This window comes from Ruegeria sp. CDSA246 (genome assembly GCF_059611225.1).
This window is the reverse complement of the sequence record NZ_JBXWPD010000016.1, coordinates 1-57,671: the sequence shown is the minus strand read 5'-3', so window position 1 is coordinate 57,671 and position 57,671 is coordinate 1. Positions and strand designations below refer to the sequence as shown.

Sequence of the window (57,671 nt, the reverse complement as noted above, 5' to 3'; positions counted from 1 at the left end):
CCAGGCAGGGCGACGACATCCGAGATTTCCCCGATCACAAAGCGCAAGACATCGATATCATGCACCAGATTGATCATGACTGGACTGCCATCGGAAGTCCGCCAGTTCTGTTCAAAATAGCTCTCGGGTTTACGCATGGCCCACAGCAACGAGACGTTGATGACTTGTCCGATCGTACCTTGCTTGATCACTTCTTTCAGGTGCTGCAAGGTTGTGTGATACCGCCGATGGTGGCCTACAAGGCTGCGGACATCGGCCTTGCGAACGGCCGCCCTAAGGCGCTGGGCATCATCGACCGATGCGGCAACCGGCTTTTCGATCAGCATGTGCCAACCGCGGGATGCGGCCAGAATGCCATGTTCGGCATGCAGGCGGGTCGGCGTCGCGATGATGACGCCATCCACCGGGCCCTTCACCTCGTCCATACTGGCAAAACGCGGCGCGTCGATCTGGATCGAGCCATCTGGATCGGCCAACCCGACCAACACGCAGCCGGGGTGCTCGATCACGGCGCGCACGTGGCGGATACCGATCAATCCACCGCCGGCTACAAGGATCCGTTTCACATCACCGCTCCGATTTGCCAGGGAACGAATTCGTAGTCGCCCAGGCCCTGCGCCTCGGACTTGGTTCGCGCGCCCGAGGCGACTTGGAGCAGCCGTCGGTATATTTCCTGTCCTTTCTCTTCGACGCTGGCACCTTTGGTCAGAATGTCGCCAGCATCCACGTCCATGTCTTCTGGCATGCGCGCTGCCAACTCAGAGTTTGTAGCGATTTTCAGCGTAGGCGCCGGTTTGGACCCAAAGGCAGAACCGCGCCCCGTGGTGAAGCACACTAGGTTGCAGCCGGCCGCGATCTGCCCGGTCACCGAGGCCGGGTCATAACCGGGGCTATCCATGAAAGTGAAGCCTTTGGCGGTGATGGGTTCGGCGTATTTGAATACACCGGTCAAAGGCGTGGTTCCGCCCTTCGCCGCTGCCCCCAACGACTTCTCAAGGATGGTCGTCAGACCGCCTTGCTTGTTGCCGGGGCTTGGGTTGTTGTCCATCGAACTGTGATTGCGGGCGGTATAGTCCTGCCACCAATCGATCAGTCCGATCAGTTTTTCCCCAGTTGCGCGACTAAGGGCGCGGCGGGTCAAAAGATGTTCGGCTCCGTAGATTTCGGGCGTTTCCGCAAGGACCCCTGTGCCGCCTTGGGCAACCAACAGGTCGCAGGCATGCCCGAGCGCCGGGTTGGCGGTCACACCTGACCAGGCGTCCGATCCACCGCATTGCAGCGCAACCATAAGTTCGGACGCCGAGGCTTCACTGCGTCCCGCCTCATTGGCAATGGGCAGCATTTGGTTGATCTTACTGATGCCCATTTCGACGGTGCGGCGCAATCCGGCGACGTTCTGGATGTTCATCGTCTGGAAGGTGGGACTTTGCTTCAGACCATACGCGTCCAGCAGCCAGTCGATCTGGTTCATCTCGCAGCCCAGACCGACCATTAGAACGGCAGCGTGGTTGGGATGTTTCGCAAATCCCCACATGACCCGTTGAAGTGCTTCGAAACCGTCGCCGGAATCGGCCATTCCGCAGCCCGTTCCGTGGACAAAGGCCGCCACGCCGTCGACGTTCGGAAACTCGGCCAGCTTGTCCGGCGTGAAGTGGTTGGAAATCATACGGGCCGCAGTCGCCGAACAATTAACTGTGGTCAGAACCGCGATGTAATTGCGCGTGCCGACCCGACCACTGTCCCGGTGGTAGCCCATGAACGTATCGACCGAGGTGGCGGGTTTCATGGGCCTGTGATCCGTTGCAAACTCGTAGTCCACACTGGTGTTGCGGAACTCGATATTGTGGGTGTGCACATGGTCGCCAGGGTCGATCGGTTGGTTGGCGTAACCGATAATCTGGGCGTATTTTCTGACAGGATCGCCGGGTGCAAGATTCCGCGTGGCGACCTTGTGTCCCGAAGGGATGCGCGTATTGGTCATGACATCCTCCACCATACTGCCGGCCTCCAGGTACCGAGTTGCAACAACCACGCTATCCGTTCGATCTAAACGTACAAAAGTCATAATCAGCTTTCCTGGCGGCAGCAGCTAGGCGCAGAACGGTGAGTCCGATGTCCACCGGTGAATATCTATGTGCGGTTGTCCGGACAGCCTTGCTCGCGCCGCTTCCCAATTAGATTTGCAGACACGCCAATCTCGCAGTTCGGTTTCGGGGCGCGATCTGGACCTCGCGATGAAGCTGGGGAAATGGCCTCGACCGGTGGGCTGGCCTGCCGCACTGAAGCGGATGTCGAACGACCAGCGGAACCGGTCCGTTTCATTGACCAGCGAAGCATGTGGCGTCAGAGGGTGAAACAGGATGATCCCGCCCGCCTTGACAGGAAGGGGCACAGCCCGGCCTTCGTCAATGAATCCGTCGGCAATACCAGTCTGCGTCCGCGCACAATGCGGCAGGATGGATTGGTCCTGTGCCTTTGGCAGCACTTGCAGGCAGCCGTTTTCGACCGTTGCATCGTTGACGGCAATCCACACCGTGACCATGTCGGTCTGATCCGCATCCTCCAACGCAACCGCCCGGTCCTGATGCCAGTCCGTCGCTGTGATATGCGCGCGCACCTCATCCTTGGACAGCTTGAGAACGGGGGGCTTCAGCCGGACGTGCTGGATTGGATTGCTCACCAACTCTGGCCCGATCAACTGCTCGACAATGTCAAGCATGGGCCGGGCCGTTAGCAAGTCGAACACTGCAGGCCCGATATGGAAAGGTGTGTCCGCCATGATCCGATCGCCGGGCAACGAGATGTCCAGCGGCTGGAAATAGTCGCAACCGGCCTGATAGGCGGACAGAAGTATGTCCCAGAAGGTCATTCCAGACGGTTCGTCCTTGACCAGCCCTCTTTCGTACCAACCGTCATAGAGCCGGCTCAGGACATCCGAGTATTCGATCTGTACCCGATCAAGGACATCGGCAGGGATAACATCCTCGACCACGAGGTATCCGTCCGTCTGGAACTTGCCAATCTGATCTTGTGTCAGCATGGGTGCGACCTCACAACAGCAGCGCGATGATGCCCGGCCAAATCAGAAGAACGGAAAGCGCCAGCAACTGGATCCCGATGAATGGCAGGAAGCCGCGGAAGATATCCGTCAGACTGATATGTGGCGGGGCCACCGACTTGAGGTAGAACGCGGCCGGGCCAAAAGGGGGCGAGAGGAAGCTGACCTGCATGTTCATACAGAACACGACGCCGAACCAGATGGCGACATGACTCGGCTCCAACTGGCCAAAGACTCCGATTTCTTCGATAGGAAGGCGCAGGACGATCGGCAGAAAGACCGGAATAATCAACAGCACGATTCCGACCCAATCCATGAATGCGCCCATGAACAGCAAGATCAGCATCATCACCAGAATGACCAGCATGGTTGGCAGCTCCTGGCCGACGATTAGGTCGGCCACGTATTGGGGCCCGCCAGCAATGGTGTAGGCACCCGCCAGCGCGGCGGCCCCGATCGTAACCCAGATGATGGTGCCTGTGGATTTTAGGGTTCGCATCAAGCTGTCCCAAACCAGCTCGAACGATCCTTCGCCCCGCAGGATGGCGATAATGAGAACGGCGAAGGCGCCCATGCCCGCAGCCTCGGTGATGCCTGTGATCCCGCCATAGATCGAGCCGAGCACGACGCCGATGACGACCAGCGGAGCGACGAGGCCTTTGCCCATTTCCCACCCGATTTTAGCGCGCTCTCTGCCAAAGACGAAGAAGATCAGCAGAAGGGCAACGATCGTGATGCCGGCAAACCAGGGCAGGTAGTCAGCCGTTCCCAGCCTCGCGGGCTCGCCCTGGCTGGCAGCGTTCGAGCCTGAGAGCTCGAAAAACGCGGCCCGGATAAACAGAACGGTGGAAAACCCGGCGACGACGATGCTCATGAAGGCCCCAAACAGTTTGCGTTTTTCGGCCGGTTCGGGGTCGTTTGGATCCGGTTCCGGCAGCGGAGCGTGATGAGGATTCAACTGCGTGCGGATGATGATGTACAGGATGATCATCGAGGCCAGCATGAAGCCAGGAATGAAAGACGCGGTGAACAGCGACTTGATCGAGGTTTCGGTGATCAGCCCATAGATGATCAGAACGATGGAGGGAGGGATCATGGTGCCCAGCGACCCCGAGGCGCAGATGACGCCGATCGCGAGATTTTGATCGTACCCTAGGCGCAGCATCTGGGGCAGGGCGATAAGTCCCAGCAGGACAACCTCACCACCGATTATGCCGGACATGGCTGCCATGATCACCGCCATGATCGAGGTCACGATCGCGATGCCGCCGCGTGTTCTGGAAAGCCAGACATTCAGCGACGAATACATGTCACGCGCGATCCCGGACCGCTCTAGCAGCGACGCCATGAAGATAAACAATGGCACTGATATGAGCACGTAGTCCGTTAAGAGCCCATATATCTTCTGCGCCAGGATATAGAGCGGCCCAGTGCCTGGCCGACCGGTGAGAACCCCGTCGCCGAATGAAAATGGGTTCAAAAGCAGTGTCGGTTCGAACTTCAGGACAAGAACCAGAACCGCAAGGGAAGCCGAGGCCAGTCCCAAAGGCATCCCGATCGCCAGAAGCACGATCAGGGCGACCATCAGGATGAGTGAGATTGTTCCAATATCCATCAGTCTTGTCCCACTGCTCGTTTGATCATTTCAATTTCGTCTTCGTCCGGTTCATCTGTGTGGATTTCCGGCTCTTTGTTCCAATCCGCGACCAAGTTCAAAATTGCTTGCATTGCGACGAGCGAAATTACGATCAGCACCATCGGCTGCAACGTCGCCGGGATCGGAGGATTGAAGGCGGAGCCATAAAGCTCCCATTTATAGAGCTTGTTGACGAACACCTGTTTGTAGCTGCCGTAAACCAGAAAGAAGGCAAACAGGACGATCAGTATTGTTGAAACTGTGTCAAAAACTCGCTGAAGCCAACGTGGAACTGCGTCGTAAAGCAGGAATATTCGTATGTGACTGCGTTGCTGCATGGCGTAGTAGCCAGACATCAAAAACACAAAGCTGGCGAACCAGAGAGTCATTTCGTTGGCCCACTCGGTCGGCTTCTCCAGGATATAGCGCATAAAGACTTCGTAGAGCATGACGACAGTCATGATTGCTATCATCATCATCGTAACTCGGCCTATGAACAGGGCGAAACGATCCATAACCGTCGAGCCTTCGAACTCCATCGTCGCCGGGCGCACGGTCTTTGTACCAATCACTGCAAGAAACGGCAGAAGTACTAGCGCGGCCACGTCGATGATGTCGACAACCCCCCCGAACACACCAGGCAATTCAGGCGTGACGTCGCTGCGCAGATATATTTCCGTTACCTGACTTTTGAGGGATTCAGAGGTGTAAGGCAGCCAATCCAACAGGAATGCTGGAAGATGCCAAACAAGCCAACTGGCAGTCGTGACGAAGGCCAACGGTATGAGCCATTCAATTGGTCCGCCTGAATTCTTGTGCATCGCGTAACCCTCGTCCCTATCCTTCGATCCTGTAATGATCGATAAAGTCTCGATCCGGCTCGACACCCAGTCCGGGGCCAGTCGGGATCATGACACGGCCATTATTGGCCTTGACCTGATTTTGAATTTCCAGCGGTACGGTCAGCAGATTGTCCCGAAACATGTTGTCCGTTGTGTCGAACTCCAGCATCGGCTCCCATGGATGCAAACCGCCTGGAATTGCTGGCATGGCCGCCAGTAGGTGTAGATTAGTTGCGACGGCGATGGCGCTGCCCCAGACGTGATTTACGACCGGAGTGAAATGTGCGTGGCATAGGGCCAGTACCCTGAGATACTCTGAAACACCGCCCAAAGCACATACTTCTGGCTGCGCTATATCAATGCCGCGATTTTCAAGAAGATTGCGCCAGGCCCAGCGATTGAATATCGCCTCTCCGCCCGAGATGTTGACTTTAAGCGAAGTGCGCAGTTCGCGGTACCCGTCAATGTCTTCTGGCGCGACCGGTTCTTCGAACCAATATGCGTCCAGCTCTTCCAGCGCCCGACCGACAAAAAATGCGTCCGAAGTCGTATAGGCATGGTTCGCATCGACCATAAAAGGAAAGTCGTCACCAACTCCGCGTCGAACTGCTTCGCACAACTTCACATCAGGCTTCGGGCCAAAGCCCGTTTTCATTTTGGTGGCGGTAAATCCCATTTCCTTGATCTTCGCGGCTTCCTCCTCAAAACGGCTGGCCAGACTAGAAATCGGTTCATCCCGAAGCATCATGCCGTAGCCGTAGCAAGGAACGCTTGTGCGATGCGCGCCGCCGACAAGCTTATGAAGGGGTAGGCCAGAGATTTTGCCGGTGATGTCCCAAAGTGCGATGTCTACCCCGGACAAAGCCTGTATTGGCATTCCGCTTTGGCCATGGTCTCGCAGAAGGTTGTACACCTTGTGCCAGATCACGTCTTTGTCCAAAGGGTCCATGCCAAGAACCAATGGTTGGATTACCTTTTCTACGATGGACTTGTTGGCAATGGCTACGTTTCCGGGACCAAAACACTCCCCCCAACCGGTTACCCCTTCATCTGTCCGAATCTCGACCAGATGGGTTGTACGTTTGTCATAATACTGTTGCGAGTAGCCCAGAACTTCCGGCATGTCGTACTGCAGTACATGGCTTATTATTCTGTTGATTTTCATGAAGTTATGGATCCATACGCCGATCCAGAGGGGCCGCTAATGCGGCCTCTCTGTGCGTCGTAATTCGGTCGAAGTCTGACTATTGCATTGCGCCCAGGTCACGCAGGAAGTTGATGTGGCTTTCCAAAAGCGCCTGTGCCTCAGGGGTCGTCGCGAACTCAGTCCAACCGACCTGAACGGCCGCGCGATACGCTGCCAGGTCTTCAGGCGACCATTCGTACAACTGAACACCTTTTGCTTTCAGGTCTTTTGCAGTCTGAGCGTTCTGCACTTCATTGATTGTGGCATTGTGCAATGCCAAGCTATCCATTGCGACTTCCATGATCTTCTTGTGGTGCGCAGGCATCGCTTCCCAAACGTCTTTGCGACAGGCTAGGTGATCTGCAGGCATCGAGTGAAAACCGGGATAGTTTGTGTGACCTGCGATCTCGTAAAGACCCAGTCCCACGTTGTTAGTCAGGTTCGCGGCATCCGCGCCATCAATGATGCCGGTTTCCAAAGCCGTAAAGATTTCGTTGAAGTCCATAACGATCGGAGAAGCACCAAGTTCCGCGAACACTTTGGTCGCAAGGCCTGGAGGGGAGCGGAATTTCCAATCTTTGAAGTCGTCCACTTTTGCAATCGGCTTGGTCGAAGAAAGCGACTCCGGCCCGGGAATCCACCATCCGATGAACTCCATGTCATAGCCGTTGTATAGATCATTCACAGCTTCTCTTCCGCCGCCATGAAGAAGCCAAGCCATTTGCTGATATGGGTTCTGATACCCGCCGAGCAGGTCGCCCGCAAACTGGAAGGCCGGATTTTTTCCCGTCTGATAGCCGCCGCCCGTCATGTCGCAGTCCAGAATTCCCGTAGCTGCGGCATCGAAGGTTTCAACTGATTTGACCACCGAAGAGGAATAGAACATTTCAACTTCGATTTCGCCGTTCGACATCTCCTGAATGTCTTCAACGTATTTTGCAGCCATCTGACCAGACAGAGTTTCGGGTGAAAAATGGGTTTGAATTCTAAGTTTCGTTGTTTCAGCCATCGCGAAACCGGCTGCCATTGTCGTGGCTACGGCCGCCACGGCCGCTGTCTTGACTATTTTCATAGTGTCCTCCCAGACGTTGAGCATTGCGCTTAGTGGGAGATCTTGTCGCCTCCGCTGCTGTCACGCAGATAAACGTTAAGCCGACGAATCGAATGCAACAAGAAAAATTTGAAATTTCTAAAAATTTCGAGATTATTGCATAAACTCGAAAATTTGCTTACGACGCTACTTGGACAAAAATTGAAGGCGCACACAGGGATGAAAGAAGAAATCGATATTTATCAAAATCTTAAAATGCGCCTAGTCTCTAATGGATTCGAGCATGGAGCCAAGGTGAGAGCCGAAGAACTTCGTATTGAGTATGGCTGTTCTGCGAGTGCGGTTCGGGAAGTCCTTTTTCGTTTAGCCGCTGTTGGATTGGTGGACTTTCAGGAACAAAAAGGTTTCCGTGTGCCAATGCGTTCGCCGCAGAAGCTTATCGAACTGACACACGTCCGTGTTTTGTTGGAGGCCGAAGGCACTGCGATGTCGATCCGCAATGGCGGAGTGGATTGGGAAGCAAGATTGACGGCCGCGCATCACAAACTTAGCCATATCGAAAAACGCATACACTCCACAGACGACCCGAGCGGCCTGATCGAGATATGGTTTGCCTCGGAGAAGGAGTTTCACCAAACGCTTATTTCTGCCTGTGGCTCGGAAACCTTAAAACAAATGCATAGCCGAGTTTACGCGCAATTCAGACAGCAGTTGATGGTGGCAGATCGGAACTTTGAGTTCATTTCTCAAAACATAAGACACCATGCCGATATACTTGAAGCAGCATTGTCAGGGGATGAGCAGTTAACACGAGAAAAAATTCACGATCATCTGAAACGCCACCTAACTGGAAAGACGATGGGCGACTAAAGTCGAAAATCGTCTTCCAAATACACCTGAATGATTTCGTCGAAGCTTGATTCCGCCTTAAACCCCAACTCCAGGGCGCGATCTGTTTGAAAGTCGCGCGGCCAATTCTTGACTATTCTTTCGATTGCCTCGTCGGGTTCTCGCCTAATTAAGCCCACTGCATCTTGACCGGCCACATTGCGCAGCGCTTCGATTTGTTCGGCGACGGTGCAACTTACGCCCGGCATGTTCAAGGCGCGTCTGTCGTTCAAAAGCTGCGTGTCCATAGTTGCTGCATGGGTCAAAAAAGTCGCAGCGGCGCGAGGGCTGGCGTGCCAGTGGCGAACAGTTTCGGCAACTGGTAAGATCGCCTCATCCCCATTCAATGGTTCTCGGATTATACCTGAAAAGAAGGAGGAAGCGGCAGCGTTGGCCTTGCCCGGGCGCACACACAAAGTGGGTAAGCGCAAAGAAACACCATCGATATATCCTTTCCTGCTGAAATCCGTGATCATCAATTCAGACGCCGCTTTTTGTGCTCCATAACTGGTCAAAGGTGCCGAGAGGAACTCATCACTTATCTTTTCGGGGAACGGCGCCCCGAAAACTGCTATGGACGAGGCGAAAACCAGACGAGGTGTGTACTCGCCTCCTGATGCCTCGTGTTCATCTCTGAGTGCGTTCAGCAGTGCCCAGGTCGCCAAAAGGTTGACATCCCAACCCAACGCAAAGTTTGTCTCAGCTTGGCCTGAAACGATAGCTGCAAGATGGAATATGACGTCCGGGCGTTTAGCTGCAACCGACTCGGCGATGCCTGCCGCAGTCAAGTTCCCCACAATCTGATTGCCTGGCGCACTGTCTGGCGGGAACGAGAGATCGAACAGTGAGAGTTGAGCATCTGCTCCAAAAATTTCTTGGGTCGAAACGCGTAGGGCCAGCTTCTGGCCCAGCATTCCTCCACCGCCCATAACAAGGATCCGCGTCACAGCATTCCATTCCGTTTTTTGAGTTCCAGATACAAAGCCGAATGATCCAGCTCGGCCCCATCCATTTCGTCTATCAGATATTCGAAACGGTCGCGCACAGATCGGGTGCTAGGTAGCTCAAGGCCAAGGCTGCGCGCTTCTTCTAGCGTGTTGTCCAAATCCTTTAATTGAAACTTAGACAAACCTCCGGGTGCAAAATTTCCATCAGACATGCGTTCGCCATGTTGTTGCAAGATAATACTATCCGCAAAGCCCCCCTTCAGTGCGGCCCTCAACGCGCTGGGGTCAGCACCACCTTGCTGAGCCAGTAGAGTCGCCTCGGCGACTGCCGATATTGTTACAGCGACAATTGTTTGATTGGCCAATTTGCACAATTGACCAGAACCACTTGGGCCAACATGCACAGGCTGGCCTATTGCTGTCAGAACCGGTCGCACGCGCTCCATAACGTCCTGATCGCCACCGACCATGATCGCAAGGGTGCCAGCTTCGGCACCTTTGGTGCCACCGGAAACCGGGGCGTCCAGATGCCGCACCCCCATCGAGGAAAGCTGCGCGGATTGCTCTCTTGCGTGTTCGGGTTTGGCGCTCGACATATCAATCCAGATCATCCCCGTTTTGAGTTGCTCGCGGAAAGCCTCGTCAGCAAGTAGCGCGCCGGTCGCGTATCCATCCGAGAGCATGGTTATTATTGCGTCTGCACCCGAAACCGCCAGCGGGGCAGTTTCCACCAATGTCGCGCCTTCTGCTGTCAACGGTTTTGCCTTTTTCAAGCTGCGGTTCCATACAGTGAGCGGAAACTCGGCGCGCAAAATATTTCGCGCCATAGGAGCTCCCATCAGGCCGGTTCCCAACAGAGCCACTTTGAACTGCTTGCCCATCATTTACTGTCCTTCCGAAGGTGCGCCACGCATGGTTATGGCCAAACCAAAATCTCTGTCATACGCTAACGGCTCTGTGCCCACATGCCAGAAGTCGTTGCAAATCCGCCAAGGTTTCTTTGCTTCTCTGTTGATCTGTGGGACGAAGTAACACTTGTCCAGTCGCCACTTCTGAGGTCGGAATATTCATATGTCAGAAAGACTTAAGGGAAAACACGTCCTGGTCACAGCCGCCGCACAAGGGATCGGACTTGCAAGCGCAATTGCAATGGCAAGAGAGGGTGCGAAAGTCTATGCAACGGATATTAACCCTGAAAACCTAAATTTGATTCGCGGTCACAATCTCGAAAATCTCGAAATTTTCGAGATGGATGTGACGAATAATGACAGTATTCATCATGGGGTCGCGCGAGCGAAGCCAGACGTTTTGTTCAACTGCGCCGGGTTTGTGCATCACGGAACTATTCTGGATGCAACCGATGAAGAGTGGGATTTCGCCATGGACCTTAATGTGCGCTCAATGGTGCGCACGACAAAGGCTGTATTACCGGGAATGCTAGAGCGCGGAGGAGGCTCGATAATCAATATGTCTTCCGCACTGGGTTCCACAATCGGTGCGCCAAATCGTTTTGTATATGGAACGACAAAAGCCGCTGTTGTTGGGCTGACGAAATCGGTGGCCGTGGACTTCATAACAAAAGGAATCCGGTGCAATTGCATTTGTCCGGGAACAGTCGACAGTCCCAGTTGGCGTGACCGCGTAGATGCGTTGGGCGAGCAACTGGGCAGCAGAGAAGAGGCCCTTGCACAATTTGTGGCGCGACAGCCTATGGGGCGTGTAGCGAAAGCAGAAGAGATTGCGGCATTGGTCGTCTATCTGGCGAGCGATGAAAGTGCATTCACCACAGGACACACGCACATAATTGACGGGGGTTGGTCAGGCCAATGACAAAAGTATCAAAAAACGATTTGCGATCTCGCAAGTGGTTCATGAATTCTGAGAACCTTGAGATGACTGCATTGTATCTGGAAAGATACCTGAATTACGGTTTGACCCGTGAGGAACTGCAATCAGGCAAACCGATCATTGGCATTGCCCAGACCGGCAGTGATTTGAGCCCCTGTAATCGGCATCATATCGAATTGTCCAAACGTGTTCGCGATGGAATCATCGCCGCCGGGGGAACGTGCATCGAAATACCGGTCCATCCGATACAAGAGACCGGTAAACGGCCAACGGCCTCACTCGACCGCAACCTGGCTTATCTGTCCTTGGTTGAGAGTCTATTTGGGTATCCGATAGATGGCGTTGTTCTCAACATTGGTTGCGACAAGACCACGCCCGCACTTCTTATGGCCGCTGCGACTGTCAACATCCCGGCGATCGCCCTGTCGGTCGGCCCCATGCTCAACGGTTGGTGGAAAGGTGAACGCGCTGGATCGGGCACGGTTATATGGAAAGCGCGCGAAGACCTTGCGGCTGACGAAATCGACACCGATGAGTTCATGGAAATCGCAGCCGCCGCAGCACCTTCGGTGGGCTATTGCAATACGATGGGAACAGCAACGACCATGAATTCGCTTGCTGAGGCCTTGGGTATGCAATTGCCCGGATCAGCAGCCATTCCAGCCCCGTATAGAGAGCGCGGTCAAATCAGTTATGAAACGGGTAAACGCATTGTGGACATGGTCTGGGAGGATCTACGCCCCAGCGATGTGATGACACGTCAGGCTTTTGAGAATGCGATTGTTATCAACTCTGCGATTGGCGGATCGACGAACGCGCCGATCCACCTGAATGCGATCGCTCGGCACCTTGGTGTTCCGTTGACCAACGATGACTGGCAGAAACTTGGCCACGACGTTCCTCTGTTGGTTAACATGCAGCCAGCGGGTGAGTATCTGGGCGAAGATTACCAACAGGCCGGAGGTGTACCCGCCGTTGTCGGTGAGCTTCTTGATGCTGGATTGCTGCCGCATCCCGATGCGATAACGGTGAACGGTAAGACGATGGGCAATAACTGCTCGACGCGCCGGTCTCAGAATAGCGACGTAATCAAGCCTGTCAGTAGCCCGGTTAAGCAACAGGCGGGGTTCATCAATCTCTCGGGCAACCTGTTCGAGAGTGCGATTATGAAGACATCTGTGATCTCAAAGGCATTTCGAGAGACCTACCTGTCGAACCCGGATGATCCAAATGCGTTTGAGGGCAGGGCGATTGTGTTTGATGGGCCTGAGGACTTTCACCATCGGATCGATGATCCCGCAGAAAACATCGACGCAAACTGTATTCTGATTATGCGCGGAGCGGGACCAAAAGGATACCCGGGTGCTGCAGAGGTCGTGAACATGCGGCCGCCCGCATATTTGTTGAAACAGGGCATCGAAGCTCTTCCTTGCATCGGTGATGGACGGCAATCCGGTACATCAGGAAGTCCGTCTATCCTGAATGCCTCACCCGAAGCTGCAGAGGGTGGTGGGTTGGCCTTAGTGAGAAATGGTGACCGACTGCGCATCGATCTTGGCAAAGGCACAGCGGATATGCTGGTTTCGCTCGAAGAGCTGCATGAACGCGCTCGCGATCTGGAGGCAAAGGGTGGGTATTCAATGCCGCCCAACCAATCCCCGTGGCAGGAGATATTCCGCGAAAAAGTAGATCGGTTGGATCGTGGTATGACGCTCAAGGGTGCAGAAAACTACCGCGATATCGCACGAGGCTTCATGCCACGCGATAACCACTAAAAGGAACAGAAATGAAACTTGTTCGTTACGGAGCCGAGGGCTCGGAAAAGCCTGCGTTGGTCGACTCTGAGGGTCAATTGCGGGATCTGTCAGCTCATATCAACGATATTACGGGGGATATGCTGGATGATGGAACGCTAGATAATTTGCGTTCGTTGGATCCGAACAACCTGCCAATTGTGGAGCGTGATCCTCGTATCGCACCGTGTGTCGGCGAAATCGGAAAATTTCTTTGCATCGGTTTGAACTACTCGGACCATGCTGCAGAAACCGGCGCAGATATTCCCGAGCATCCGATACTTTTTTTCAAGGCTAACTCAGCGGTCATAGGGGCATATGACGATGTTGTCATGCCGCGCGGATCTACCTGCACCGATTGGGAATGCGAACTGGGGGTCGTCATCGGTAAGACGGCCAAATACGTTTCCAAGGCCGATGCGCTCGAACATGTTGCGGGCTATTGCATCGTAAACGATGTGTCGGAAAGGCATTTTCAAACTCAACTGACCGGTCAATGGACCAAGGGCAAGTCGTGCGACACATTTGGCCCTACTGGTCCGTGGCTAGTGACCCGGGATGAAGTGCCTGATCCTCAAAGTCTTGGTATGTCACTGGATGTAAACGGTCAGCGCATGCAAACCGGGAATACTGCTACGATGATTTTTTCGGTTGCCGAGATCATTGAGCATCTAAGTCAACTTTTCACATTGCACCCCGGTGACGTCATTTCAACTGGAACACCGCCCGGTGTCGGAATGGGGATCAAACCGAAACCAGTTTACCTAAAAAAAGGCGACGTCATGGAGCTTCGCATCGATGGGCTTGGTGTTCAGCGGCAAAAGGTCGGTCAAGATGACTGACTTATTGCAAATCGGAGGGATCACAGAACGGATGCGAGAGCGCCTGTCCGCAGCGTTCGACATTCATCAATTGGACAATTTCAACGCGGAAAATGTTACGCATATCGTTACGAACGGGCACGATGGTGTTCCGCATAACCTGATGACATCACTCGGTAATCTGAAGATGATCAGTGTCTATGGGGTCGGCTACGACGCCGTCGACGCAAATGCAGCAGCTGAGCGCGGGATTGTTGTGACGCACACGCCCAATGTTTTGAACAAAGAAGTCGCAACCACCGCCGTTCTGCTGTTGCTGTCATGTTATCGAGAGCTCATACGTGACGACGATTACGTTCGGTCCGGACGGTGGGAAGTTGAAGGTAATGCCCCTTTGACACGATCAGCGGACAATCAAAGAATAGGCATTCTTGGTCTTGGTCGCATTGGTCAGGCGATCGTTGATAAGTTGGAGCCGTGGGCCCCCGAAATCTCTTATAATACCCGCAATCAAAAGGATGTCCCGTACCGATATTTCGACAGTTTGGTTGAAATGGCAGAACATGTGGATGTCCTCATATGCATCACGCCCGGCGGCCCGACGACCAATAGGCTGGTCAACGCTGAGGTGTTGCGCGCGTTGGGGGCTGGGGGCACTCTTATAAACGTTAGTCGAGGTTCGGTTGTCGACGAAACTGCCCTAATCAATGCATTGCAAAACGGTGAGCTCGGGTGGGCAGGGCTTGATGTTTTTGAAGACGAACCGCGCGTTCCAAAAGCATTGCGCGAGTTGTCCAATGTCGTTCTGCTCCCTCACGCTGGTAGCGCGACTATTGAGACACGTGCAGCTATGGGTGACCTAACTGTCGACAATCTCCTGCAACACCTTAAGGACGGATCGGTGATCACAGCTGTGCCGGAATGCAGAGATCTGTAGAAGGCCAATCTGAATAGTGTTTGAGTTTGCCGTTGCGGTTTTCTTTCTGCTGATTACGCCTGGCCCAGGTGTTTTGACAACTGCGGGTATTGGATCAGCATTTGGTTTTCGAGCTGGGCTAGCTTTTGTGGCCGGTTTGATGCTGGGCGGGTTCATCAACATGATGTTTGTTGTCTCTGGAGTCGCTGCAGTAGCTTTGGCTATACCGGTACTTAGAACTTTGCTGCTATTTGCCTCTGTTGGGTATTTGGGATTTCTTGCCTGGCGTATTGCAAGAGCTGGCTCAAAGGTCGGGTTTTCCCCCGCGGTCTCGCCACTTGGTTTTGCGAACGGGCTGACACTTCAGTTCATTAATCCCAAGGCTTACGTGGTCGGCACTGCATTGTTTTCAGGGTTTGCCTTTTTGCCCGATGCGCCCGTTTGGGAGGTCGTCATAAAAATCGTAATATTCAATATGGTTTGGGTGCCAGTGCACATGATCTGGCTGGGTGCTGGCGCAAAGCTAGGCAGCCTTGATTTAAGTGAGAGATCACATCAAAGGATCAACTTTGCGATGGCGGCTTCATTGATGGTTGTTGTGGTGATTGCTTTGGCGTCGGCGCTTTAAACAAAGCCTGCGTCAGTCGTACCTAGCAGACGGTTGAAAGACATAAATCAAAGTGACGCCGTTATTCCGCCATCAACGTAGAGAGTATGTCCATTGACGAAACTGGATGCAGGGGAGGCAAGGAATATGGCGGCGCCGACAAGTTCTTCCACATTGCCCCAGCGACCGGCCGGGGTGCGTTTCTCGAGCCATGCACTAAACTCAGGGTCAGCAACCAATGCGGCGTTCAAAGGTGTATCGAAATATCCAGGCGCAATGGCATTGCAGTTTAGGCCATACTTAGCCCAATCAGTCGCCATTCCTTTTGTAAGGTTGGTCACGGCACCTTTTGTCGCCGTGTAAGGCGCAATACCCGGTCTTGCCAATGCGGATTGAACCGACGCAATGTTAATGATCTTGCCTGACTTTCTTTCAATCATGTGCCGTGCCACAGCCTGACCGACATGAAAGACGGACGCTACATTTGTCTGTAGTAGGTGCTCGAAGGCATCAGCGGGGAAATACTGTAGCTCCGTCCTGTGTTGCATTCCGGCGTTGTTTATCAGGATGTCTATGGGGCCGACATTGTCTTCAAAGTTGTCCACGGCAGATCGGACACCTTCATGATCGGTTGCATCGAACGAAAGTTCACGTACCGAGGCGCCTGTTTCGCTCAACTCGGATGCTGCTGCCGCTAGTTTCGCGGTGTCGCGCCCGTTCAAAACGACTTGCGAACCGGCGGCAGCCAAGCCACGGGCCAACGCAAATCCAATGCCTTGGCTAGAGCCTGTTACTAGTGCGCGTGTTCCCTCTAGGTTGAACATTTCAAGCATCATGCAAATACCCCTTGGTTGTCAGCACCGACTATCCGTATCTTTTGGCAATATGTATAGGGAGTCTGTGCAATGTCTTCGGCCAATGTTGCTGTTGTTATCCATGCCGCAAAAGATCTGAGGTTGGAAAACCGGGACGTACACGACGTGGGGCCAGACGAAGTCTTGATTGCCATGCGCGCGGGTGGGATTTGCGGCTCTGACCTGCATTATTATAACCACGGTGGTTTCGGTGCGATCAAGTTGCGTCAGCCGATGGTGCTAGGACATGAAGTCGCCGGAGAAATCGTGACAGTCGGGTCAAGTGTGCAGGGGCTGCACTTAGGCCAACTGGTTGCAGTTTCTCCATCCCGCCCTTGCCAGGCCTGCATTTATTGTCTGAACGGGCAGCAAAACCACTGTCTTGATATGAAGTTCTATGGCAGCGCGATGCCGTTCCCGCATATCCAAGGCGCTTTTCAAAGCAAACTCGTGGCGAAAGCCAGTCAATGTGTTCCGGCAGATGGGTTGAGCCCTGCGCAGGCCGCTATGGCCGAACCTCTGGCTGTCTGTTTGCACGCGATTAAACAAGCCGGGAACCTCTTAGGCAAAACGGTACTTATCACGGGATGCGGTCCGATTGGCTGCCTCACGATCTTGGCGGTACGTCGTTCTGGTGCGGCCAGAATAGTGGCGACGGATATCTCGGACCAGACCCTCGCTCTGGCGCGTGAATGCGGGGCAGACGATGTCATCAACACCTACGCCGATCCGCAAAAACTGGAGCAGTTTGAAAACGACAAGGGCCAGGTTGATGTCCAACTGGAGTGTTCTGGGGCTCAATCGGCTCTGGCTTCTGGCGTCGCATGCTTGCGACCGGGTGGAACATTGGTTCAGCTTGGTCTGGGTGGAGATATGACTGTGCCGATGCAGGCGTTGACTGCAAAAGAGATAGGGCTTCGTGGGTCTTTCCGTTTCCATTCCGAGTTCTCAGTCGCGGTCGAGATGATGCGAAGCGGACTAATAAACGTCGACCAGTTGGTGACGCATTCCTTCGAAGTTGGCGAGGCTGTAACTGCCTTTGAGGTCGCGTCTGATCGAAGCCAATCAATGAAAGTGCAGTTAACGTTTCCGGAAAATGACGATGGATAGACGAATGCGTGATATTGCAAAGACTTATGAAAGAGACGGTTTCGTAGCTCCGCTGGATATCCTGACAGCTTACGAGGTCCAAACGCTGCGCGATGATTTTGAAAAAGCAGAGCGCATTCTCAGAGACGACCCAGAGAAACTCAAGCTTCTATATTCTTATCCGGACAGGCTGATACCATCATTCGATGCACTTCTTCGCCATCCGAAGCTGATTGAGGCTGCTTCAACAGTGTTGGGGCCGGACCTCATGGTTTGGAGCGGTGCACTTTTCGTAAAAGAAGCGCGATCATCGAAGATAGTCTCGTGGCATCAAGACTTGACCTATTGGGGTTTGGATGATGCTGAAGAGGTAACCTGTTGGGTTGCAATTTCGGAAGCGACTGAGCAAAGCGGGTGTATGAGGTTTGTTCCTGGCAGCCATAAAAGCCGTATCGTGCCTCACGTGGACACCTTCAGCGAAAACAATCTCTTGTCACGTGGGCAAGAAATCGCAGTCGATGTAAACGAAAAAGATGCAGTTGCTGCCGAATTGCGTGCAGGGCAGGCATCAATGCATCACGGGCATCTCTTTCACGCATCAGGGCCCAATAACACAGACGATAGACGCATTGGTGCGGCGTTGCGTTTCATAAAGCCCTCAATGAAACAGCAAAACAGGGTGAAAACTTTGGTTGCGCTAGTCGCAGGGCGAGATGATTTTGGGCATTTTTTAGTTGCGTCCTCCCCTCAGGGCTTTTTGCATGAGAACGATTTCGTTTTGTGTCAAAGGGATGCAGATCGCAAAAAACAAATACTCTTCGCCGGAGTATAATGACTCCCTTCGAGGGTCTTGTCAGAAGAACTTTGCTTGAGCGGGGTAGGGGTGTTGCGTAGCTTTTGCCCCTGACCAGACCTGCCTCTTTCAAATACTTAAAAACCAGTCCCGAGATCATCCGCTTGGCCGTGATGCTTTACATCCGTTTCCCGCTCTCGCTTCGGAATGTCGAAGATCTGCTGCACGAGCGAGGCATCGACGTGAGCCACGAAACCGTCCGATATTGGTGGAACAGGTTCGGCCCGATGTTTGCCTCCGAGATCAGACAAAAGCGAGTTCAGCAATTGCGAGCACACTCGAAATGGAAATGGCACGTCGACGAGGTCTTTGTGAAGGTGAATGGCAAGCGACACTATCTGTGGCGGGCTGTTGATCACGAGGGCGAGGTGCTGGAAGCCGTTGTCACCAAACGCCGAAACAAAGCTGCAGCACTGAAATTCCTTAAGAAATTGATGAAACGGCACGGTTGCGCCGCGGAGGTCGTGACCGACCGGTTTGCATCCTACAAAGCAGCGCTCAGAGATTTGGGTGCTCTCGAAAAACAACAGACGGGCAGTTGGCTCAACAACCGCGTTGAGAATTCGCACCTGCCTTTCCAACGAAGAGAGCGCGCTATGCAACGTTTCAGGCGCATGCGAAGTTTGCAGAAATTCGCCTCCGTTCATTCCTCCGTCTACAACCACTTCAACCAGGAAAGATCGGTCGCCAGCCGAGACACCTTCAAGCTGACACGCACCGTCGCTCTTGCCGAGTGGCGCGAACTTGGTATGGCATAAAGGGCACCTATATTGGCTTAGCTGAGACTAGTTCGAATTTGTCTGACGGCACCGCCACTCATACCCGCCTCAATTCAAATGTGCTTTCCGCCGCAAGACCTTACCCAAATATCGGCGCGCTCGAATTTTCACGTTTCGGGTGACGGCAAATTCACTGCAGTCCGGATTCGCGCAACCCAATCCCATTGCCGATTGGCCTGAGCGCCCGGTTTACATCAGGATTAATCGAAACAGACAGCGAGCCGCGTTGCTTTGATGCAGTTCCGTAGGGGGGACCAGTTCCTGGTCTCATGCTCAGCTTGAACCCAACTGCTAAAGCGCTCCGGCTACCATGCTGGAGGCACAAAATAAGCCTCCACCGTGATTTGCGCGACAATGCCTGGGCATAGCTGACTGTTACTTTCTTTACAAAAAATCCCGAGTTTCGTGAACAAATTTACAAAATTTTACTTCAAGACCAGTAATTTATTGAGAAATTTTCTGTCTGATTTCCATTATTGGAATGCACAAAAGTGCGCTTTCGTCTGCTGGAAGAGGAGCCAAAGGACGAAAAATGGAAATGGGAGGAATACATGACTAAGAATAATGTCACGCGCCGCGGCGTGCTAAAGTCCGGTGCCGTTGCAGGTACCGGTCTGGCCCTGCCTACGATCTTTACGGCTTCGTCGGCCGCTGCCTTTACCAATGAGCCGACAGGGGCGTCTGTCACTCTGGGCTTCAATGTTCCGCAAACCGGACCTTATGCCGACGAAGGCAATGACGAATTGCTGGCGCAACAGCTGGCGGTCGAACATCTGAACGGCGAGGGCGACGGAGGTTGCTTGAACACTTTCTCGTCGAAGGCTCTGCAGGGGAACGGTATCCTGGGCAAGAAGGTCGGGTTCGTCACCGGCGACACCCAGACCAAATCGGATGCAGCCCGCGCATCGGCCAAGTCGATGATCGAAAAAGACGGCGCGATCATGATCAACGGTGGTTCGTCCTCGGGCGTGGCCGTTGCGGTTCAGGGCCTGTGCCAAGAGGCGGGCGTGATCTTCATGGCCGGCCTGACGCACGCAAACGACACTACGGGCAAGGACAAGAAGGCCAACGGTTTCCGTCACTTCTTCAATGCATACATGTCGGGTGCCGCGCTGGCGCCGGTTCTAGCGGCTGAGATGGGCAAGGAGCGTCGTGCCTATCACCTGACGGCCGACTACAACTGGGGCTGGACCCAGGAAGAGTCGATCGTTGCCTCGACCGAAGCCCTGGGATGGGAAACGGTCAACACGGTCAAAACACCGCTGGCGTCGACCGACTTCTCGTCCTACATCGCACCGGTTCTGAACTCTGGCGCGGACGTGCTGGTTCTGAACCACTATGGCGGCAACATGGTGAACTCGCTGACCAACGCGATCCAGTTCGGTCTGCTCGACAAGGTTGCAAACGGCAAGGACTTCAAGATCGTCGTGCCACTGTATTCCGAGCTGATGGCCGCTGGTGCGGGCGAGAACATCAAGGGCGTGCTGGGTTCGATGAACTGGAACTGGCAGCTGCAGGATGAGGGCACCAAGGCCTTCGTGAAGTCCTTTGGTGAGAAATACGGCAAGCCGCCGTCCAACTCTGCTCAGACCTGTTATGCACAAGTGCTGCTTTATGCGGATGCATGTGAGCGTGCGGGCACCTTCAATCCCTGTGGTGTTGCCGAAGCTCTGGAAGACTTTGAGTTCGACGGGCTGGGCAATGGTCCCACCTGGTATCGCGGTGCCGATCACCAGTGCTTCAAGGACGTGCTGGTTGTACGTGGCAACGAGAACCCGACCAACGCGTATGACACGCTTGAAATCGTCGAGATCACGCCGCGTGCGCAGGTCGAGTACGATCCCGAGCACCCGATGTTCGCCGGTGGCGAACTGGGCAAGTGCAATCCGGGCGCGTAAGCCTTTTGGCGAATGTCTGACCGTCGTTCTCGGCGGTCAGACGACTTACGGCCAGGCCTGTGGGCCTGGTCCCAACCACTCAATCCACACTGACCAACCCTGAGGTGGGCCCAATGGACGCCATCCTACTGCAAATACTTAACGGTCTGGACAAGGGCTCGGCTTATGCGCTGATCGCGCTGGGTCTTACCCTGATCTTCGGGACGCTCGGCGTCGTGAATTTTGCCCACGGGGCTTTGTTCATGATTGGCGCGTTCTGCGCCGTTACTTTGCAAAAGCTGCTGAACCTGAGTTTCGTGACCCTCGATGAAACCCAAAAAGACTTTTTGGGTAATCCGCTGAAGGTCGAAACCCCTTATATCGAGGCCTGGTTCGGCCCCGAAGTCGGCGCAACGATCATCGACTGGTCCGTCCCGTTGGCCATCCTGTTTGCGATCCCGATCATGCTGCTGGTTGGCTATGTGATGGAACGCGGGCTGATCAAACACTTCTATAAGCGCCCGCATGCAGACCAGATCCTGGTGACCTTTGGTCTTGCGATCGTTCTGCAGGAAATCGTCAAGTATTTCTTTGGCGCCAACCCGATCCAGACCCCGCCGCCCGATGTGCTGAGCGGATCTGTCGATCTGGGCACCATGGTTGGTTTTGATCCCAATGCAATCATCTACCCGATCTGGCGATTGGTTTATTTTGGCTTTGCCGTAGGCATTATTGGCGCAGTGTTTTCCTTCCTGCAGTTCACCACCTTCGGGATGGTTGTCCGTGCTGGGATGGCTGACCGGGAAACGGTGGGCCTGCTGGGCATCAATATTGACCGCCGGTTTACCATTATGTTTGGCATTGCTGCCGGTGTCGCCGGACTGGCCGGTGTGATGTACGGGCCGCTCAACCCGCCGAACTACCACATGGGAATGGACTTTCTGGTCCTTAGCTTCGTCGTGGTTGTTGTTGGCGGAATGGGGTCATTGCCAGGCGCCGTTCTGGCAGGCTTTTTGCTGGGCATTCTGGAAAGCTTTGCCTCGACCACCTGGGCCACCACAACGATCCCAGGCATCAATCAGATCATCATCTACCTTGTCGCCATCATCGTGCTGCTGACGCGTCCGCGCGGGCTGATGGGGCGCAAGGGCGTGATGGAGGAATAATCAATGTTGGGACTGAATAAAAAAGACACCAGCCTGCTGATCGTCGTCGCACTCCTGACCTTGCTGGCGCCTTTCATCCTGAACCCGTTTCCAGAGGGCAGCGCCATGGCGCAGTTCAACGCGGGTTACCCGGATTTGATGCAGAGGTTCGTGATTTTCGGGATCTTTGCCATCGGGTTCAACATTCTGTTTGGCCTGACCGGGTACTTGTCCTTCGGTCACGCGGCCTTTCTGGGCGTAGGATCATACTCGGCAGTTTGGATGTTCAAACTGCTCAGCTACAACGTCATTCCAGCCATCGCGCTGAGTGTCGTCGTCGCGGGCCTGTTCTCGCTACTTATCGGGTTCATCAGCCTGCGGCGGTCGGGGATCTATTTCTCGATCCTGACGCTGGCCTTTGCACAAATGAGCTTTGCGCTGGCCTACTCGGTTCTGTCAAACCCCAAGTTTAACCTGACGAACGGGGAAACCGGCCTGCAGGTTTATGCGGACGATCCGCAGATCCTGCAGGGCGCTAACGCGCCGGATTTACCGCATCTGTTTGGATTGCCAATGCGCGCGACGTACACGATGGATGTGGGCGCGTGGAGCTTTGACTTCAACGCGGGTTACTACTTGTGCGCAATCATAATGATGGTCGTGTTTTACCTGTCTATCCGTATTTTCCGGTCGCCCTTTGGCATGATGCTGCGGGCAGTAAAATCGAACCAGCAGCGGATGAACTATACGGGTCTGAACTCCAAGCCATATACGCTCGCGGCCTTTGTGATTTCTGGCATGTACGCCGGTCTGGCCGGTGGTCTGATGGCCGCAATGGACCCGCTGGCAGGTGCCGAGCGGATGCAATGGACCGCTTCGGGCGAGGTGGTTCTGATGACGATCCTCGGTGGTACGGGCACGTTGATCGGGCCGGTTCTGGGCGCAGGTTTCATCAAGTATTTCGAGAACATCTTCTCGAAGATCAACGACAACGTCCTGCATAGCTGGTTCGCATTCCTGCCTGACGGGTTGGAGGACGCCGTGGTGTTCGTGATCCACCCGTTCATCGGCAAAGGCTGGCACCTGACGCTGGGCATCCTGTTCATGCTGGTTGTCATCTATCTGCCGGGTGGTCTTGTTGAGGGTGGACAACGTTTGCTCAAGCGCTTCAAGCGCAAGAAAAAAGACACCGACGATGCGCCGTCGGGCAAAACAGAACCGGCGGAATAAGGGGCGAGAAATGGCAATTCTAAGAGTCAAAGACGTCAGCAAACGCTTCGGTGGCCTTAAGGCGCTGACAGATGTGAACCTCAATATCGAAGAGAACTCGGTTCATGCGATCATCGGCCCCAATGGCGCGGGAAAATCGACGCTGCTGAACTGTCTGGTGGGTAAGCTGATGCCAGACACCGGGTCGGTGTTGTTCAACAACAACTCGGTTCTGGGACTCGAGCCGTTCCAGATCAACCAGATGGGCATTAGCCGCGTGTTCCAAACGCCTGAGATCTTTGGCGAGCTGACCGTGATGGAGAACATGCTGATCCCGATCTTCGCGATGCGGGATGGGGCATTCCGGATGCATGCCTATGAGACCATCGCTCGCGAACGTGAGGTCGTCGAACAGGCCGAAGTCATGCTGGAAGAAATGAACATGGCCGACAAACGCGAAATGCACGCGGCGTCGCTGTCCCGGGGCGACAAGCGGCGACTTGAGATTGGCATGTGCCTCAGTCAAAATCCGCGGCTGTTGTTGCTGGACGAACCTACGGCGGGCATGGCGCGGGCGGACACCAACAACACCATTGATTTGCTAAAACAGATCAAGGATGAGCGCGACATAACCATCGCCATTATCGAGCATGACATGCATGTGGTCTTCAGCCTTGCGGAACGCATCACAGTGCTGGCGCAAGGGACGCCGCTGGTCGAAGATACTCCAGAAAAAATCCGTGGACATCCCAAGGTTCGTGAAGCCTATCTGGGCGAGGCGGCGTAAGGAAAAGCTATGAACGAGAAACCCGACTTTTCGAAAAACGCCAATAGGGCAAGCACCGCGCCTGCGTTCCTGTCTGTATGGGACATGCATTCATACTACGGGGAAAGCTATATCGTGCAGGGCGTCAGCTTTAATGTGCACGAAGGCGAGATTCTGGCCCTGCTTGGACGGAACGGCGCTGGCAAAACCTCGACACTCCGGTCGATTGCGCGGGTAGGCGATCCGGAAGTAAGGCACGGTGAAATCTGGCTGGATCATCAGCCACTACACAATATGACAAGCTACGAAGCGGCGTCTGTTGGTCTTGGCCTTGTACCGGAAGACAGACGAATTATCCCAGGGCTGACCGTTGAGGAAAACCTGCAGCTTGCCCAGATTGCGCCGCCAGTTGGATGGTCCCTGGAGCGGTTGTATGAACTGTTCCCGCGTTTGGGCGAACGCAGGAAACAAGAGGGGATTACGTTATCGGGTGGCGAACAACAAATGCTGTCAATCGCCAGAGCCCTTGCACGGGATATCAAGGTCCTGCTTCTGGATGAGCCTTACGAAGGTCTGGCCCCGGTCATTGTCGACGAGATTGAAAAAACACTGGCTCATGTCAAGCAACAGGGCATGACCACGATCATCGTCGAACAGAACGCCGTCCGAGCATTGGAGTTAGCCGATCGCGCGATCATTCTGGACACCGGCACCATCGTATTTGATGGGACGGCGAACGAGGTGCTTCAAGACACCGGCCTCCGCGAGGAGTATTTGGCCATCTAGGGCAGGCTCGAAGTCTTAGGTACATTCTGGTTGCAAACGCCTTAGTTATGGTGACGCTCGAATTCTTCGGACGCTTGCGCTCCTACAATCATGATCAAGGCAACTAACTATGATCCGCCATATCGTTCTGACAAAATTCCGGTCCGACGTGACCGACGAAACCATCTGGAAGATTTACAGGGGCCTGTCGGACCTAACCGACGCCCTGCCGGGTGCAGGCGGGTTTACCGGTGGTCGCAGCGAAAGCCCTGAACAGATCGAACGCGGTTACAAGCATGGGTTTGTGATTGATTTCGATGATTGGGCCGCATTGGCAAGCTATCAAAGCAACGAGAGGCACAAAGCGCTGGGCGCGCAGTTGGTCGAAAACGCCGTGGGCGGCATCGACGGAATTCTGGTCCTGGATTTAGAGGTCTGAGACAGTAAAGCGGGTTTAACCAGATTCCGAATGGCTGACTGAAACGGTGTGCTGACCGTCCCAGCGTGGCGCCGCGCGCCTTTGTCCCTGTAACCGTTCGACGGCAAGATTTTTGATCTGCGGAAACAGCCCTGATCAGCTTGATCACCAATGATTTGACGGACCCAATTTTACTGAATTCGCGTCACCGACGCAAATGGTGCCAGGGCACAGAAGGGGCGAACGACGGCACATTCTGCCCTTGCGAGACCGGCAATAGTTGCACGACGAACACCGGATTACTTGTGTTCCAGCGGTCAATTTTTTATACTGCTTCGTACATTTTTTTGAATTTTTTGATGTTCACGAGTGTATTTGGTTTGCCCGAGTTGCGACAGCAAAGAGCGTGTTCTGGCGGCCAGTTCGGGGGTATTGATGACAAAGGCCAGCGATCCAAAAGCTCGCCCTGAAGTTGCCAAAAATGACGCTAACAAAGTGTCGGGTGTTTATGACTTTGTGCAATCTCCTGACTGGCAGGAGATGCTTGAAAACGCTCGGAAACAGCGAGAAATAAACATCGCCGCTCGCAAGGCAAAAGCCGCTGCTTCACAGTCATCTGATCCAGACCAACACAAAGCCACGAACTCAACCGATGGTGCGCAACCAGCGAAAGCGCTAAACGCAGCGGCGGGGCTGTCGGGAGCCTTTGGTCAGTCTGCCCAAGCTACCAGCTCTCACCAATCTGGTGAGTCGGTCCAAAAAGCGACGGCAGGGCGATTTGACAGTCAACCCTTCAATGATGACAGTCGCGCGACTGAAAACGTGACACGCGATGCTCCAGGAGAAGCAAGCACTGTGCCGCCCGATGGCGGGCCCGCGCCGGGCATCCATCCCGACAACACGCCAGAGGATCTAGCCGACCCGAAATCAGGTCAAAAGCTTCCCGAGGAAGGGTTCGCGGATCGTTTGCGCAGAACCCTTCAGGAAAGAACTGACGATCAGAATCGTAAGCGTCTCAAGATGCGGTTGGGACTGGTCGCAGCAGGATGCGGCATCGGTGTTGTTGCGTCGTCGTCGGTTTTTTTGATTTTGTCTGGGTTGAACGCCCCCGGTCCAACCGAAAATGCAGGTTTGGTGAGCCAAGTGACCGCGACAACAGGCGCGATCATGCAACAAGACGCGGAACTCGCCGAGCGATCGGTGCCGCCGTCCGACATTACAGGTGATGCGGCGGACCCGACGGTAGCTTCTGAAACCGTGTTCGATATACCATCTGAATCGATTTTGCCTGACGGTGACACAACCGCGTCACAGGATTTGGCCTCGTTGTCGCTACCCTTATCAGATTTGTCCGAGCAACCGGGCGGTATCAAACCAGAATTGTCGCTCTTGGCACCTAGTGTTCGGTCTTTCGTGCCGACCCTTGTCCAGCCACCACTGCCGATAACCCTGCTAAGCTATCGACCTCGGGAAGAGTTGAATCTTGGTTTTGTCCGGCTTCAATCCACGCCGGAAATTTTCAGCACTTCTGTCGCTTTGCTTGAAACAACTGTGACTGTGGTAAAACCCGAAGAGTTTTTGAAAGGCGTAAACGTAGCTGCAACCCCAAAAACAATGCGTCCGCCTGTAGTTCCGATCCAGCCCGTTGAACTGGACTATACCGCGACGCAAGTATCTTTGGATGTCCTCTTGACCGAGCCTGAGGTTGGTTCTCAGCCGGAACAGGGTCTTCAGACAAGCGAAGTAAATGGTTCGGACATTGCCGTGCGGCCAGTGGGCACAAGTCTTGCTGCCGAGATTGCGCAACCGTTGCCATATGAACCCCAGCCCGAGCCTGTCGAATTTGCGGCATTGCCAATCGCGCCAAAGCCAATCGACGCGCCGGCCCCATTGATCACACCGGCCGCTTACGAGACATCATTGGCTTTACGGGCACCGGTCCTTTCGGTGACACCAAGCCCGCTGGAATCACCGGTCTTGCCTCGGGCACCGGCTCTGCTGAATGATGCAATCACACCCCCGGAACCAGAGCCTGCCCCGGCAAACATGTCCGTGACCTTCCGGATCTATGCGCCGACCAATGTTCCGCAGAGCGTTGTGGATTCTGTTGTGTCCAACCTGACTTCGACCGGACATGAGCTTAACGGGCAAGCCCGCGTGGGGTTTAAGATTACCCAGTCAAACGTTCGCTTCTATCACAAGCAGGACGAGGAAAGAGCCGCCACCCTTGCCAGAGACTCCGGTGCATTGCTGCGGGATTTCACAGGGTCCAACAACAAAACTCCTAGTGGAATCGTAGAGTTATGGTTGGCAGGAAAAGGCTCTGGCGTCGCCAGTGTCAAGCGAACCAACACACGCAGCACGGCCAGAACCCAAGCCCCTAACCGCGTCAATCAACTGAAAAGTCAGGTCCTGAGCAAACTTAAGAAAGCGACGACCCAATGACTGTATTTTTAAGCTATACTGAAAAGGCTGATTCAAGATTTTGTACTGTTAATTGTTTCCGACGAGGTATCCAAAATGACGGATAGACGACTTATCGGCATCGTAACTGCTCTGCTATTCTTATCGACGACCCAAAACGCGCGTGCCGAAATTACGCTTGAGCATCTGCTGGCCATCGACCAAATGCTGTCCACCAATGACATTCAGGCACTGTATTCCTACCTCGACAAAAACCCGGAGCTATTGACCGGCGAAGATGAACTGTCGCTGGAGCTGCGGAGCTTTCACGAGGTCGCATCTGTTGGCAATCTGGATTTCAGCTATGCCACCAGTGAACCGGCCAGCAGCGAGAACCGTGCGGCTAACGAGGCATTCGATGCCTCGCGGCAACACTGAGTCGGATGTCAGAAATGCTTGCCGTCGGGCGATCGAACACACCAACGATCGCCTATGTCATCGAGCCGCGGTTCTCTGGCGGGACTTCTGCGGCTGTGGCGGCCGAATTGCCGGTGGCCGCCGAATGCGGGCAGGTGGTCGTGCACGCGATCACGTCCAGGACGTTTGGCACCAACCAACACGTTTCACCGGTTTTGCGGCAGGTGCTGGACGAGCTGAACATTCCGATCATTTGGGATGCACCCCGGATCAGCGCGGATTTCGTGTTTTTGCACAACCCGTCTTTTTTGAAATTTCAGGACACGCTTGGCACAAGGATCATTGCGCGCGAGCTGTACGTGATCACGCATGAGAATTTTCTGCGTCCGGGCGGGGCGGAAGGGTTTGATGTTTCAAGCTGTCTAAGTCAGATCGAAGCCTCGACAATTTCGCTGAGGAAAACACTCGCGCCGATATCACCGTTTAATCGAAGCGGCGTAGTCGACTGGTTGGCAACCTCTCGTGTGGCGCGACAGTGGGAGGTTTTGAGCTCTGACTGGTTCAACATTTGCGAGACTGAGATGAGCGCCCCATGTGAAACACCACAGGACCGCCGTGGGCGTCATTCACGACCCGGATTCGAGAAGTTCCCGGTTGTTGCTGATTTGGACAGCTGTTTTCCAAGCCATTCGCAGTGCAATGTAATTCTAGGGGCGGATGCTTTGTTGAATGCCCGTGTTCTTCGCGCGCATTGGACCTTGCTTCCCTTTGATGCCATAACTGTGCAAGAGTTCTTTGGAATGATTGACTTTTTTGTATATTTCACCGCGCCGACCTGGCAGGAAAGTTTTGGTCGCGTTGTGGCCGAAGCGGTTGCCGCGGGTAAGGTGGTTCTAACCAACACTGATACTGGCGCTACGTTCGGAAATGCTGTCTTGGCTTGCCAGCCATCACAGGTGGACGCAATCATTGCCGACCTGATCGCCCAACCGCAGAAGTATCATGATCAGGTGGCCAGATCGCAATCGGCGCTGCAGAACTACTCTGCAGGGAAATTCAAGGCGATGCTGTCGGGGGTTTTGTCCGCCGATAGCGGGGTGAACAAATGATCTATGTCGAAGTGGGCACACGCTCATTGCGGTCGTTTGACACGCAGTTGATCTTTGCTGAGCAGCTTGCCGCACGTGGCTTCAATGTTTGCATTGATGCCGATTATCTGCCCGAGGATGCAGGGCGTGGCAGGATCTACGAGGCAGCCAAGTTCCTTGTCGACCCGGGTGAGAACAAGGCGCAGAGTGTATTCGTACTGGGTGCAGAAGAGATCGATGATTTTCTTCTTGCGTCGTTGCGCAACAAACAGCTCGACCCGAGTGTCCCGGTTGTTGCGACGGGCCGCTTTATGACTCAGCAAAGCTATATCGCGGCCAAGGCCCGGCTGGCCTATGCGCTTGGGCGCGAAGCCAAGGTGATCGACCTGACAGATTTTCAACCGCGACCGGTGTTGCCATCTACCTCCAGCCCTTTGGTGGCGGATGTTCGGCCAGTATCGCGGCGGTCCAAACGGGTGGTGCCGAACGTGACCGTTGTTCTGGGTTCGATGGAGTTGGACAACCCCGAGACGCTGTCTTGTTTTTCCCGGATGAGCAGCCAGAGTGGCTATAACCTGAAACTCATTGTTAGCGGCGCACAGAACGAGGCGATCAAGGCGTCGCCGTTTCACGATTTGCCGACCTACTTGTATACCGGACTGTCGCCGCTGACTTTGGCAATTTCGACGGATATTCTGGCGATGTTCGGTAATGGAATTGCCGGAGTTCGCATGGCCGCTTTTGCGGTTGAGCTGATTGCAACGGGCGGCGTTGCCATTGACTGTACCGACGATGAGGTTCTGATGTCCTCGGGCGCACCTGCATTGCTGGGCCCCAAGACTCCTTTCGCATTGGATGGGTATCTGATCGGCAATGTGATCGGGAACGTGCCGCAAATTGTCGAACAGGCCTCGAAATCGCAATGGTTGCACACAGTTGATATTTCTCGTCTGGAAACGGCTGCAGGTCTGAAACCGAAACGGCGTCAGACGGAACAGGACAAGCCTAAAACCCTGTTTTTCCCGACAAACGGGGTGGGGCTGGGCCACGCGCAGCGGTGCAGTATCATTGCCCGTGAAATGCCGGACACCATGACAAAAATGTTCGCGGCCTTTCCCAGCTGTGTCCCGCTTGTTCGCCGTGAGGGTATCGGCTGTATCCCTCTGGTTCAGCGCACCGATACAAAGACCAATTCAGATGGCAATGACGTGCTGACTTATCGGCGTCTTGGTGGGGTGCTTCAGGAAAACGACACGCTGGTTTTTGACGGCGGCTACGTGTTTGACTCCGTCTATCGTGTTATCCGTGAACGCAAGTTGTCGGCGGCTTGGATCCGGCGCGGGTTGTGGCCCGAAGGCCGGTCCAGGCAGACCATGCTGCGCCGCGAAAGCGTGTTTGACCGTGTCATCGTGCCTTCCGAGGCATTTGACGAGTTGAACGACGCCTACAGCTATGGTGACCATGTCCATTATGTCGGGCCAATCGTGCGTCAGGTGGAACAATCCGCCGCGGAAAAAGAACAGCTCAGGGCCCGGCTGGCGGAACGTTTCGGGCGCGACTTCAAGCAACTGGTTGTCAGCATGTTAGGGGGTGGGGTTGCCTCGGACAGGTCTGCACAATTGCAGGCGATCTCGGGCATGCTTGAGGCGCGCAAAGATTGCCTGCACCTTGTTGTAACGTGGCCCGGAAGCACGGTTCAGCCTGCCACATTTGGTTGGAAAAACACCCACGTGGTTCAGACGTTAGAGGCGACCAAGCTTTGTCTTGCCGCGGATGTGGTTATATCTGCAGCCGGTTACAACTCGGTCCTTGAGATGCTGTACCATCGCATCCCGGCGATATTTATTCCGCAGTCAGCACCCTATCTGGACGATCAGGAACGGCGCGCCACAGCCATGGCCGACCGTGACTTGTGCGCCGCCATCACCGAGCGCGAATTCATGAAGCTTGAACGCACGGTCGCAGATTGGTTGGATCATGACGGAGCCGAATTATACCGATCCGCTTTAAATGATTTTGAGCTGCCCAAAACGGGGGCAGTCAAGGCCGCCGAATTGTTGACCGAATTGGGGGCCGGATATGACCAGTGATCTATGGTTCGAAATCCTCAGCCGAGCGTCGCCAAATCGGCCCGTGCCGCTGGACGATCTGATCAATGAGGATCACGGCGCCAAGCCGCTTGGCAAGGTTGTCTTTCCGAACATGCGGCTGGCACCGTCGCTTATGCTGTGGGACCGCGAACCCGGTGGTCCGGTGCATATCGGCGTGCGGGTGCATGAACCGCCAGAGATACCGTATCGAATCGCCAGGCTGTTGGCCGCCGCCGCGATGGAGCGGGAGGTTTTTCCCGTCATTCTCAGCCGCGTTGATTATTGCGGTCTTGAACGGTTCGGCTTTCGGGTCGAGCGCGTGCCCGAAGAGGCCGCTGCGGCCCAGGCCGCTGAGGAAGAAATCAGAAAATACTGGGATCTGGCGATTATCATTGACGGGCATGAAATCGGTCTGTTGGGCTAGCAAGGCGCCGGTTTAGGGTAAGGAGCGTCTTGTGAAGATCATAACCGGCGGACAAACAGGCGTTGATATGGCGGCTTTCCAGTTCGCTTTGGAAAACGACATTCCTTATGGCGGCTGGGTTCCGAAAGGCTGCTTGAATGAGGCGGGCCGCATTCCGGATCGCTTCTCTGGTTTGAATGAAACACAGTCCGCGGATGTCGCCGAACGCACAAAGCTGAACGTTTTGGCCTGTGACGCATTGCTGGTGTTTGTGGATGGATCGACCAGTCCGGGAACGCAGTTGACCATCGATTTTGCGCAAGAGATCGGAAAGCCTTATCTGGTCGTTGATCTAGGGCAGGGGCTTGAGGCGTGTGCGCGCCAAGTAAAGCAATGGGTCATGGCGAGCCCTAATACGATATTGAACATCGCTGGCCCCAGAGAAAGTGAAGCCCCCCAGATCGGAGCCAAAGTGACAGCGATCTTACGTCAATCGATTTTGCCCCAAAGCCCCGAGGCATAGCCAAACTTTGGTTCCGGCTATACGACGTTTCGCCAGTAGGCGCGGCACCCGACGGTTGCTAGGATTGGGACAAACAGATTGCGAAGGCCAAGTTTCATGTTTGCAAAAACCGCCGGACAGATTGATTTTGACAAGGTCCTGATCGTCGATGACCATCCATTGTTTTGTGATGCTTTGTCGATGACGCTGCAAAGTGTCACTCGTATCGGTGAAATCCACACCGCAGATCGATTGGAAAACGCGATTGCTCTGATTGCCGGTGGGTTGCGACCAGATGCGGTTATACTGGACCTCAACCTGCCGGATGTGGACGGGCTTGAAGGTTTGGTGCGCGTCAAAGCGGCCACCGATGCACCGGTCATCGTGGTGTCGTCGATTTCAGAGAACCGCGTGATCAGTCAGGTGATCCGTGCGGGTGCCTCAGGCTATGTCCCCAAGCACAGCCAGCGAGACGTGTTTCGTACAGCTTTCGAGACAGTTCATTCCGGGGACGTCTTCGTGCCAGACGGTTTTGCACTGATTGACGACGATGCAGATACCGAACACAGCGACGCCGCCAATCGGCTTGCCACATTGACCAATCAGCAATCGCGCATTCTGCAGCTTATTTGTGAAGGCAAACTGAACAAGCAGATTGCGTTTGATCTGTCCATTGCCGAGACCACGGTCAAGGCGCATGTAACTGCAATCATGCGTAAACTCGGGGTGCAAAGTCGTACGCAGGCCGTTCTGCTTGCCAAGAAGGCTTCTCTTGCCAGCGTCTTGCAAGAATAAGCCCTCGCGCCATATCATATGAAAACGTTGCGCTTCAGGGAGGAGGGCAGGATGAACCAAGCAGTCGGGTGGGCGACAGCTGCTGCCCGTGCGCCAGGTATCGTCAAAACGGGCTTTGTACATCGCGAAACGGATCAGGCGATTGAAAAACTCGCCGGATCCTTGGGCGATGATCTTTTGTCCTTGGTTATTCTGTTCGTGAGCTCCGGCGCGGATGCGGCGGCGGTTATTTCCGAGGCAGTCGATGCTTTTGCGCCAGCGCCGGTAATCGGATGCACCACAGCGGGCGAGCTTGCAGATTGCGGCTATGGCGAAGATCAGATTGTCGCCATCGGATTACCGTATTCGCATTTCGAGGTGCGCACTCTGCTGGTGCCCGACCTTGGGAATTTCTCGGCGCAGGACATCATCGACCAGATGATCCGCAACCGTAACGAAATGGCGGCGTCCGCACCGGATTGGAAACACGAGTTTTCCTTTTTGATGATCGACGGGTTGTCGACGAAAGAGGATGCGCTGACGTCGGAACTCGCCTTTGGACTGGGGCCGGTGCCCTTGTTCGGCGGGTCCGCAGGGGACGGAACCCATTTCGGCGCGACCTATGTGTTGATGGACGGTCAGGCCATGCAGAACGCGGCGATCCTGACGCAGGTTCGCACGCGCTGCCCGATCAAAGTGTTCAAGACGGATCACCTGGTGCCAACGGCGCGGCGTATGGTTGTCACCAAGGCCGATCCGGCAAACCGTATCGTGCAGGAAATCAACGCCGAGCCAGCCGCGCGCGAATATGCCCGTCTACTTGGAAAAGACCCTGAACAGCTGACGACCTTTACCTTCGCGGCCCACCCGCTGGTTGTGCAGATCGGCGGCCAGCATCATGTGCGGGCCATTCAGCGCGTCGCGGGCAATGGTGATCTTGTGTTCTTTTCCGCGATTGATGAGGGGCTGGTGCTGACGCTGGCCGAACCTCGCGACATGGTTTCGCATCTCGAGGAAGAAATCGCTGCGCTGACACAGACCACCCGTCCGGACACGATCCTGGGCTGCGATTGCATCCTGCGCCGGCTGGAGGCACAGGAAAAGCAAAAGACGGGCGAAATTTCGCGCCTGCTGGCCGAGAACCATGTCGTCGGGTTTTCGACCTATGGCGAGCAATTCAATTCGATCCATGTGAATCAGACGCTGACCGGCGTCGCGATTTACCCTCCGGAAGACGGGTAGGCGATGATTGAATCCCTGACCGACCCCAATGATCCGCTTGATCGGCAGAATGAAAAGCTGCTGAAGATCGTCGCGGCCCTGATGCGGCGGGTCGAGGAATCCACTGACGCCTCGGGCGCGGCTTACGCACAGTTTCAGCGGGCTGCCATGCTTGAACAGGAAGTGCGGGCCCGAACAGATGACCTTGAGCGGGCGTTGGACTTGCTCAACGACTCGAACGCGCGCTTGGCGCAGGCCAATCAGGAAACCGAAGCCGCCCGCGCAAACCTCGCCAATGCGATCGAGGCGGTACAGGAAGGGTTTGCGCTGTTCAATCGGGATGAAGAAATGGTCCTGTGCAATAGCCGCTTTGGCCTGCATATGCCCGACATTCAGACCAAGCTGACACCGGGGTTGCGGTTCACCGATTATGTCGGGTTGGTCAGCCAGTCCAGGTTCCTGTCCTTGCCCGGGGTCGTTTCCCCAAAGGAGTGGGTACAGCGGCGCATGGCGCGCCATGCTGAAGATCACGTTGTCTTTAACATCCGCCTTAGCGGCAACCGCTGGATGCAGGTATCCGAACACCGGACGCCGGATGGCGGCACGGTGATCCTGCAGACGGATGTGACCGACATCATGCGGTTCGAGCGGCAGGAACGGGACCGTATCCTTGATGACAAAGCGCGCCTGATCCGCGCGACACTGGAACATATCGATCAGGGGGTCTGTATCTTTGACAGCAAGCTGCGTCTGGTCGGGTGGAACAACCGCGCCAGCGAACTTCTGGCCATTCCCAATGCGCAATTTCAGAAGGGGGCACCGTTCCAGACGTTGTTTCACCGGTTAAGCGCGACAATCAGTTTTGAGAGCGGCGTGAGCGACGCTGACCTTCTGGCCTGGGTCAACCGCTCGACCGAACGTCCGCCGCTACAATTCCAGATGCACAGCGGTCGTGCCAAGATTTTGTCAGTCTTTGCGCAGGAAATGCCGGATCAGGGATTTGTGATTTCTTTCACTGATGTGACGGAAGACAGAAAATCCGCGCAAGCTCTTGTCGAAGCAAAGGAACTGTTGGAACAGCGTGTTGCATCGCGAACAATGGAGCTTGCGGACGCGCTGAACGAGGCAGAACGCGCGAACGCATCAAAATCGCGCTTTGTTGCGGCGGCCAGCCATGATCTGCTGCAACCTCTGTCGGCTGCAAAACTCTACATCTCGACACTGGGCAGCGGATTGGACAAGGCTGACGCACGCGCAGTCGCGGTGAAAGCAGAGAGCGCTCTTAACAGTGTCGAACACATTCTTGAGGCGCTGCTGGATATCTCGAAACTGGATTCCGGGCGGGCATCGGTTCACTTGTCTTCCGTCCCGGTCGGAGAGCTTTTTTCCCAGATGGAGGACGCCTTTCGGCCTATGGCGCAAGCAAAAGGGCTTGGATTGGGATTTGTGGGTACCGATGCGGTTGTCAGAAGCGATGCCAGTTACTTGCGGCGTATTCTGCAAAACCTTTTGTCGAACGCGATCCGGTACACGGAAACGGGCAGGGTTCTGGTCGGTGTAAGACGACTGGGGAAAACCATATCGATTCAGGTCTGGGATACCGGCATTGGGATCGCACCTGACCAAAGAGACGTTGTTTTTCAAGAATTTAAACGTATTCATTCAGACGCCAGTGCGGCCGAAGGGATGGGTTTGGGCCTTGCCATTGTGGAACGCGCCTGTGGTTTGCTGAAACATCCGATAAATTTGCAGTCCGAACTGGGGCGCGGAACCGTTTTTTCAATCACGGTTCCATCAGCAGGCCAGGCACGCGATGCGCTGAATAGTGGTGAGCCGTCGATACAATCGCGCTCGGACGTGCTGCACAGGACGGTTGCCTTGCTGATTGAAAACGATGACAACCTGCGCGGGGCGCTGTGCATGACGATGGAAAACTGGGGCGTTCAGGTATTGGAAGCGGCCAGCAAAGATGAGGCGGCAAACCTGCTGCACGAGATCGGGATTTTACCGGATGTCATTGTCGCCGATTTTCAACTGGACGGCGGAAAGGCCGGTACCGAAGCCATTGCCGAACTGACACGCGAATTCGGGCAACTGCCCGGTTGCATCATTTCCGCTGATCGTTCGACCGAATTGGCGACCTCTTGCAAAACGGCAGGCTACCTTTTGCTGCAAAAGCCGATTGATGCACAAAAGCTAAAATCCGTGTTAGAGGCTTCGGTCAGTTGACAGGTCAGGGCGTTCGTCGCTTACCTACCGTCCGCATCATCTGACGGAAATAGAGCTTTGGTGCCAGACGGTTCAGCAGATTGGCGATCTGTGCGATCCGCCCGACAGGGATGTAGTCTTTACGTCGCCGGTAACCTTGCAAGATTACTTGCGCCGCCGCTTCCGGCTCCATGTAGTCGATACCATCCGAGGCAGAGCCGGGACGAACGAACCCAGCGTCTGCGGCCTCCGGTCGCCCGATATTGGTCGCCACAAAGGATGGCGCGGCGATGGAAACACGAACCCCGTGGGCGGATTCCTCGGCGCGAAGGGACTTAAAGAACCCCTCCATCGCGTGTTTGCTGGCTGCATAGGCGGTTCGATGAATGAGGGGTGCAAAACCTGCAACGGAAGAGATCGCGAGGTGCGTACCCTTGGCCTTCCTGACCGCGTCCAGAAAATCCTGAGCGCAAGAAACCGCAGCGAAATAGTTGATTTCGAACAAGTTTCGGTGCGAGCGCATATCGCTGTCCGAAAACGCGGAAATCTGCGAGACGCCTGCATTGTAGATCACCAGATCTATGGAGTCCCTTGCCGCAATGATCCGGGTGCAGGTGTCTTTGCATTGATCAGCGTCGGTCAGATCACAGGCATAGATGCTGACGTCATCCTGATTGGCAAGCGCGTCAAGCTCTGGCCCCGGTAAATCGATCAACGCCGTGTGCCAGCCGTCGGCCCTCAGCGCGGCGGACAGCGCACGGCCCAAACCGCCAGCGCCTCCGGTGATGACAGCGGTTGGTTTCATTGGGCAGCCTCCCACCAGCGATCAAACGCCTCGGCACTTGTGAATTTGGGGTGATAGCCGAATTCGCCTTTCAGCGCGGCATTGTTCAACACGGGACGGTATAGAAGGAAACGCACTTGTTCTGGCCCATAGCGCGACAGACCCAGCGGGCGGGCAATGGACAGGGCGATCTTGACCACCGCAGGGGACAGCCAACGCACCGATTTGCCCATTTGTGACGCGATCTGTGAGATGGTCAGCGCGCCGTCACCCGCAACGTTGAAAACGCCGGCAGGCCCGTCCGTGGCCGCACGAACCAGTATATCGGCCAAGTCTTCGTCCCAAATGAACACGAAAGGGCTGTCGGAGCCTTTCAAGCCCAGCAGACTGGGCTTGTGGAACAGAGCCGTTATCTGGTTTTCGACCTTGGGCCCCAATACTGTGCCCACGCGCAGAACAACCTGTTCGAGGTCGGGCGCGCTTTGTCTGGCTTCGGCCAGCATTTCTTCGACCAGCCGCTTGTGCCAGGAATAGGCAAACTCCTTATTGCCTCGTATCGTATCCGTTTCGCGCAAGGGAACCGGGTTATCGGCATGATACCCATAAGCGGCCCCCGAAGAGGTAACCACCAGACGCTTGACCCCGGCGGCAATCGCCGCATTCAGCACATTTCGGGTACCTTCGACATCAACCTGATATTCATGGTCTCTGGTCGAGTTGGGACCGGGGGTCACGATGGACGCCAGATGAACGATGGTGTCCGGTTCTTCGGCCAGAATGACGTTGAGAGGCGCGTTGCCGGTGACATCCATTCGTACGAACCGTGCATTTTTCGGCAAGTTGGCGGGTTCTTGAATATCGGTTGCGGTGATCGTGATGTCGGCACGATCGCCCAACCGATGCAGCAGGGCAGTGCCCACCGAGCCCGCAGCTCCGGTGATCAGGATGTGGCGCATTCGGGCACCTCTCGTCTTGCGAAGAAGGCGGCCAGAGCCAACCCCGAGATTGCGTGCCAGATGCCCCAAAGAGCGGCGGCCACCGCCATGCCGCCAAGCCCTCCGAAAAAGGCGAAAATCAGGATGAGGCCAAGGCCCGAGTTCTGAATCCCAGTTTCGATTGTGACAGACCGGCGGTCGCGTTCCGACAGATTAGCTGCCGTCGCGGTCAGATACCCGCCCATAAAAGCCAGCGCGTTATGCAGAATAACAATCCCGATGATCATGGTCGCAAAATGCTGGAAAATTGCCCAGTTCGCGGCGAGCGCAACCATGATGAATGTGATGAAGATCGCCATCGAGAGCCACTGCATCGGGCGGCGGATTTTATCGGCGACGGCTGTGAAGCGCGCATTGACCAGCATGCCAAGGATCAGCGGTAGGATCAGCATGAAGCCGACCGTAATGGCCACTGCGACCGGGTCGATTTCTGTCCTTTGCAGGATTTCTCGTGTTGGGGCGTAAAGATTCCCCCACAACGCAACATTAGCGGGCGTGATGATGATCGCGCCGACGGTTGCGAAAGCTGTCATCGACACCGAAAGCGCCACGTTTCCGCCAGCACGGTGCGTCATGAAATTCGAGATGTTCCCTCCCGGGCAGGCCGCTACAAGGATCAGCCCCATCGCGACCGACGGTAGTGGATTGACCACCAGCAGCATCAGAAACGTGAGTGCGGGTAGAACCAAAAACTGGGACGCCAGCCCAACAAGCAACGGTTTCGGTCCGCGCAGGATCCGGCGAAAGTCATCCATCCTAAGATCCAGCGCGATTGAGAACATCACGACGGCAAGGATGACGTTCAGCAGCTTTAGGTTGCCTGCATCGAAGTTCAGCGCGACATCGTCGATCCCGTTCATGACTGGGCCGCTTTTAACGCCGCGATCTGTCGGGTCACTTCACCGCGGTAGGTCGCTTTGTCGACATAATAGGCCATCCGGGGCAGGTCGATATAGTTCATGCCGCCAGTCGCGCGTTCGAATTTTTCGGATTTGGTCGCGTGAATGGCCTTTGCGGCAGAGTTTCCGGATCTTAGCCCTGCGATATAGCGCGCCACCATCTCGGCCTGTTCATGCCGTCCCTGCCACCCCAGACCGGATGCTTCGATCATACCCAGGACGAAAAGGTCATCGCGGGTTGGGTGCATGCAGTTCAAGTACAGGTGCGGGGCGTCGCCCTGCCAGTTCAAGTGCGACTTGTCGATAAACGGGTAGTGCAGTTTATAACCGGTCGCGGCCAGAATCATGTCGTATTCAGCACTGGTGCCATCACGGAAATGGACGGTCTTGCCGTCGAAACGTTCAACGTCAGGGCGCACCTTCAAATCGCCATGCCCGGCGTGGAATAGGATCAGCGAATTGACGACGGGATGGGACTCGTAGAGGGCGTAATCCGGTTTGGGAAAGCCATATTTCTGCGGATCACCCACGAACCATTTCAGAATTGCCCCGTCCACTTTACGTTTCAGCCACATGGGCAATTTGATCTTCCCGCCCATCGTGTCAGCCGGAACACCGAAGACGTATTTGGGTACAAAATAGTACCCCCGGCGCATCGAGATATCGCAGGACTGCCCGTGGTGAATGGCATCAACCGCGATGTCGCAGCCCGAGTTTCCGGCCCCAATGACCAGAACCCGCTTGCCTGTGAATTGCGTCGGATAACGGTAGTCCGAGGCGTGGATCAGCTCGCCGGTAAATTCTCCCTCAAACTTGGGTAGGTTGGGTTCAGACAATGTGCCGTTGGCGATCAGAACACCCGCAAAGATCTGGCAGTGCTCAGTACCTGCCTTGTCGCGCCACTTCACCTCCCATCCGCCTGCGTCCAGCGGTGTGGTGCTCAGGACCTCGGCACCAAAGTGATAGTGCTGGTACAGGTCAAATGCGTTCGCGAAGTCGTGGAAATACGTCTTGAGCTCGCGATGCGATGGATACTCCGCCGTTTCTTCCTGCATAGGGAAGTCGGTGAATTCGGTCATCTTCTTTGACGATATGAGGTGGGCGGTCTCGTACATCGTAGACCGAGGGGCATCGATGTTCCACAGACCACCCACATCATCAGCCAGTTCAAATCCCTGAAATGGCACTCCCTGCTCGACAAGTGTCTTGGCCATTGCCAGACCCATGGGCCCAGCTCCGATCAGAGCAAAACACTCTTCCGGGCGGGCCTTCACCGTGACCGGCTGGCCCGCTCCGACTTGCACCTGTTCCATTCGTTTCTCCTCCTGCGACACTATTTATCTTGAACGATCGTTCGAAATAAGGCAAATTAGTTTTTGAAATGGCACAACACGCTGTAAAAGAAAGAAAAAGGGCGCCCTCGCAGCGATCCATTGCGGCACGAGAACGTATTCTTGACGCTGCGGAACTGGTCTTTGCCGAGCAGGGATTCGACGGTGCCTCGATTCGCGACATCGCCGAACGGGCGCAGGTTCAGAAGGCCAACGTGAACTTTCACGGTGGTCCAAAGGATGAGCTTTTTGAACGCATCGTGGCACGCCGCGCCAGCGAGCTATCGCAAGAGCGTCGTGAAGCCATCAGCCGATTGGAGGATCGCGGCGATTGGGACGCCGCGGACCTGATGTCAGCCTTCATGCGGCCGCTGTTGACCCGCGCATTCAGCAATGACCCGCAGTGGCTGGCCTATGCGCGCATTGTGGCGATTGTTTCCGCTGATGCGCGCTGGCATGCGCTGGCCAAAACCCATTTTGATCCCGTCGCTTCGCTGGTCGTTCACAAGCTGTGCACAAAATATCCCAAGGCCGACCGGGCGAACGTTGCCGGGGCGTTGGTCTTTTCAGTGTCGTCAATGCTGGCGTTGTGCACGTCGGAGTGGCGGATTGGGGCACTTTCCGGCCCTGACCAAAAACGCGACGCCGAGGGCGCAATCGGGAACCTGTTGCAGTTCTGTCATGCTGGGCTCGCCGGCGTTTTGAACCCGTCGCGGTAATCCTGGAAGGATCACAACACTTCGCCCCAACCCGCTCAACTTGAAGTTACGCATGGGACCAAATCAAATGGTCGCATGCGTTATTATCTAGTGATTATCCAAGTTTAACGATTGGGAGCGTGGGGTGACATGACAGAGAAAAGGGACCGCCTGACCGCGGAGGAGGCTAGGGGGCTTCGGACGGCCAAAGAGCTTGAGGCGCATCTGGCCTGGTTGGACACGTTCACGCCCGCCGCTTTGGGTGTTTTGGCGATCGCTTAGGAAATCTACACTTACCTTGGTGTTTCGTCACTGTTGGAAGACAATGGCGCGGTAACCTTCTTCGCAGCGGTCGCATACTCGATCGCGGTGTCCGTCGACACCTTTGTGTTCTGGAGCTATATGCTGCGGTTACTTCCGTCGATGTGCACAGCCAGCGGTTCATTGGCCTGACGTTTTCGACGATCGTTGGTTCCGTTGCAATTATCGCTGTGTCCAGCTGGCTTAACGCCGCTGCACTGGCTGGTGCCGCAGCGGTCGAACAGCACCTGGAAAACACCGTGCGCGACTACCAGGCGGCGCTTGAGCAAGCGCATGACATTGCACTCAGCGGTCAGGCGCTGGGGCGAGAGGTCGAACGCGCGCGTCAAAGCTTCGAAGATCTGGCTGAGCTGGAGCAATCCGGTGATCTGAGGCGGGTCCTTCTGGTGAGCGGTCAGATCGAAACCGGCGATGCCGAAAGGTTCGACACCCATTTGTCCGAGATGCAAGAACAACCCGACATGGTCGCGCTGCTCAGCCCGGGCGGCCACGTGTCCGAAGCTTTGTTGATCGGCGCGCAGATTCGCGAGACCGGGTTGTCATCGGCTGTACAGCCGGGCGCGGTCTGCACGTCCGCCTGTCCATATGTTCTGGCCGATGGGGTCGCGCGTATCGTGTCATTGCAAGGCATTGTCGGACTTCATCAGCATTACTAAGACCAACCACGCCTGATCCCCGTGGTCTTTGCGGTTGAAAGCATCCAAAAGGGGCAATGCGAAACAATGCAGCAACTGATCGAATTGGGCGTCGATCCTGCTTTGATGCTTTATTCTCTGAACACGCCGCCGGATCAGATCTAGGCCCTTGTAGAAGATGAGCTGGCAAGCACCGGTATTGCAACGCAAATTCTGGAATAGAGCAAAGGCCCGACTAGCGGGCCGTTCTTATCAATTCTGCAAGGCAGAGATGAGCGCCTCGGCCAGCGGTAACGAGGAATATCCGTGCCGGGAGGGCGTCAAACCCAACCGCACAACGACCATGTCTTGGGATGGGAATACACCGATGAACTGCCCGTCATGCCCCTGAAGCCAGACGGCGTCCTCATAGGGCGGCAACCCTCCCGGAGAGTCCAGCCACAGATGACCTTTGGCATACATCCCGTCAGATGCGGCAACCGGCTCAAACATCCAGTCCGTAAAGCCCTCGGGCAGGATTTGTTGGTCGTTCCATTCGCCTTTCCGCAATAGCAGTTGCCCAAAACGCGCCCAGTCACGCGCAGTGGCATACATATAGCTGGACCCGACAAATGTGTCCGCCGCGTCGGTCTCGAGCACGACGGATGTCATGCCCAATGGTTCGAACAGAGCCTCTTGCGGATAGGTTAGGCTGCCATCGGTCAGCTTGTTCTGCCAGACGCGCGACAAGGCTGTGGTCGTCCCCGATGAGTAGTTGAAGTCCGCCCCAACCTCACTTTCCGCCGGACGGCCCGAGACAAAACCTGCCATGTCATCATTAAGATACAGCATCTTGGTCACGTCCGAGACGTCGCCATATTCCTCATTCCATTGCAGACCGCTGGACATGGCCAGCATGTCCTTAAGGGTGATGTTTTTGCGTCCGTCCTGTGCCCAGTCCGGATAACTGTCGGTCAGCGTATCCTCCAGCGACATCTGGCCGGATTTGATCAGGGTACCGATCAAGCCCGCAGTAACCGTCTTGGTCATCGACCACCCAAGCAAAGGCGTGTTTTCGTCAAACCCCTCCGCATAGGTCTCGCCAACGATACGCCCACCCCGCACGACAACCACGGCGCGGTATCCTTCGCCCAGAAGGGTGCTATCTGCCAGGATACGCGCAACTTCAGGATCTTGTGACAGTTGAACTTCGTTACCGACGGGCCAGATTCCAGTGGGCAAGGGCTCAATCGCGGTCAGGGTCGCGTCGCTGAGCGTCGCGTCATGGACATTGGTGCAGCCAAGCCCCTCGCGATATTGCGAGGTCGCGGGGGCAAAGAACCGGAAAATACGTGCCGTCACGGTTTGGGCTTCGGCGTCCACGTCGATCGAGATCTGCCTAAGCAGTGGATGCCCCGGGGCCTGAACATCGACGGTCAAAACCTCTTCCGGGTCGCGCCCGGCTATGAAGACGTTGGAACAGACGATCTTGGCCGAATAGTTCGTCCCAACCTTCAAGAGGTCAGGCGGGGCGATCAGCAGATAGCCCACAATTGCGACGACACCCAGAATAAGCGTGCCTGCGATGATTTTCAGCGCTTTGATGATCAATCGATTTTCGAACCGGTCGTACCGGCCCCCTCCCGTTTCTCTCCGGATTTCGTCCGAGTTAAGAGCGTATCGGCTTTGGTTACCACCATTCCGTCGCGTAGGTTCCGGCCAAATGCGCCCGTCGGCCTGCCCTTGTCGTTGCACTTGACCTAATCTTTGGTGTCGTCCTTGATTGTGACAAACTCAGTAGGTGACGCCGGTAACAGGACCAGAAATTGCGATTTTCCGGGCGCAAATAGGCGACTGTTTATGATGCGCCGACCTTTAACAACATCAGTGGGGTGCGTCAGACGGCCGAGGCCTGGTGGGACAGTGGTGCAGGGAACTACAAACCGTACCCGTTGATTTTGATCGCCAAGCTGATTTTTTAAGGCCGGTGATCCCGAGGGCGCCCAGCAGGTGTTGATCGAGGCGCGCCAGCACCAGAAACTAACAAACGAAGGCTTGGCGCAGGTCGAAGCGGACCGGGTTCAGGCGTGTTTACTGCAGCTGCAAGAGGCCGCGAAATAGCGGACACGCCAATCAAAACCCGCTGACGCGTTCAACCAACCAGTACATCGACACGCAGCCGATGGCATATCCTGTGACGGGTACGGCGACTACGCCAGCCCTTTGGGAAATTGTGGGCAGCGTAAGGCGCCACACCAAGATCAGGGCCGACAGTCCGGCAATAAACAAAAGTTGCCCGGCCTCGACCCCGATGTTGAAGGCCAGCAGTGCGGCGAAGATATCCTCAGTTGGAACTCCAATATCGGCCAGCGCGCCGGCAAATCCCAGCCCGTGCAACAGCCCGAAGCAAAAGCAGACGATCCAGGGATATTGTTCGGACAGGCGCAGCTCACCATCTTTTCGGTTGAGGATTTCCAGAGCGAGGAACACGATTGACAAGGCGATCACGGCTTCGACCGGAGGGCCGGGCACGTTCAGCACGCCCAGAGTGGCAAGCGCCAGCGTAATGGAATGCGCGACGGTAAAGGCGGTCACCGCCCCGACCAACCGCCATGGATCGCGCACCAGCACAAACAAGGCAAAAACAAACAGAAGGTGATCCCAACCTTCCAGAATATGTTCGAACCCAAGGCGGAAATAACTGCTCAGAACCGACCAGGTCGTTGGCTGTTCTGGTATGATCAAAGCAGGCGTCTCGGGCGTGAACCGCAAAGTGGATGGTTCCGACGAGATGGGTTGGATGCGCAGCAGAACGTCGTTTCGTTGTTGCTCCAGCCCTTCAATGGTGATGGTGTGACCGGCGATATCGTCCTCGCATTCAAGAACCCAGGTCGCGATCCAAGCCGTTCCGTCGGACCGTGGCTCGGGTCCTCGGTTTTGGGCACAGTGAGCGGGCAATATGGCATCGATACCCATGGGGCGGCCATTCACATCAGGCTTGCGCCATAGCACTTGCCAGGTGTTGCTCGCCAATTGCCGCAGGTCCAAATAACCGGGGTCAAGTGCATGTGCATGTCCCGCTTGTGCAGCGAACATCAGCCAGCCCGAGAATAACAGGCAAAAGAGCCGCTTCATTCGACCGCCTTGTCCATGTCGGGTGTTTCGACCTGGTAATTCGATGCCAGGCTTTCATATTGCGCCTGCGCCAGGTCCGACCCGGCTTCGCGGCGCCATTCCAGTAAAACGGTATCGCGGATATCTTCCAGCTTTGGCAATATGGGGTCTTGTTTGTCTGTAACGCGAACGACGTGGATGCCATATGCGGATCGGACTGGGCCGGACCAGTTGCCTGGCTCCAACGATCTCAGGGCCGCCGAAAAGCCAGTGCCAAAGTTTGCGTCCACCACGCGCACTACTGTCAGAGGCATCGACTTTGGAAGCAAAGTTGTCGATCCGATTCTGCTCCAGTCCTGCTGAGTGTTTGCAGCCTCAATCGCGCTTTCGATGGCATCCAGCTCAGCGTTCTCGTTCAGGTAGATCTGATCAAAAGCAATCTGTGCCGGTTTAGTGAACCGTTCCGGGTTTTCGTTCAGAAAGGTCTGCAACACTTCGGGTTCGGGCTCGACCGAGGCTGCGATTGCGTCAGTCAGAAAATCCATCTTCTGCGCCAAGCGTGCGCGGATGACCTGATCACCCTGATCTAGACCCAGCTTGCGCGCTTCGCGTACAAGAACTTCCTCACGGATCGCCCCGTCAATCAGGGCCTGTAACTCGTCTTCCGTCGGCGGACGGTTCCAGCTGTTTTGGAAACGTGTTTTCAGTAGGGCGACATCGTTACCATCGACTGTGATCGTGTCGGTTTCTTCAACGATGTCCTGTTGCGGAGAAATCCATGCAAACCAACCGAAAATGGCAACCCCGATCAAAATGAAGTGGACTAAAGGTTGTTTTAGAATTTGCATGCGGGTTCTCAATGTCGTGTCGCAATATTGCCGGGCGGGGTTGACCGCCCGGCAATGTCATTAGTGTATTGTTCGGTTATTCGCTAGGTGTGTACCAGATTGGCGACGAATACGCGCGCTCTTGATGGATCAGCTGCGCCTCTTCCGGCAATTCAATACCGAACCGGACCTTGTCGTACAGGACCCAACGGGGTGTGGGGATTTCAAGCGCCCGGACATAGTAGAAAGCCCGCGCATTTGGATCAAAGTCTGGATCGGCCCAAACCGACACAAGCTCGGCGGTGCCAATCGTGTTACTCCAGCTGGCGGTTTCGATATCGACGGTGTTGCCGACAGCCGGGACTTTGCCGTTTTCATCAGCAGCCCGGTCATCCGACCATGCAACGTCGTAGACTTTCTCGTGCAATTCTCCTTCGCCATCGAGCCACCCTTTTACGACCTGTACCCGGTCCAGATTGGCCCCAACCGGATCGCGTAGCGCTGCAATCAGGAATGAAGGCGCTCCATCACCTTCGTTAGGGCGTAAGTCCGAGCCCATCGGAACGCCTTTGGTGTAGCCAACGTCCGCAAGGAACCGGGTCTCAAGATCTGCTTCGTCAAATTCCCATCCACCAAAGAACCGCAGACCGATCCGAGGACCAGTCGTGGCATAGGTTTCACGCCGTTTGAAAGCATCAAAGATCGCCGAACGCGTGTTCTCGGTGGCCCAGACGGCAGTGTAACCAGATGCGACAAGAAGGTCGCCGGGGATTTCGCCAAGATCATTGGCGATGAAGGGGTGCTGGATTCTTGTGGCCGACGGTTCAACGCTGACGGATTTTCCGAAAAAGTTGTCCTCTTCAGCTGTTGCCAGCGATGTGTGGCTGTCTGTTGCCCCACCCATTCCGAACTTATAAGGGTTCACCCCGAATTTTTCTTCCAGCATCAGGCCACGTTTCAAGGCTTCTCTGGCATATTCACCGGCCAGCATGTCCTCTGTTTTCAGCTCGGTAATGTCGAGGTTGCCGACGTCCCAGTTTTCATAGTCCGCAAATTCGTCTTCTGGGCTTAGGAAGGGGTGTGCTTCTCCGTCGCCTTTGATTTGGGTGACCTCATAATGCGGCTCCCACTTGGCGCGGTTCTGCACGTATTCTTCGTCTACCTTGCCGCCGTGATAAGTATCCTCAGTGGGGAACATCCAGCCATTTGACAGGTTGCCGTTATGTGCAAAAGCAACCGCGCGACCGCCGGTTTTACCCTGATATTCTTCAAGCCACGCATAAAGCGCCTTGGGGTCGGTGTCGCCGTAAGGAGGCTGAGTCACGGGTGGCACCATTTGCAGTGCCCGAATTGGCCCGTCACGTAGCATGACATTGCGGTGCAGGTTGAACCCCTTGGGAACGGACGTCCATTCAAACCCAATAAAGGCGGTGAAATTGCCGGGGTCGTTATGCCGTTCCGCTGCCATAACGATGTTTTCCCATGTAAATGCGAATGCGTCCGCGCCCGGGCTGTATGACTCAAGTAGGATTTCCGGCAGGGTCATTTGAGAGAAATTTGTAATAATGTCGAAGGCCGCTTTCCCGGCTTCTTCACCACCCGCCTTGTAACCTTCGTACCACTCCAAGCCTTTTGGGTCACCAATAACGCCAGGTTTACCGGCCTGCAGGTCCGGGGCGAAACCCATCAAATCAGTATGGTCTGTCAGCACCATCCAATCCAGGGGCCGCGCCAGCCTGACGGCCTGACCGGTTGACGAAATAACTTGTTCCCCCTTTGCGAACCGCCATGCCTCATCAGGAAGCAAGGTGTTTCCGAATGCGCCCGCATCCAGCGACAAACCGGTGTGCAGGTGTGTATCACCCCAAAGCGGCCGTTCGGGGAACGATCGGTTGGCGTAGGGCGAATATGGGCGGTCAGCAAAGGTGCCTTCAGCAGCCTCTTTGCTGGGGACCGCGTCTGCCCAAACAAGCGCTGGTAGTGTCAGCAAAGAGATCAAACAGGTTGTAAGTCGAAGCATTGAATCCTCCCCAGGTCTTCGCGCTAATCGAATATCGTAAATTCAGTATATTCATTTCTTATAATGTATTGAGCGAGTTTTGGTACTGATTTTTCTACCTTTAGACCTCGTCCAGTGCAGGCTCGTGCCCCGCGTGGCGGTACCCGCGGTCAGAGTACCTCACCGCCATCGACCGTTTCGCACGGTGGCCACATGCGTGCCCGCCCTCGACATACACTGCGCGAACGTATGCGCCGAAAAGGTAGTACGCGCCGGGATGGGTGAGTTTGTCCTGTTCGTTGAGAACGGCAACCTTCCCGTCGATCAGGCATTCCCGGCAAAATCCGTTGACTTAGAATGCTGGATGCGAGGCGCCAGTGGACGCAGCGGCGGACGCCGATATCCAAAGCGGTAAGGATTTTCGTACTGCAACATCATCGTAGCGGCGCAAAATGCGGATTGCCAAAAAAGGTAGGGCTGTAATCGGCGCGCACGGCACAAGTTTGAGGTTGCTGACTAGTGCCCATCGCGGGCAGATTGATTTCCAGGACAAAGGGACGGACCAGCCAATGACACAACAATCCACGGGCATGGCTGTCTTTTTGACCGGCAGTCTGATGCGGCATGTGACCCGAATGTCGCTGACCACCAGCATTGGTCTTATGGCAATCTTTGCCGTGGATTTCGTGGACATGGTGTTCATCTCAATGCTGGGCAATGACGCCTTGGCCGCAGCGGTCGGCTATGCGGGCACGCTTTTGTTTTTCACCAACTCGATCAATGTGGGGCTGTCCATCGCAGCCGGGGCTCTAGTCGCCCGCGAGTTGGGGGCCGGGCGGCCCGAAAAAGCCCGGCAATTTGGGACCAGCGTTGCCCTTCTTGGGATTCTGATTGGGTTGATTGTGTCTGCTATCGTCATGATCAATATCAAGTTTTTTCTGTCCTTGCTGGGCGCGCAGGGCGAAGTTCTGCAACTGGCCGCACGGTATGTCAGCATCATTCTGCCAACCATGTGGGTTATGGCAGTGGCAATGACTGGTATGGCCGTGCTGCGTGCGCATGGCGATGCGCGCCGGTCCATGCAGGCCACGATTTACGGCGGGCTGGCCAACGCGATTTTGGATCCGATCCTGATTTTCGCTGTCGGTCTTGGCCTGGACGGGGCGGCGATTGCCTCGGTTATTGCACGTATCTTTATGTTGATAGCGGCGGTCCGGCCCGCAGTGCGCGTGCACCATGGATTTGCGCGACCGTCGCTGAGGCAAGTGATGGATGACCTCCAACCGGTTCGGGCGATTGCAATACCGGCAGTTCTGACCAATGTCGCCACGCCGGTCGGCAACGCCATCGTGATCCGTGAGGTTGCACAGTTTGGAACAGACGCCGTGGCTGGCATGGCGGTAATAGGGCGGTTGATGCCTGTCGCATTCTCCGTGGTATTTGCTCTATCCGGGGCGATAGGCCCGATTGTCGGGCAGAACTTTGGGGCAGGGCAGTATGACAGGGTGAAGGGCGCGTTCCTGGCGGGTGTAAAATTCACTGCCGTCTATGTGGTTCTGATGGCGGCGGTGCTGTTCGTCCTGCGTGCCCCCATCGCCAACTTGTTTCAGGCCCAGGGCGAGACGCGGGCGCTGATCTACCTGTTTTGCGGGCCGCTGGCCCTGGCGTCCTTCTTCAACGGGGTGATCTTTGTTGCGAATGCCAGCTTCAACAACCTTGGCTATCCCATTTACTCCACGTGGGTTAACTGGGGGCGACATACGCTGGGCACGTGGCCATTTGCAGTGGCCGGAGCCTATTTCGCAGGCGCTCCGGGTGTGTTGTTGGGGCAGGCGCTGGGCGGTGTGATATTTGCTGCAATCTGCTGGGTAATGGTGCGCCGCGTTGTCTCGGGCCTGACTGCGCCATCAGAGGTCGATCCTTTTGCCGGGCAAAGCCGGCTGCAATCCCTGTTCGGGCGCAGGGGGTGGTAAGCCCTCCCAGCGCGTTTGAATACCAACGTTTTTGGTCACCAGAGGCAGTTTTCGTCTCCTTTGTCGCAACAAAGACATCCTCATTTGCCAATTCATGAATTCGTTGTAAGCTGAGCTTATGATTGCAAAAAACGCCAAGTTATTACGGGGCGTTGATTTCAAAAAACACCTTTAACGACCGAGGATGAGCAATGTCCGGAAGTCTCTTGAAGTACACGCGTGTTCTTGAGATTGTTGGAGACACAATAAAGGTCAGGGTGCCTCTGGACGGATCGACCGACGCAGCGGTGCGTTTCAACGATCTGGCCGTGATCGAAACCGTGGACGGCCACAAGACACTGGCGCAGGCGATTTTCATTGACCGGGATGTTGTCACCCTGCAGGTGTTTTCCGGCACCAAGGGCATCTCGACCGAGGCGACGGCGACGTTCCTGTGTCATCCGATGCAGACGCCGTATTCGCAGAACATTCTGGGCCGCGTTTTTGATGGCGCGGGCGTTTCAATCGATGGCGGACCCGACCTGTCATCCGAACCGCGCGTGGATATTGGCGGGCCGACCGTGAACCCTGCGGAACGCGCCGTTCCCAACAAGATGATCCGAACGGATGTGCCGATGATCGACGTGTTCAACACGTTGGTCGAAAGTCAGAAAATCCCGATTTTTTCGGTCTCGGGTGAGCCGTTCAACGCGTTCCTCAGCAGAATTGGTATTCAGGCGGATGCGGATATCGTGGTGTTTGGCGGGCTGGGGCTGATCTTTGACGACTACTTTACTTTCAGGACGTCCTTCGAGGATGCGGGCGTATTTTCCCGGACAGTGATGTTCGTCAACCAGGCGATGGACCCGCTGGTCGAACGGCTGCTGGTACCCGATATGGCGCTGGCCGTGGCCGAAAAATTCGCGGTGGAAGAGGGCAAACGCGTGCTGGTTCTACTGACTGATATGACCGCTTATGCCGACGCGATGAAGGAAGTTGGTATCAGCCAAGAGCGCGTACCGTCGCAGCGTGGCTATATGGGCGACCTCTATTCCCAGCTGGCCCGCCGATACGAAAAAGCCTGCGACTATGCCAAGGGCGGATCGGTCACTGTGCTCACCGTTACGACGATGCCCGGCAATGACGTGACCCATCCGGTGCCCGACAACACGGGCTATATCACCGAGGGGCAGATCTATTTGCACTCGGGAGTGATTGACCCGTTCGGCAGCCTCTCGCGGCTCAAGCAGAACGTGATCGGCAAGACGACGCGCGAGGATCACGGGCAGATCATGAACACGATGATCCGGTTCTATTCCGAAAGTCGCGACGCCGCGCAGAAACAGGCAATGGCGTTCGACCTTTCGGATTACGACCATCAGTTGTTGAAGTTTGGTGACCTGTTCAAGACCCGGTTCATGGACATCAACGTTTCAATCTCGCTGGAAGATGCGCTGGATTTGGGGTGGAAAACTCTGGCCGAGTGTTTCGCACCTGAGCAGCTACTGATGAAACAGGCCCTGATCGAAAAGTATTTCCCAAAGGATGCCGATGGCGCGGTTGCAGCTGAATAAATCGTCGCTCGCGCGCGAGCAGACGCAGCTGAAAAGCTATGAGCGGTTCTTGCCATCGCTGGACCTTAAGCGTCAGCAATTGATGGCCGAGCGCGCGAAGGCGCGCGAAGATGTGCAGCGCCTTCAGGATGAGGTGCAGGAACTGGCGCAAAAGGTTGGAGAAAAACTGCCGATGCTGGCGCAGCAAGGCGTTGATCTGGACGGGTTGGTCGCGCTGAAAGACTACAAAGTCAAAGAGGTCAACGTCGTGGGCGTAAAGATGCCTGCGCTAGACCGGATCGAGGTCGCGGTGCGTCTGTATTCCTATCTGGCCAAACCTCATTGGGTCGATGCGGCGGCCCGGTTGCTGCACGATATGATCGAGGCGCGTCTACGGGTCAAAGTGGCCGAAGAGCGGGTGAAGATATTCGATAGGGCTGTGGCCACCATCACCCAGCGTGTCAATCTGTTCGAAAAGGTTCTGATCCCGCGCGCCAAAGCGAACATAAAGAAAATCCGCATTTATCTGAGTGATGAACAGATGCAGGCCGTGGTCCGGTCGAAAATCTCAAAGCGCAAACATGCGCAGGAGGCGGTGTCATGAGTGTCGCGCGCCTCAAGAAACTGTCACTGGTCGGGCGATCAAATCAAAAGACCGAAACGCTTGAGGCGCTGCAGGAATTGGGATGCATGCACGTCCTGCCGCTGGTCCCGCCGCCCTCTGAACCGGAAAAGATCAGCGAGCGTGGTGCGCGGGACGCCTATAAGGCGCTGCGGTTCCTGCATGACGTGTCCGAACCGCGCCGACAAATCCAGCGCGACCCCGGTTTTGACATGGAGCAGTTCGTCAAGGATGTGCTGGACCTGATGCAACGGACCCGTGACATGACGGACCAAAGGGATTTTCTGGCCAACCGGATCGCGCAGGTTCGCCCTTGGGGTGACCTGGATTTTCCACCCGACGATGTATTAGCAGGGAACCGATTGTGGTTCTATCAACTGCCGCTCAAGCATCGCGATGCGTTGGAAGCCCTGGATATGCCCTGGGCTATACTCGAGCAGGACCATAGGTTCATCTATGCCGTGCTGATCGACCCGGATGAGCCGGATGACGATATCCTTCCAGTCCCGCGCACGCACACAGGATCGCTGCCCATTCACGAGCTTGAGGCGCAACTGGAAGAGGCTGAGATCGCCATCGAAGCGCTTGAGGCTGAGCGCGTCGCGCAGACCCGATACCTGACACTGATGCGCCGGAACCTGTCGGTTGCCGAAAGTGCGGCTGAGCTGGCCCATGCTACCCAAAAGGTGCGCGACGAAGAGGCGATGTTTGCCCTTCAGGGCTGGGTGCCCGAGGATCGTATAGATGCGGTTCTGGACATGGCAAACGCCAAGGATGCCGCTGTGCTGATCGAAGAACCCGGCCCCGAAGACAGCCCGCCCACCTTGTTAGAACAACCAGAAAAGCGCAGTGCTGCTGTAGACTTGGCACTGTTTTATCAAGTGCCGGGTTACAAGGATTGGGACCCTAGCGTCATCGTCGCCGTTTCGTTCGCGATCTTCTTTGCGATGATCGTGGCCGATGCCGGGTACGGGGCAATTATCTTGGCGGGGCTCTTGTTGTTTTGGAAACGCCTTGATCGCACACCACATGAGCGTTCCTGGCGACGCTTTGGCGTGATCATCTCGGGGGCGACGATCCTGTACGGCATATTGGTCGGCAGCTATTTCGGCGTATCGCCAACTGAGGGGTCGTTCTGGTCCAAGCTCAAACTGCTCGACCTGAACAATTTCGGCGCGATGATGATGGTTTCGATTGTCGTTGGCGTATTGCATCTGGTGCTGGCCAATGCGCTTGCCGCCCGCGCGGCTTGGGGGCACCGAAACGCCATTGCCAATCTGGGCTGGATCGCGGCGCTGATTGGAGGATTCATTTTGTGGCTTAGCTACATGAAGGGCAATTCTCCGGTGCCGGGTGCGGCCTTGATGGGGATCGGGGTTCTGGCCATCGTCTGGTTCTCAAGCGAGCGGGTCATCAAGAAACCAACCGACTGGGTTTGGCGCCTGATCGAAGGGCTGCAAAGCCTTGCCGGGGCCATGGGGGCGTTCGGAGACGTGCTAAGCTACATGCGCCTGTTTGCGTTAGGTCTGGCCTCAGCCTCATTGGCGATCACCTTCAACGATCTGGCGGTTTCAGTCATGCATTCGCTCAAAGGGCTGGGCGTTCTTTTTGCGCTGCTGATCCTGATCACTGGCCACATTCTCAACTTCGCCCTCGCCATGATGAGCGGCGTCGTCCACGGATTACGTCTCAATTACATCGAATTCTTTAAATGGGGTCTGCCGGACGAAGGCGTTGTCTTTCGCCCGTTCGCCCGCAAGGAGGTTCAGGAATGAATGAGCTTGTTTTGACATTGGGTTGGCTGGGCATTTACGCGCCTATGGCGTTGGGCGCGGCCTCCAGCGCGATCGGGTGCTCCATCGCCGGCATGGCCAGTATTGGCGCCATGACAGAAACTGAAGGCGGCTATGGGCGCTTTGTTGGCGTATCAGCCTTTCCGTCGACCATGGTGATTTACGGCATCGTCATCATGTTTACCTTGAACCGAGATGTGACACCCGAAAACGCGGGCGGCTTGTTCGGGATAGGTATCCTGTCAGGCATCGCATTGATGTATTGCGGGATCTGGCAGGGTCGGGCCTGTGCTGCAGCGATCAACGCCACCAAGGAAAAGCCCGAGATCTTTGGCCTTGCGCTGGCTCCGGCGGCGATCATCGAAGGGTTCGGCGTCTTTGCCTTTGTCTTTGCTCTGGTGATCAGCGCGGGGATCAGCTGATGGCGCAGGATGGCATGATTTCACACGGCGTGGATGCCCTGATCGATAAGCTGCGAAATGATGGCGTGGCGGCTGGTCAGGCTGACGCTGAAAAACTGCGGACAGAGGCCAAGGCCGAAGCCGCCAAAATCTTGGCTGACGCGAAACGCGAAGCGGACGACTATCAGAAAAAGGCGCGCAGCGATTCCGACAAATACCGCGCGGCGGGGGAAGAGGCGTTGAATACCGCCATGCGTGATGCAGTTCTGACCATGAAAGGTGGATTGACCGACCGGTTTCGTGAAGATGTCGAACGTCTGGTGACCAAGGAAATGGCTGACCCGAAATTGCTGAAACAGATGATTTTGGAGGTCGTCGGTCAAGAGGCTGATGGCGTCAATCTGGATGGCAAGGTCCAGGTCATTCTGCCTGCCAAAGTCGCAACGCAGGAAGACATTAAGCAGAACGCGGATGACATCCAGTCTGGCAAGCTGACCAAGTATGTTCTTGGGCTGACGGCCGACATGTTGCGAGAACAGGTTGAGCTGCATGCATCGGACGATAACCAAGATGGTATCCGCGTTCGGGCCGAAGATCAGGGCGTTGTGCTGGACCTGACGGACAAGGCGGTCGCCTCACTGCTGATGGAGCATCTTCAGCCGCGGTTCCGTGCCGTGCTGGAAGGTGTGATCCGCTGAGATGTCAGACCCTGACGCCTATATCGCGCTGATCAGCAGCCTGCCGGGATCTGAACGGCTGTTTGTGGCCAAGCAGCCACCGCTGTCACGGCTGCGGTTGGATCGTCGCCTGACCGCGCTTGCATCTGAGGATGCGCGTGTTCTGAAAGCGTTGGAGCAGGCGCTGAACTGGAGTGCATATGACATGGATGTCACGGATGCGCAGGCAGTACAGCGATGCAATCAGGCGTTGGGCAAAATTCCGCAACCAACCTTGCGTAGACTGTTCCTTGAGCGGATGGACTTGCGCACTGTAGTTGCTGCACTGCGCCTGCGCGCGCGTGGAGGCAATCCGCTCTCGGGAGCGTACGGCATTGGACGTTGGAGCCGCCATATTCCAGCCAACTGGGGGGACCCGGATTTCCGACTTTTGGTGCCGATGCCGTGGATCAAGGACGCGCGTCAGCTGTTAGAAGCCGAGGACCCTTTGGGGCTGGAGCGACTGTTGTTGTCGGTCAGCCATAAGCAACTGAAACGGTACGCCGCCCGCCACCTCTTCGATTTTGAGGCCGTGGCAATATACGTCCTGATCTGGAACATTTTTGATCGATGGGCGCAAAGCAACGCTCAGGACGCAGCCACAAGATTTGAGAAACTGGCCCAGCAGGCCATGGCCAATGTCGCAGAATTCGATTTTGAGAGAGTAAGCGCATGACTGCCCAAACACCTCCAGTTCAAACCGCAACCGCCCGTGTCGTCTCGGTCCAGGAAGGGCTGGTGCAGATTCAGGCCAACCAAGATGCCGCCGGAGTTCCGGGCCAATTGGTCAAAAACGAGGTGGTGTTCATCCTGCCGACCCGTGCTGGACCGGGCGGGCGTCAGGAACGGCTCAAAGCCGAGGTGCTGCGCGTGCGCGGGGACACAGCTGATGTACAGGTGTATGAAAGCACAGACGGCGTGGCCGTTGGCGATCCGGTGGAACAATCGGGTCAGTTGCTGTCTGTAGAACTGGGGCCGGGGCTGTTGGGTCAGGTCTTTGACGGCCTGCAATCGCCTTTGCCCAAAGTTGCTTCCGAATTTGGAACCTTCTTGCCGCGGGGGGCCGATGTAGCACCGTTGGACGATCAGGCGAAATGGTCCTTCACGCCCTCGGTTAAGGTTGGAGATACAGTCACGGCAGGCGACAGCATCGGAACTGTTCCGGAAGGCCGGTTCACCCATAAAATTATGCTGCCCTTCAATTGGGTTGGCGAATACAAGGTCGTTTGGGTTCAGAAAGGGGCCGCGTCAATCCATGAGATTGTTGCCCGACTTGAAGACGAGCAGGGGGGTGAGCACACTTTGACGCTGTGCCAGAAGTGGCCAGTTCGGCGGCCCTTGCCTGAAACGGTTCTGAAACGTGCCCTGTCCGAACGCTTGTACCCGACTGAACCTGTGCTGACCTCGCAACGCTTGATTGATACGTTCTTTCCCATCGCGCGTGGTGGTACGGCCTGTATTCCCGGCCCGTTCGGGGCGGGTAAGACTGTGCTTCAAAACCTTATCGCGCGGAACTCCAAAGTGGATATCGTGATCGTCGTTGCCTGTGGTGAACGCGCGGGCGAGGTTGTTGAAACGATCCACGAATTCCCCAAGATGACCGATCCGATGTCGGGCGGAAGTCTGATGGATCGGACGATCATCATTTGCAACACCTCTTCCATGCCCGTTGCGGCTCGCGAGGCGTCGATTTTCACCGGAATCACGCTGGGCGAATACTACCGTCAGATGGGGTATGATGTTCTGCTGATCGCGGACAGTACCAGTCGCTGGGCGCAGGCCATGCGCGAGACTTCCGGCAAGCTGGAGGAAATTCCGGGTGAAGAGGGTTTTCCTGCCTACCTGGAGAGTTCGATCAAGGGCCTGTACGAGCGTGCTGGGGCGCTGAAAACAAACGATGGCGACCTGGGTAGCCTGACGTTGATCGGCACTGTGTCACCAGCGGGAGGCAATTTTGACGAACCAGTGACGCAGTCCACGCTGTCAACGGTGAAGTGCTTTCTTGGGCTGTCCTCGGAACGAGCCTACAAACGGTTCTATCCCGCCGTCGATCCCTTGCTCAGTTGGTCGCGCTATACTGAACAACTCTCGGATTGGTATGACAAGAACGCCGAGGCTGGTTGGACAGGCAAGGTGGGCGATCTGCTGGCGCTGATCGAAAAAGGCGAGCAGGTCGATCAGATGATGCAGGTCACTGGTGAAGAGGGCGTCACGATCGAGGATTTCGTGATCCAGCAAAAGGGCCTGTTCGTGGACATGGTCTATCTGCAGCAGGACGCATTCGACAAAGTGGATGCCACCGTTCCGCTGGAGCGTCAGAAGATGACGTTCAAACTGGTCTACGATGTCACGCAATCGACCGCGGAATTTGCGGATAAGGGTGAAGTCCGTCAAGTCTTTACACAGCTTACCGGTTTGATGAAGAATTTCCATTATGCTGCAGAAAATACACCGGAATTCAAATCGCTGTGGGGACAGATTCAGGATCTTTGCCGCGAAAAATTTGGGGTGTAAGTCAGGGAAGTGGTAGCCCGTAGGGGAATCGAACCCCTCTTTCCAGGTTGAAAACCTGGCGTCCTAACCGATAGACGAACGGGC

51 protein-coding genes and 1 pseudogene (1 of these 52 running past the window's edge) are annotated in these 57,671 nt (G+C 55.5%); 34 read left to right on the top strand and 18 right to left on the bottom strand.

The features are described from left to right. From AC2FI9_RS18785 to AC2FI9_RS18755, 7 genes are all read right to left on the bottom strand, one after another. Positions 1–566 carry the 5' portion of a Gfo/Idh/MocA family protein gene (locus AC2FI9_RS18785; RefSeq protein ID WP_496769771.1) on the bottom strand. It extends 439 nt beyond the left edge of the window, so 566 of the gene's 1,005 nt are visible here — the first part of the coding sequence; its start codon is at positions 564–566; its stop codon lies off the left edge, out of view. Next, positions 563–2,065 (bottom strand): UxaA family hydrolase, encoded by a 1,503-nt coding sequence (locus AC2FI9_RS18780; protein ID WP_496769769.1) that lies wholly within the window; start codon positions 2,063–2,065, stop codon positions 563–565. Before AC2FI9_RS18780 ends, AC2FI9_RS18785 begins: the two co-directional genes overlap by 4 nt. 24 nt (positions 2,066–2,089) lie before the next feature. Beyond that, positions 2,090–3,040, bottom strand: a complete 951-nt coding sequence (locus AC2FI9_RS18775; protein WP_496769768.1) for a phytanoyl-CoA dioxygenase family protein — start codon at positions 3,038–3,040, stop codon at positions 2,090–2,092. Positions 3,041–3,050: 10 nt separating this feature from the next. Then, positions 3,051–4,673: a TRAP transporter large permease gene (locus AC2FI9_RS18770; protein ID WP_142634770.1), complete on the bottom strand. Its 1,623-nt coding sequence runs from the start codon at positions 4,671–4,673 to the stop codon at positions 3,051–3,053. Beyond that, positions 4,673–5,515, bottom strand: a complete 843-nt coding sequence (locus AC2FI9_RS18765) for a TRAP transporter small permease subunit (protein WP_496769766.1) — start codon at positions 5,513–5,515, stop codon at positions 4,673–4,675. Before AC2FI9_RS18765 ends, AC2FI9_RS18770 begins: the two co-directional genes overlap by 1 nt. 16 nt (positions 5,516–5,531) lie before the next feature. Continuing rightward, complete coding sequence (locus AC2FI9_RS18760) at positions 5,532–6,701, bottom strand: mandelate racemase/muconate lactonizing enzyme family protein (protein WP_496769764.1); 1,170 nt, start codon at positions 6,699–6,701, stop codon at positions 5,532–5,534. A 79-nt stretch (positions 6,702–6,780) separates the two neighbouring features. Then, positions 6,781–7,794 (bottom strand): TRAP transporter substrate-binding protein, encoded by a 1,014-nt coding sequence (locus tag AC2FI9_RS18755; RefSeq protein WP_496769763.1) that lies wholly within the window; start codon positions 7,792–7,794, stop codon positions 6,781–6,783. 108 nt (positions 7,795–7,902) lie between these two features. On the opposite strand from AC2FI9_RS18755, the gene AC2FI9_RS18750 reads away from it, so the two are divergent. Continuing rightward, positions 7,903–8,643: a GntR family transcriptional regulator gene (locus AC2FI9_RS18750; RefSeq protein WP_496769761.1), complete on the top strand. Its 741-nt coding sequence runs from the start codon at positions 7,903–7,905 to the stop codon at positions 8,641–8,643. On the opposite strand, the gene denD is transcribed toward AC2FI9_RS18750, so the two are convergent. Together denD and AC2FI9_RS18740 are read right to left on the bottom strand one after the other, a co-directional pair. Beyond that, positions 8,640–9,608, bottom strand: a complete 969-nt coding sequence (denD, locus tag AC2FI9_RS18745) for a D-erythronate dehydrogenase (protein WP_496769760.1) — start codon at positions 9,606–9,608, stop codon at positions 8,640–8,642. The two genes, AC2FI9_RS18750 and denD, sit on opposite strands and share 4 nt — an antisense overlap. Next, positions 9,605–10,489 (bottom strand): NAD(P)-dependent oxidoreductase, encoded by an 885-nt coding sequence (locus AC2FI9_RS18740; RefSeq protein ID WP_496769758.1) that lies wholly within the window; start codon positions 10,487–10,489, stop codon positions 9,605–9,607. The genes denD and AC2FI9_RS18740 overlap by 4 nt, the downstream gene beginning before the upstream one ends. Positions 10,490–10,679: 190 nt before the next feature. On the opposite strand from AC2FI9_RS18740, the gene AC2FI9_RS18735 reads away from it, so the two are divergent. From AC2FI9_RS18735 to AC2FI9_RS18715, 5 genes are read left to right on the top strand one after another with little or no spacing between them, the layout of a single operon-like run. Then, positions 10,680–11,438, top strand: a complete 759-nt coding sequence (locus tag AC2FI9_RS18735) for an SDR family oxidoreductase (protein ID WP_496769756.1) — start codon at positions 10,680–10,682, stop codon at positions 11,436–11,438. Beyond that, positions 11,435–13,231, top strand: a complete 1,797-nt coding sequence (locus AC2FI9_RS18730) for an IlvD/Edd family dehydratase (protein ID WP_496769754.1) — start codon at positions 11,435–11,437, stop codon at positions 13,229–13,231. Before AC2FI9_RS18735 ends, AC2FI9_RS18730 begins: the two co-directional genes overlap by 4 nt. An 11-nt stretch (positions 13,232–13,242) precedes the next feature. Beyond that, positions 13,243–14,091: a fumarylacetoacetate hydrolase family protein gene (locus AC2FI9_RS18725; RefSeq protein ID WP_496769752.1), complete on the top strand. Its 849-nt coding sequence runs from the start codon at positions 13,243–13,245 to the stop codon at positions 14,089–14,091. Next, the gene (locus AC2FI9_RS18720) at positions 14,084–15,007 is read left to right on the top strand and encodes a 2-hydroxyacid dehydrogenase (protein WP_496769749.1); all 924 of its coding nucleotides are present in this window, start codon (positions 14,084–14,086) and stop codon (positions 15,005–15,007) included. The genes AC2FI9_RS18725 and AC2FI9_RS18720 overlap by 8 nt, the downstream gene beginning before the upstream one ends. 16 nt (positions 15,008–15,023) lie before the next feature. Beyond that, positions 15,024–15,614, top strand: coding sequence for a LysE family translocator (locus tag AC2FI9_RS18715; RefSeq protein ID WP_496769748.1), 591 nt, complete (start codon positions 15,024–15,026; stop codon positions 15,612–15,614). Between the two features lie 47 nt (positions 15,615–15,661). Here the strand turns inward: AC2FI9_RS18715 and AC2FI9_RS18710 are convergent, their stop codons facing one another. Beyond that, on the bottom strand, positions 15,662–16,429 hold the full coding sequence (locus AC2FI9_RS18710; RefSeq protein WP_496769746.1) for an SDR family oxidoreductase: 768 nt from the start codon (positions 16,427–16,429) through the stop codon (positions 15,662–15,664). A gap of 69 nt (positions 16,430–16,498) precedes the next feature. Here AC2FI9_RS18710 and AC2FI9_RS18705 point away from each other — a divergent pair, with 69 nt between their 5' ends. From AC2FI9_RS18705 to AC2FI9_RS18620, 18 genes are all read left to right on the top strand, one after another. Next, complete coding sequence (locus AC2FI9_RS18705) at positions 16,499–17,557, top strand: L-idonate 5-dehydrogenase (RefSeq protein WP_496769744.1); 1,059 nt, start codon at positions 16,499–16,501, stop codon at positions 17,555–17,557. Positions 17,558–17,561: 4 nt separating this feature from the next. After that, positions 17,562–18,368 carry a phytanoyl-CoA dioxygenase family protein gene (locus AC2FI9_RS18700; protein ID WP_496769742.1) on the top strand — a complete coding sequence of 269 codons (807 nt, stop codon included), beginning with the start codon at positions 17,562–17,564 and terminating at the stop codon, positions 18,366–18,368. A 65-nt stretch (positions 18,369–18,433) separates the two neighbouring features. Beyond that, a complete protein-coding gene (locus AC2FI9_RS18695; RefSeq protein WP_496769740.1) occupies positions 18,434–19,147 on the top strand; it encodes an IS6 family transposase in 714 nt (237 codons plus the stop codon). Positions 19,148–19,719: 572 nt separating this feature from the next. Continuing rightward, positions 19,720–21,066 (top strand): substrate-binding protein, encoded by a 1,347-nt coding sequence (locus AC2FI9_RS18690; RefSeq protein ID WP_108859119.1) that lies wholly within the window; start codon positions 19,720–19,722, stop codon positions 21,064–21,066. Positions 21,067–21,179: 113 nt separating this feature from the next. Then, positions 21,180–22,211, top strand: a complete 1,032-nt coding sequence (locus AC2FI9_RS18685; RefSeq protein ID WP_109311932.1) for a branched-chain amino acid ABC transporter permease — start codon at positions 21,180–21,182, stop codon at positions 22,209–22,211. 3 nt (positions 22,212–22,214) lie between these two features. Beyond that, positions 22,215–23,420, top strand: a complete 1,206-nt coding sequence (locus tag AC2FI9_RS18680) for a branched-chain amino acid ABC transporter permease (protein WP_496694899.1) — start codon at positions 22,215–22,217, stop codon at positions 23,418–23,420. A gap of 10 nt (positions 23,421–23,430) precedes the next feature. Beyond that, positions 23,431–24,186, top strand: a complete 756-nt coding sequence (locus tag AC2FI9_RS18675) for an ABC transporter ATP-binding protein (RefSeq protein WP_058277369.1) — start codon at positions 23,431–23,433, stop codon at positions 24,184–24,186. Between the two features lie 9 nt (positions 24,187–24,195). Then, positions 24,196–24,951, top strand: a complete 756-nt coding sequence (locus tag AC2FI9_RS18670; protein WP_058274761.1) for an ABC transporter ATP-binding protein — start codon at positions 24,196–24,198, stop codon at positions 24,949–24,951. Positions 24,952–25,060: 109 nt separating this feature from the next. Beyond that, the gene (locus AC2FI9_RS18665; protein ID WP_496769738.1) at positions 25,061–25,369 is read left to right on the top strand and encodes a Dabb family protein; all 309 of its coding nucleotides are present in this window, start codon (positions 25,061–25,063) and stop codon (positions 25,367–25,369) included. Positions 25,370–25,783: 414 nt separating this feature from the next. Beyond that, entirely contained in the window at positions 25,784–27,793 is a 2,010-nt protein-coding gene (locus AC2FI9_RS18660) for a hypothetical protein (protein WP_496769736.1), read from the top strand. A gap of 75 nt (positions 27,794–27,868) precedes the next feature. Continuing rightward, positions 27,869–28,189, top strand: coding sequence for a hypothetical protein (locus tag AC2FI9_RS18655; RefSeq protein ID WP_496769734.1), 321 nt, complete (start codon positions 27,869–27,871; stop codon positions 28,187–28,189). A 5-nt stretch (positions 28,190–28,194) separates the two neighbouring features. Next, positions 28,195–29,277 (top strand): hypothetical protein, encoded by a 1,083-nt coding sequence (locus AC2FI9_RS18650; RefSeq protein ID WP_496769732.1) that lies wholly within the window; start codon positions 28,195–28,197, stop codon positions 29,275–29,277. Then, positions 29,274–31,346 (top strand): glycosyltransferase, encoded by a 2,073-nt coding sequence (locus AC2FI9_RS18645; protein ID WP_496769730.1) that lies wholly within the window; start codon positions 29,274–29,276, stop codon positions 31,344–31,346. Before AC2FI9_RS18650 ends, AC2FI9_RS18645 begins: the two co-directional genes overlap by 4 nt. Continuing rightward, entirely contained in the window at positions 31,336–31,770 is a 435-nt protein-coding gene (locus tag AC2FI9_RS18640; RefSeq protein ID WP_496769729.1) for a hypothetical protein, read from the top strand. Before AC2FI9_RS18645 ends, AC2FI9_RS18640 begins: the two co-directional genes overlap by 11 nt. 31 nt (positions 31,771–31,801) lie before the next feature. After that, a complete protein-coding gene (locus tag AC2FI9_RS18635; RefSeq protein ID WP_496769727.1) occupies positions 31,802–32,272 on the top strand; it encodes a putative molybdenum carrier protein in 471 nt (156 codons plus the stop codon). Positions 32,273–32,368: 96 nt separating this feature from the next. Then, positions 32,369–33,046 carry a response regulator gene (locus AC2FI9_RS18630; RefSeq protein ID WP_282150869.1) on the top strand — a complete coding sequence of 226 codons (678 nt, stop codon included), beginning with the start codon at positions 32,369–32,371 and terminating at the stop codon, positions 33,044–33,046. 51 nt (positions 33,047–33,097) lie between these two features. Further along, positions 33,098–34,267 carry an FIST N-terminal domain-containing protein gene (locus tag AC2FI9_RS18625; protein ID WP_496769724.1) on the top strand — a complete coding sequence of 390 codons (1,170 nt, stop codon included), beginning with the start codon at positions 33,098–33,100 and terminating at the stop codon, positions 34,265–34,267. Positions 34,268–34,270: 3 nt separating this feature from the next. Next, entirely contained in the window at positions 34,271–36,475 is a 2,205-nt protein-coding gene (locus AC2FI9_RS18620; protein WP_496769722.1) for a PAS-domain containing protein, read from the top strand. Positions 36,476–36,479: 4 nt separating this feature from the next. Here the strand turns inward: AC2FI9_RS18620 and AC2FI9_RS18615 are convergent, their stop codons facing one another. Genes AC2FI9_RS18615 through AC2FI9_RS18600 form a run of 4 tightly spaced genes read right to left on the bottom strand, consistent with a single transcriptional unit; the run spans position 36,480 to position 40,445 of the window. Continuing rightward, entirely contained in the window at positions 36,480–37,259 is a 780-nt protein-coding gene (locus tag AC2FI9_RS18615; protein WP_496769720.1) for an SDR family NAD(P)-dependent oxidoreductase, read from the bottom strand. Further along, entirely contained in the window at positions 37,256–38,194 is a 939-nt protein-coding gene (locus tag AC2FI9_RS18610) for an SDR family oxidoreductase (RefSeq protein ID WP_496769718.1), read from the bottom strand. Before AC2FI9_RS18610 ends, AC2FI9_RS18615 begins: the two co-directional genes overlap by 4 nt. After that, positions 38,179–39,093 carry a bile acid:sodium symporter family protein gene (locus AC2FI9_RS18605; protein ID WP_496769717.1) on the bottom strand — a complete coding sequence of 305 codons (915 nt, stop codon included), beginning with the start codon at positions 39,091–39,093 and terminating at the stop codon, positions 38,179–38,181. The genes AC2FI9_RS18610 and AC2FI9_RS18605 overlap by 16 nt, the downstream gene beginning before the upstream one ends. Further along, the gene (locus AC2FI9_RS18600) at positions 39,090–40,445 is read right to left on the bottom strand and encodes a flavin-containing monooxygenase (protein ID WP_496769716.1); all 1,356 of its coding nucleotides are present in this window, start codon (positions 40,443–40,445) and stop codon (positions 39,090–39,092) included. The genes AC2FI9_RS18605 and AC2FI9_RS18600 overlap by 4 nt, the downstream gene beginning before the upstream one ends. Positions 40,446–40,513: 68 nt before the next feature. Between AC2FI9_RS18600 and AC2FI9_RS18595 the strand changes: the two genes are divergently transcribed. Next, positions 40,514–41,182 carry a TetR/AcrR family transcriptional regulator gene (locus AC2FI9_RS18595; protein ID WP_496769714.1) on the top strand — a complete coding sequence of 223 codons (669 nt, stop codon included), beginning with the start codon at positions 40,514–40,516 and terminating at the stop codon, positions 41,180–41,182. A 129-nt stretch (positions 41,183–41,311) separates the two neighbouring features. Next, positions 41,312–41,853 (top strand): annotated as a pseudogene (locus AC2FI9_RS18590) (hypothetical protein); the annotation flags it as partial. A gap of 516 nt (positions 41,854–42,369) precedes the next feature. On the opposite strand, the gene AC2FI9_RS18585 reads toward AC2FI9_RS18590, so the two are convergent. The 4 genes from AC2FI9_RS18585 to AC2FI9_RS18570 all read right to left on the bottom strand — a co-directional run bounded on the left by AC2FI9_RS18585 (position 42,370) and on the right by AC2FI9_RS18570 (position 48,057). Beyond that, a complete protein-coding gene (locus AC2FI9_RS18585; RefSeq protein ID WP_496769713.1) occupies positions 42,370–43,707 on the bottom strand; it encodes a serine hydrolase domain-containing protein in 1,338 nt (445 codons plus the stop codon). A gap of 522 nt (positions 43,708–44,229) precedes the next feature. Then, entirely contained in the window at positions 44,230–45,231 is a 1,002-nt protein-coding gene (locus tag AC2FI9_RS18580) for a HupE/UreJ family protein (RefSeq protein WP_108859003.1), read from the bottom strand. Continuing rightward, the gene (locus AC2FI9_RS18575; RefSeq protein WP_496769711.1) at positions 45,228–46,058 is read right to left on the bottom strand and encodes a peptidyl-prolyl cis-trans isomerase; all 831 of its coding nucleotides are present in this window, start codon (positions 46,056–46,058) and stop codon (positions 45,228–45,230) included. Before AC2FI9_RS18575 ends, AC2FI9_RS18580 begins: the two co-directional genes overlap by 4 nt. A 76-nt stretch (positions 46,059–46,134) precedes the next feature. Further along, positions 46,135–48,057, bottom strand: a complete 1,923-nt coding sequence (locus AC2FI9_RS18570; protein WP_058274781.1) for a DUF3604 domain-containing protein — start codon at positions 48,055–48,057, stop codon at positions 46,135–46,137. 548 nt (positions 48,058–48,605) lie between these two features. On the opposite strand from AC2FI9_RS18570, the gene AC2FI9_RS18565 reads away from it, so the two are divergent. The 8 genes from AC2FI9_RS18565 to AC2FI9_RS18530 all read left to right on the top strand — a co-directional run bounded on the left by AC2FI9_RS18565 (position 48,606) and on the right by AC2FI9_RS18530 (position 57,587). Beyond that, positions 48,606–50,009: an MATE family efflux transporter gene (locus AC2FI9_RS18565; protein ID WP_496769709.1), complete on the top strand. Its 1,404-nt coding sequence runs from the start codon at positions 48,606–48,608 to the stop codon at positions 50,007–50,009. Between the two features lie 191 nt (positions 50,010–50,200). Further along, entirely contained in the window at positions 50,201–51,562 is a 1,362-nt protein-coding gene (locus AC2FI9_RS18560; protein ID WP_496769707.1) for a V-type ATP synthase subunit B, read from the top strand. Further along, positions 51,540–52,145 carry a V-type ATP synthase subunit D gene (locus AC2FI9_RS18555; protein ID WP_496722050.1) on the top strand — a complete coding sequence of 202 codons (606 nt, stop codon included), beginning with the start codon at positions 51,540–51,542 and terminating at the stop codon, positions 52,143–52,145. The genes AC2FI9_RS18560 and AC2FI9_RS18555 overlap by 23 nt, the downstream gene beginning before the upstream one ends. Further along, positions 52,142–53,938 carry a V-type ATP synthase subunit I gene (locus AC2FI9_RS18550; RefSeq protein ID WP_496769705.1) on the top strand — a complete coding sequence of 599 codons (1,797 nt, stop codon included), beginning with the start codon at positions 52,142–52,144 and terminating at the stop codon, positions 53,936–53,938. The genes AC2FI9_RS18555 and AC2FI9_RS18550 overlap by 4 nt, the downstream gene beginning before the upstream one ends. Continuing rightward, a complete protein-coding gene (locus AC2FI9_RS18545) occupies positions 53,935–54,378 on the top strand; it encodes an ATP synthase subunit C (protein WP_050602715.1) in 444 nt (147 codons plus the stop codon). The genes AC2FI9_RS18550 and AC2FI9_RS18545 overlap by 4 nt, the downstream gene beginning before the upstream one ends. Continuing rightward, positions 54,378–55,055, top strand: coding sequence for a hypothetical protein (locus tag AC2FI9_RS18540; RefSeq protein ID WP_496769703.1), 678 nt, complete (start codon positions 54,378–54,380; stop codon positions 55,053–55,055). The genes AC2FI9_RS18545 and AC2FI9_RS18540 overlap by 1 nt, the downstream gene beginning before the upstream one ends. A gap of 1 nt (position 55,056) precedes the next feature. Continuing rightward, positions 55,057–55,749, top strand: a complete 693-nt coding sequence (locus AC2FI9_RS18535) for a hypothetical protein (RefSeq protein ID WP_496769701.1) — start codon at positions 55,057–55,059, stop codon at positions 55,747–55,749. Further along, positions 55,746–57,587 carry a V-type ATP synthase subunit A gene (locus tag AC2FI9_RS18530; RefSeq protein WP_496769698.1) on the top strand — a complete coding sequence of 614 codons (1,842 nt, stop codon included), beginning with the start codon at positions 55,746–55,748 and terminating at the stop codon, positions 57,585–57,587. The genes AC2FI9_RS18535 and AC2FI9_RS18530 overlap by 4 nt, the downstream gene beginning before the upstream one ends. The last annotated feature ends 84 nt before the right edge of the window (positions 57,588–57,671 follow it).

Excerpts from the sequence above, each read along its gene's own strand:
- AC2FI9_RS18780 (WP_496769769.1), bottom strand. The coding sequence starts at position 2,065 with ATGACTTTTGTACGTTTAGATCGAACGGATAGCGTGGTTGTTGCAACT.
- AC2FI9_RS18775 (WP_496769768.1), bottom strand. The coding sequence starts at position 3,040 with ATGCTGACACAAGATCAGATTGGCAAGTTCCAGACGGACGGATACCTC.
- AC2FI9_RS18770 (WP_142634770.1), bottom strand. The coding sequence starts at position 4,673 with ATGGATATTGGAACAATCTCACTCATCCTGATGGTCGCCCTGATCGTG.
- AC2FI9_RS18765 (WP_496769766.1), bottom strand. The coding sequence starts at position 5,515 with ATGCACAAGAATTCAGGCGGACCAATTGAATGGCTCATACCGTTGGCC.
- AC2FI9_RS18760 (WP_496769764.1), bottom strand. The coding sequence starts at position 6,701 with ATGAAAATCAACAGAATAATAAGCCATGTACTGCAGTACGACATGCCG.
- AC2FI9_RS18755 (WP_496769763.1), bottom strand. The coding sequence starts at position 7,794 with ATGAAAATAGTCAAGACAGCGGCCGTGGCGGCCGTAGCCACGACAATG.
- AC2FI9_RS18740 (WP_496769758.1), bottom strand. The coding sequence starts at position 10,489 with ATGGGCAAGCAGTTCAAAGTGGCTCTGTTGGGAACCGGCCTGATGGGA.
- AC2FI9_RS18735 (WP_496769756.1), top strand. The coding sequence starts at position 10,680 with ATGTCAGAAAGACTTAAGGGAAAACACGTCCTGGTCACAGCCGCCGCA.
- AC2FI9_RS18730 (WP_496769754.1), top strand. The coding sequence starts at position 11,435 with ATGACAAAAGTATCAAAAAACGATTTGCGATCTCGCAAGTGGTTCATG.
- AC2FI9_RS18725 (WP_496769752.1), top strand. The coding sequence starts at position 13,243 with ATGAAACTTGTTCGTTACGGAGCCGAGGGCTCGGAAAAGCCTGCGTTG.
- AC2FI9_RS18720 (WP_496769749.1), top strand. The coding sequence starts at position 14,084 with ATGACTGACTTATTGCAAATCGGAGGGATCACAGAACGGATGCGAGAG.
- AC2FI9_RS18710 (WP_496769746.1), bottom strand. The coding sequence starts at position 16,429 with ATGATGCTTGAAATGTTCAACCTAGAGGGAACACGCGCACTAGTAACA.
- AC2FI9_RS18705 (WP_496769744.1), top strand. The coding sequence starts at position 16,499 with ATGTCTTCGGCCAATGTTGCTGTTGTTATCCATGCCGCAAAAGATCTG.
- AC2FI9_RS18700 (WP_496769742.1), top strand. The coding sequence starts at position 17,562 with ATGCGTGATATTGCAAAGACTTATGAAAGAGACGGTTTCGTAGCTCCG.
- AC2FI9_RS18690 (WP_108859119.1), top strand. The coding sequence starts at position 19,720 with ATGACTAAGAATAATGTCACGCGCCGCGGCGTGCTAAAGTCCGGTGCC.
- AC2FI9_RS18685 (WP_109311932.1), top strand. The coding sequence starts at position 21,180 with ATGGACGCCATCCTACTGCAAATACTTAACGGTCTGGACAAGGGCTCG.
- AC2FI9_RS18680 (WP_496694899.1), top strand. The coding sequence starts at position 22,215 with ATGTTGGGACTGAATAAAAAAGACACCAGCCTGCTGATCGTCGTCGCA.
- AC2FI9_RS18675 (WP_058277369.1), top strand. The coding sequence starts at position 23,431 with ATGGCAATTCTAAGAGTCAAAGACGTCAGCAAACGCTTCGGTGGCCTT.
- AC2FI9_RS18670 (WP_058274761.1), top strand. The coding sequence starts at position 24,196 with ATGAACGAGAAACCCGACTTTTCGAAAAACGCCAATAGGGCAAGCACC.
- AC2FI9_RS18665 (WP_496769738.1), top strand. The coding sequence starts at position 25,061 with ATGATCCGCCATATCGTTCTGACAAAATTCCGGTCCGACGTGACCGAC.
- AC2FI9_RS18660 (WP_496769736.1), top strand. The coding sequence starts at position 25,784 with ATGACAAAGGCCAGCGATCCAAAAGCTCGCCCTGAAGTTGCCAAAAAT.
- AC2FI9_RS18655 (WP_496769734.1), top strand. The coding sequence starts at position 27,869 with ATGACGGATAGACGACTTATCGGCATCGTAACTGCTCTGCTATTCTTA.
- AC2FI9_RS18650 (WP_496769732.1), top strand. The coding sequence starts at position 28,195 with ATGTCAGAAATGCTTGCCGTCGGGCGATCGAACACACCAACGATCGCC.
- AC2FI9_RS18645 (WP_496769730.1), top strand. The coding sequence starts at position 29,274 with ATGATCTATGTCGAAGTGGGCACACGCTCATTGCGGTCGTTTGACACG.
- AC2FI9_RS18640 (WP_496769729.1), top strand. The coding sequence starts at position 31,336 with ATGACCAGTGATCTATGGTTCGAAATCCTCAGCCGAGCGTCGCCAAAT.
- AC2FI9_RS18630 (WP_282150869.1), top strand. The coding sequence starts at position 32,369 with ATGTTTGCAAAAACCGCCGGACAGATTGATTTTGACAAGGTCCTGATC.
- AC2FI9_RS18625 (WP_496769724.1), top strand. The coding sequence starts at position 33,098 with ATGAACCAAGCAGTCGGGTGGGCGACAGCTGCTGCCCGTGCGCCAGGT.
- AC2FI9_RS18620 (WP_496769722.1), top strand. The coding sequence starts at position 34,271 with ATGATTGAATCCCTGACCGACCCCAATGATCCGCTTGATCGGCAGAAT.
- AC2FI9_RS18615 (WP_496769720.1), bottom strand. The coding sequence starts at position 37,259 with ATGAAACCAACCGCTGTCATCACCGGAGGCGCTGGCGGTTTGGGCCGT.
- AC2FI9_RS18610 (WP_496769718.1), bottom strand. The coding sequence starts at position 38,194 with ATGCGCCACATCCTGATCACCGGAGCTGCGGGCTCGGTGGGCACTGCC.
- AC2FI9_RS18605 (WP_496769717.1), bottom strand. The coding sequence starts at position 39,093 with ATGAACGGGATCGACGATGTCGCGCTGAACTTCGATGCAGGCAACCTA.
- AC2FI9_RS18600 (WP_496769716.1), bottom strand. The coding sequence starts at position 40,445 with ATGGAACAGGTGCAAGTCGGAGCGGGCCAGCCGGTCACGGTGAAGGCC.
- AC2FI9_RS18595 (WP_496769714.1), top strand. The coding sequence starts at position 40,514 with ATGGCACAACACGCTGTAAAAGAAAGAAAAAGGGCGCCCTCGCAGCGA.
- AC2FI9_RS18580 (WP_108859003.1), bottom strand. The coding sequence starts at position 45,231 with ATGAAGCGGCTCTTTTGCCTGTTATTCTCGGGCTGGCTGATGTTCGCT.
- AC2FI9_RS18575 (WP_496769711.1), bottom strand. The coding sequence starts at position 46,058 with ATGCAAATTCTAAAACAACCTTTAGTCCACTTCATTTTGATCGGGGTT.
- AC2FI9_RS18570 (WP_058274781.1), bottom strand. The coding sequence starts at position 48,057 with ATGCTTCGACTTACAACCTGTTTGATCTCTTTGCTGACACTACCAGCG.
- AC2FI9_RS18565 (WP_496769709.1), top strand. The coding sequence starts at position 48,606 with ATGACACAACAATCCACGGGCATGGCTGTCTTTTTGACCGGCAGTCTG.
- AC2FI9_RS18560 (WP_496769707.1), top strand. The coding sequence starts at position 50,201 with ATGTCCGGAAGTCTCTTGAAGTACACGCGTGTTCTTGAGATTGTTGGA.
- AC2FI9_RS18555 (WP_496722050.1), top strand. The coding sequence starts at position 51,540 with ATGGCGCGGTTGCAGCTGAATAAATCGTCGCTCGCGCGCGAGCAGACG.
- AC2FI9_RS18550 (WP_496769705.1), top strand. The coding sequence starts at position 52,142 with ATGAGTGTCGCGCGCCTCAAGAAACTGTCACTGGTCGGGCGATCAAAT.
- AC2FI9_RS18545 (WP_050602715.1), top strand. The coding sequence starts at position 53,935 with ATGAATGAGCTTGTTTTGACATTGGGTTGGCTGGGCATTTACGCGCCT.
- AC2FI9_RS18540 (WP_496769703.1), top strand. The coding sequence starts at position 54,378 with ATGGCGCAGGATGGCATGATTTCACACGGCGTGGATGCCCTGATCGAT.
- AC2FI9_RS18535 (WP_496769701.1), top strand. The coding sequence starts at position 55,057 with ATGTCAGACCCTGACGCCTATATCGCGCTGATCAGCAGCCTGCCGGGA.
- AC2FI9_RS18530 (WP_496769698.1), top strand. The coding sequence starts at position 55,746 with ATGACTGCCCAAACACCTCCAGTTCAAACCGCAACCGCCCGTGTCGTC.